The following is a 55,638-nucleotide window of genomic DNA, read 5'->3' as shown; positions in this document are numbered from 1 at the left end:
CGGAAGTCCAGCGGGAAGCCTTGGATTCGGGCAGCCTCGAAATGGGTGATCGGGCGGGACTCTGTGGGGTGGAGGTAGCGCCCCTTCTCGGGCTTGAAAAATTCGGTTCTGATGGTGACCGACGGCTGGCCCAGGCGGAGCCGGCCCATGACGTCCCCGGTGCCGTTGTTGTGATTGTCCCAGCTCTTGGTCGAGAGTGGCTCGACCGGCGTCCTCACGCCCGGAGGGTTCGGCGTGTTGAACACGTGGACCGCCCCGGACTCATCCTGGGTGTACCACTTGTCGCGGAGGTCCTTGCGGTTCCCCCCCGGGGGGATGGCAATGTAGCGAGCCCTGGAGAGAGGCTCGGGGTTTCGGCCGATATGGAGATCGTCGGTACCGAAAATTCCAGGCAGCTTGGCGTCCACCTCGGGGATGAATTCTTGTCCGTCGGGAAGTTCGGTCCCACGAATGGTGCGCTTGGACGACTCACGGAAGATGTCGTCCACGGCTTCCCAGTAAGAAATTCCCGCATCGACGCCGGTGATTGACTGGCTGGAGAATGTGGTGAACCGCTTCGGACGACGCACGTGTGTCGTGGTGGGGTACATCATCGTGCGCCCGTTCTCAATGTCCCGTCGAACGCCGATGACAATGGCCCTGCGACGTGCTTGGGCGGCGCCGTAGTCCGCAGAGTTGAGGAGGTAGCGCCTGTTCTTCTCAGGCTCGGTGTCCGTCGGCTCATGGCCGGGAGGATCAACCAGCCGATACTCGGCAAGACGCCCCCCCTCTTCCACCTGCCCAAGTAGATTCTGGAACTCGTCCGACTTGAGGAAGCGGTCCACGTTCTCGATTACGAACACCTTGGGGCGGATGTCGGCGACGATCCGGACGTACTCCTCCCAAAGGCGATTCCGTTCGCTTCCCTTCCTTTCCCGGTTGAGCGCCGAGAATCCCTGGCACGGAGGACCTCCGACGACCACGTCGGCGTGGAGGGCATCCGGAGTAGGTTCCCAAGCCTCGATGTCACCTACGTGGACACGCGCGGCCGGGATGGTCTCGTCCAGTCGAAGGCTTCCGAAGTTCACCGCATACGTGGCCGCTGCGGCTTCGTTGTGCTCGACGGCCGCGATGCTGTGAAAGACCGGCTTCCCGCCCTCCTGACCTGCCGGGCGGAACTCGTGGAACCCCTGCGTGAAGCCGCCACAGCCGCTGAACAGGTCTACGACAGTGATGGGTTCGGAAGCGACGGGACGGGGCGTAACCATGGGGCGATCTTAGCTTCGTAGGGCGGTTGCGATGGCCAGACCGACAGCAGTGGCAAGAGGCGGCGGCATCGCGTGACCGACTTGACGATACCTGGACGTCTTGCCTCCGAAGAGCTTCCAGTCGAGGGGGAACGATTGGATCACGGCTGCTTGCTCGACCATGAGCTTGGGCTGGCCGTCGATGGGGAAGTGCATGTCAGGCGGCTCGTCACCGAGGCTGTTCCCGTTCACTCCGAGCGCGGCCCAAGCCTTCTTGCTGCCGGTGGGACCAAGATCGGCGCCGCCACGTCGATCGGAGCCGCCGACTAGCGCTGGCGCAATGCGATCGGCCTTCTTGATCCACTCCTCTGCTCCGGGCCAGCCCCTGGCAGACATGGACGGTCCAAGGACCTGGCCCACGGTGGGAGGGGGCAACCGACTAGGTTCCGGCCACGCGAAGCGGGCGAAGTACTGTTCTTGCAGAGCAACCAAGAAGCCGCTGTTGCGGTTCTGCGGGACACCGAAATCCGCAGCGTTCAGGATCTTCCAACTGGATCGAAAACCTGCCCGGCGCAGTTCGTGGTTGATCCAGTCGCGGTCGGCGTCAAAGTCGCGGCCGTCGACGATGTGAGAAACATTCTCGAAGAGCACGGCTTTGGGCCTGATTTCACATGCCAGGTCGATTGCGGCTCGCAAGACGCGACGCTCATCGGTGTCCTCAGTTCGTCCTACGGCGGCCGAAGACTTGACGCGCGGGAGTCCACCGCTGATCAGGTCCACCGCCTGAGTGTCGGGACGCATCATCGGTTTAAATTGCACGATATCCATGCATACAACGTCCCATTTGGGACGATTCAGGTCGATGCTGAAACAAGCATCGGCTTTGCTGTCGATCAGCAGTACCGGGTCGAATCCTGCACGTTCGAGCCCCAGGGCCTGTGCTCCGGCGCCAGCGCAGATCTCCAGTGACCGGAAGCGTCGGCTCTCGTCCTTCACTGGCTGCACCGCTTGTTGAGACGCGGGCAAGGCCTCGTACGAGAGCGCCACCGTTGACGTTTCGAAGCTTTCGCTCGGTGGTCTGTCCACGATGGGGCCCACCGGTGCCGAGGCAAGTCGCTGGGCTTCGACGCTCTCCTGGGCTACTGAGCGCAATTCGTCGTCCAGGGCCCGTTCGTTGATTCCATCGAAGAGCACGAAGGGGGCAAGCCTGAGTAGCCGCTTGAGGAAGTCGCGGAGCGTTTCGCGCTCGTTCAGGCCGGCTAGATCCATATCCCTCCAGACGCGCAGAATGCCGCGCACCAAGTGAGGGCTTCCCCCGAGAGCGGAGCGTCGGGCGTAGATCTGGTCGAACGCGGCCTCACCGAGAATGTCGAGGGCGCTGTACGGCGCCGGATCACCGGGCGAGCGTACGAGCTGAGCGCGCCACCACAACCGGCCGAATACATGTCGGGTGAGGTCGGTCCCCAGGACACGGTCCTTGGGTGGCTGCGGGTAGCGCCAGAAGGCGATGTCCGGCAGAAGGACCAGGGCCAGGAACGCCCAAACGTCCCGAGACGCGGCTTCGGCAGGGACCATTCCCATTTCGGTATGCAGTAGAGCTGCCAAACTCAGGTCGAATTCGGCATTACGTGTTCGGTCGGAGCCGTCCGGGAAACCGGCCCGCTTTGCCAGGTCGAGTACACCCTTCCGTAGCTCACTGAGCTGTGCGGGCGAAATGCGGTCTCCTCCTGTGGCCACGTAGACCGCGGACTCGTGAGCCGTGGCCACATGATTGGACAGTGTCGCGACCGTGAGGTGTTGGTACTCGGTGAAGAGAGGACGCGCCTGCTCGGCCAGCAGCCGAGGATAGAGGAAGCTCATCACTAACCCTCGAAAATCTTGACGGCTGCTTGTAGATCCGATGCGAACAAGGCAGGCGACTGCCGTTGGCGCAGACGTATGTCCGAGATCGGTTGCCCTGGGAACAGCTGGTGGATGAGATTCAGGAGCGTGGCACCGAGTGAACCATCTGGGAAATCCGCATCCTCGGTGAAGTCATCGTAAGCAAGGGCGTGTTCAACCATGACCCGCGCGGCATCCGCGTACACGGCGGAGAGCACGATTCGGTCCACGGGGCGCGGCTTGCCCGCACTCTGGAATGCCGTGGAGGTCACTGCGTTCCTCTCGTTCACGAGTAGGAGCAGTGAGCCCATGGTGGCATGCTCCAGGCCGCCACTGATCTGCAGGTGCCATGCAGCTTCGTCAGGAAAGGATGTCCGCGCGAAGTCGATCACGGCCATGGGGAATTGGGGAGCGTCGCCTTGGAGGCGCAGGATCTGACGGTCACTCCACAGAACGGAGCCCGCCCGGCGAGGTGAGGACGGTCGAGCGTCTGTCCTGCGCTCGGCAAGCACGAGCGCGGTGTCCAGGAGAAGCAGACCGCCGAGATCGGCACCGCGCAGATGTACGTCGAACTCCACCGTGCTCGCGCTGGCGTCGACCAGTCGCACTTGTTGCGCGGGGCCGCTCAGGTTGGAACCAGTGGCGGTCCAGACGGCCGACAGCATGAGAGCAGCACCGTCTGGGAGTCCCGACTGCCGGCGAGTCCGGTCCATGTCGACATGTACGGTCCTGCGCAGCCGCAGATCCATTTGGTAATCCCAGTCCGGAAGCGCCTCGGGCAAGGCCACCTCGCCGTCCTCGAGCTCCAGTCGCCACGTCTCGGCAATGACGACGTCCGCGGCAGGTACTCGGTAAGGGAGTACTCGTCGAGTCACGTAGTCCTCACCCCCTCAACCTTGATGGCGATTTCCGTCATGGTGTCCGGCGCCGGCCGAACCAAGGCGCGCCAGACGGAGTCACCGCCTTCAATCACTTGGGCATCGGAGGCGTACAGGCGTCCGTTCTCGTCCTCCCATCCGATCAGCTCCGGCATGCTCGCCCCGATCGGCGGATCCGTCTCCCTCCCCCCTGTGCCCGGCAGCGTCACAGCAAGTTCGACCCGCACACGCTGTGGCCCGGATTCCGGCAGCCGGAACTCTTGGACCAGGACGGAGGCGTCTCGACGATCGTCGTAATACGGATCACCGTTGTATTGCACCCGAGGGCGACGGTGTGGGGTCCGTAGGCCCGTACTCTCGGCGGGGCGACTCGCGGTACCTGCTGCTGATGCGCTCGAAGAGGGCTTCGATGCGGAAACGGGCCGGCCCGAGTTCGGACGAGCTGTGATCTCTTCGGCGGCCTCCGACGAAGAAGGTCGCGTCGCAGTGCTCCCCGGCTTGGAGTAGTCGGTCGCTCCACCGATTCCCCACGCTCCGCCGACCAACCCGGAGAAGAGCGAGCTGGCCGCACCCAGCGCGACATTGCTGGCTCCGGGCCGAGTGACTCCACTGAGGGAGAGCAGGCGTTCCAGCGCTTCGTTGATACGCCGGAACGTTGTGTGGACGAAGGTGCTCTCCGGCCTTTCCAGGGACTGAGGGTGCCAGGCGTCATGTGTCGGTGGCTCTGCCTTGGCGTAGATGTCGTCCATTGTCTCGTCAGCTCGGAAGACACCTGCGTATCCATGATTGGCGCTCGGTGGTTTGGGGCCGGCGTGGTACGTGACAACGAGTTCAGCCGGACGCATCAGGCAGACGTGATGAATCAGGTCCTCGATGTCGAGCATGCGCGAGGCGCGGGTCGGCTCCAGCGGAGGCATGATCCTTTTTACCAACCCGAGCCGGCCCAGAAATCGCTTGGGCTTGAAGCACTCGAGCTCGCTGCCGTTCGACCCGGCCATTGCTTCGTAGGCTGCGACGAACATGTTGAGCGGACGGGTATCCCGGGGATCGGGCACTGAGTGCTGGATACCGTCACAAGTGACGGAGAAGCGCATGGCGGGCGTCTTGTCACCGATGGAGATCATTTTGGGCCAGAGGTGCCATGCGATCGTGTCGGCCAAATAGCCGGCAGCCTCGGCTGGTTCCAGGGCGTCCAGGCTCGGGTCGATGACGACCACGCTGGTTCCTGTCTCCCGCGCATCGAACGGCCTCAGCCCCAACCGCTGGGCCGTAACCTCCGCCTCCTGTCCGACCAGTGGTTCGACAACGTTCCCCGACGTGTCGCCCCACCAGTGCCTGCCCGTGAAGCGACGGCTCCCGTGAGGGCCCGTGACCACATGACTCTTCCAGAGAGCGCAGCCGATCAGGCGGGTTTCATAGCCTCCTTCTGGAGTACGACAGCGAGAATGCACGAGGACCGTTCCGGACTTGGACAGCAGGTAGAAGATGCCCTTGCCGAAGCCGTAAGTGCCGCCGCCGAGCGCGGTGTCGCGTGGTTCTCCGATGTTGCGGATGAAGGAGACGAAGTCACGGTCAGGGCCCACCGCATCGTCCGCTCGGGTCGGGCCTCCCAGACCACGTGTACCGCGATCCGAGACGGCCAGAACGCGGATCGAACCGAGCTTGAGCGTGTTGCGAAGAGGGAAGTCCTCAGCCTTGCTCGGTGCATCGGCGAGCAAAAGCTCTCGCCACGCACCGGTGTGCGCGGGTCCGACCGTCCACATGTCGATTCGGAAGTCGACCGGTTCGGCGGACGGTGAGAGCCGTGCGTCCCAACTGTTCTGGGCCGATTCCCGCACCAATATGGTGAGTAGATCCAGTTCGGGCCGCCCGAGCTGGTTGCGGATCCCCTCGGCCGCAGTCGCGCCTTCTGGGGGATAGGGCTGAGAGAACCAGCCCTGCGTCGTCACACTGCCTCCTGGATCATGAGGTCGATCACCTGGGCCACGTCGTTCGGAGCCATGTACTCGGGAGTCTCTCCCGAGAGGTCGATGCTGTACTCGACGTCCACGGCAGAAACGGGTATCCCCGCTGCAGCGAGCGCCCGGATCGTCAGCCCCGGGAAACCAGGAGACACCTCGTACCACCTCTCCTCATCGATCGTGAACCGGACGTCTAGGTAACGGTCGGCATCAGAAGGCCGGTATCCGGCGGCGGCGAGCAACTCGAGAAGTGCGCTCTCGTCGTCGCAAGCCCGAAGTGTTCGTTCGATCAGCTCGAGGAACCCAGTTCCGGAGTCGTTCGTGGCGGAGCGGTGCAAGCGGAACCAGGCCAGGCAGAGTGTTCCATTGTCGGGCGCATCGAGTTGGTCGAGGCCATGAATCCGAGGTTTTCGCCCTTCTCCCGCGGTACTCGACTTGACCTCGATCGCGATGCGTGCGGCGGAGAAGTCGTGGCGGTGCCCGCTCGGCCCGAGCCACAATCGATGGGCACTCGGATCGCATTGGAGTATGCGATCCAGCACCAGCAACTCGCCGAACAGACCGGACAGTTGGTCGGGTCCCAGGAGATTTGCCTGAGCTTGGAAGAGCGCCTTCCAACGGTCGAGGACGTGGTAGAGGGCCTTGACCGGATGCTCGGGAAGCTCCTCGACTGTATTCACCACGTCCACGCACAGAGCGGTGAACAGGTCGTTGAGGTCCGTACGCAAACACGCGAGGTCCGCGTACGTCTGGTAGGACTCCTCATCCTCCAAAGGCCTCTTGCGCAGTTGGAGGACGGGACCGTCGAGGCCGGACCGAACTCTTCGGTGCGCATGAATCGGAACCAGAACGTGACGGTTCCCGTTGTGATCAACGGCCACACCCAAGTGGCCGTGCTCTGTCCTCACCGGCAGCTGTGAGAACCGCAGACGGTGCTCTCCAGTGGTCTGTTCGACTTCGAGCGCAGCCCAGTGTTCCTCAACGAGGTCCCGCCAGGCGTCGTCATTCATACCTCCTCGCTCTCGAGCAGACTGAAGTCCTCGTCCTCGATGCGTACACCGGACAGGTCCGCAGAGATGTACCTTTCGACGGTGCTGTCTGCATGCAGCGCCTCGGGAAACATGAGGCCGACGCCGATGACGTGCTCCTCGGCATTCAACGGCGCACGCGCCTTCTTGTCCGGACCGGGCGCTGAGGTCTTGTCGATCGGATACAGGACCAGAAGCCCTGTGTCCGGGAGCTGGATGCGACGAGCCTGTTTGATGCCCGCCTCCGTGAGCCTCGCCGTCTCTCCGGTCAGGTCGACTGCGCCATCGCGGCGGCTCATGAGTGTCTTGATATCGGCGAAGTCAGGATCGGGGGTCTTCACGTCCAGGCGTGCACGGGCGTTGCGCCCCACGGTCACGCCGGGGACAAAGGTGTAGGGCTCTCCCGTGGGGTTACCGACGATCGCAATGTTCCAGCGGCGTAGCGAGCCGGCCGTCGTGACCCGCTTCCGGATGTAATCGCTGATCAGGTCCGGGTCATTCTCGGGTGACTTCTCGTGAAATTTGTAGGTGGACAGGAAGCCGGTCACGACGTTGTACGGCACCTCGCGGAAGAGGTAACGGCCTTCGGCCGCGCGCTCCTCCACCGTGACAGCATTCGACACCGCTGCGGCGACGAGGTCGCGCGCGGCGGTGATGTTTCCGCGCAGCCACTCGGCGTTGGTGCGGAAATAGTGAGTTTGAACCCGCTTGCCCCCATAAGAGGAGGCGGCCGTGACTGCATCGCGCATCTTGGCGGCCGCGGTGACCCGGAGCGCGGGGTGTGTCCGCAGACGGACCGCGAACGTGAGAGGCGTCTCCGCCTCGGTCATATAGATGTCGATGTCCCTGCGCATCTCGGTCTCGACCGTGGCGAGGTGTCGGAACCACTCGGCCAATTCGTCAGTCATCCAGATCCGAGGCAAGTCGGCGTAGCCGTTCCGAAAGCCGAACCAACGTCCCATCTGGAGCAATGTGTCGTACGCCGACACGGCCCGAACGAAGTAGCTAACGGACAGGCCCTCGAGGGTCAGGCCTCGCGACAGGGTGTTGCCCCCTACCGCGATCGCGACGACAGGTCCGGTCTCGTAATCGAGTCGAGCCTCGCTGCTGGAGTTGTCCATGATGACCCGACAACTGCGGAGTACGCCGGGCAACTCGGACACCAACTCGTCGAATTGCACTCTCGTCTCACCGAAGTCCTCGGCTGGCACGCGTGCTGTTTCCTGATCCCAAAGCTCTCGCAATCCGGAGAGAAAGGCGGCATCCGCCAAGGACCGGGCAGCTCGTTCGAGCAAGTGCCGCAGCGGTCGCTCGAAGCTGTTGTGCACTGCGGTGTTGACGCTGGTATGGATCAGCATCGTGCTGTGAGGATTGCCCGCGCGACGTACGCGACGGGCGGCTGTGACGAGCCAGAAGTACTCGACAGCACGACAAAGAGTGTCTGTGATTACGGGCTCGAAGCCCTCAACGTCCGCCCTTGTTTCGGGGCGCACACACGCCACGTCGGCATCGGGAATCGAACGGATCATGTCGTGGCCGTCGTCGACCTGCTCCGGATCCTCGCCGTCGAGTGCGTAGCGTCCGAAGAGAACCTCGGTGCCGAAGTGCCCTTGAGGCTTGGGCAGGTTGACGACGAAGTCGCGCGGGTACAGATCTTCAGCGCTCGGGTCGATCAGCAGGTTGGCGAAGGGCGAAGCTGTGTATCCGACGTATGCGGAACGCGGCAGACTGGACATGATGCTGAGGATCAAGGGGTTGATGGATTTCGTTGCAACCGTCGCCTGATCAGCCTCGTCGTCGATGATGAGCGCAGGACAGTCCTTGAGGTAGTCCGACGCCTTCTCCAGCCAGCGAGCGAGCTTGCGCAGTACCGTCGCGTTCTTCTTTACCACGCACAGAACATGTGTCTTATTGCTCTTCCCGAAGTACGAAGCCGGGTTCTCCTGAGGTGTGAAGTCCTTGTCCAGTCCAGTCAGTTGGGACCACATGGAGGGGTTGGGCTCCACGAGCTGCTGCACCAGACGGGCCTGGGTCTGGCGGCGTAGCCCGTTGTGGATGCCGGCCAGGACGATGAAGAGTTTGTAACCGCGATCGGCGGCCTTGGCCATCACCGACGTGAAGTTGGTCGTCTTGCCGGACTGCACGTACCCGACGACAAGGCCCCGCGTGGAGAACGCCCGCTCCTTCGGATGATTCAGTAGGGAGACGACGCGGGTGGAGGAATCGTCGAGGTCCCGGATAGCGGGTTCCTCCGACCAGCCGTCCTTGCGCAACCGCTCCACCACCGCAGGCCAGCACTTGTCCTTGGTCTGCGGACCCGTGTACCACGTGTCGCGGTTACCCAGAACCACGGCATGCGGTTCCTCGAGCTCCTTGATACGGATCGTCTGCTGCTCATGGCGCTCACGGATTTGCTCGACGATGTCCGGGCTGACACCCAACAGCTCCAGTCGCTTGACCGTCTCCGAAGGCGGAAACGTGTCCAAGAGAGCCTTGAACGTCTCGTACATCCCGTCGAATTCGTCGGTCATGGAATCGACCGTCTCCGCTCTCGCTCGTCAAGCCGACTGGCCCACAGAGGCCCTTCGGTCCGACGGATCACTCCGTGAACCACAGCCCCCTGGAAGCAGATCGGCACCCCACTCGTACAATCACTACACAGTATTGGGTGAGCTATGCAGTCACGCATAGAACGCTGTCACGGTGGTCGTCGTGGGTTCAATTCTTTTCGGCCCCTGATCCGTAGCGTTCGCCGAGCCGTTCCGGTTGGGCTCGAGGCGGCAGACGTCACTGTCGGCGTGCACCGGGTGAGGGTCCGGGCGGGTGCGCTCGGAAGAGGGCGAGCGAAGCGGCGATTTGGTCCGCCACGTCTTCGGCCGATTCGTGCTCCCAAAAGCGGAGGACCGTCCACCCCTCATCCGTGAGGTGCTTGGTGGTCTCCAGATCGCGAGCGATGTTCTTGTCCAGCTTCGTTCGCCACCACTCTGCGTTGACCTTCGGGTGCGTGGCGTGTTGAGGGCAGCCGTGCCAGAAGCAGCCGTCCATGAAGATCGCGATCTTGGCCTTGCTGAAGACGATGTCGATCGTGCGACGAGGCATGCCGGGGACTGGCACGTTCACTCGGTAGCGCAGGCCTGAAGCATGCAGAAGCTTTCGTACCGCCACTTCGGGGGCCGTGTCGCGCGAGCCCTGCTTGCTCATTCGGGCGGAAACGGAAGCGGAGGACGGGATAGCACCTGGCACGGAAGTATTCTGCCGGCGGTCGGGCAGTGTTGCGGGGGTGTGGTGAAGAAATCGCCGCGGCTGGCCGGGACGATGGCCTGCTTATGGTCGATTGCAAGTGTCTGAGCCGCGGACGGCGTGATCGACTGCCTCCGGTCAATTGGGAGAGGTTCATCGGTGCGGCAGGGACCGCCCGCTTCCTTGGCAGTGTCGTGCCTCCGCAGGCCGCGTCAAGGGCGCTTCACTCCGCTGCGCTGCGTTCCGCGTCGGCTGCGCCGATGGCCCTTCGGGCCACCCTTGACCCGGCCCGCTCCAGCACGAGGGAGAAGCGAGCGGGCGGCCCGGAGGGATGGGTGGCCCAGGTGGGTTGGAGGGTGGGTCGGCCGGGTGGCTGGGCGGGGTTGGGGCGCGTTCGCGTGCCGGGCATGGCGGGTGGGTTTAGCGGCTTGCGGCAGGTGGGTGGGCTCTGTCGCTGGCTTGCCCGATCGGGGACCGGTTCACCGACATCCATGTCTTCGCCTCCGGGACACCGAGCGGCTGCTCCCGCTTTCAACCTGCCCCGCACATTGGCGAGCTGGAGGTGTGATGCAGCCCACCCTCATCGACCGATGACTCCGTGCGCACCCCTCGGTCATACCAGCGACAACACCGAAGCAGCACAACGGACAGACAGGACGGCTGACATGACCGCCACCGTGAAGGGCCCTGCCAGCTACTTCCCTTCCATCGAGAAGAAGTACGGTCGCCCGATCGTGGAGTGGAAGGACATCATCCGCTCCTCGTCTCTGACCAAGCACATGGAGCTGGTGAACTGGCTCAAGGCCGAGCATGGGCTGGGCCATGGTCACGCCAATGCGCTCGTCGCGCACACCCTCGCCGAGCGGCCCGGCAACTGAGCTGCCACGCACACGCATGGGAGCCATGGATGGTTCGAGCGTCCCCACTGCCACGACGGGGTGTTGCTCTCGGGCCAGTACCGGAGGGCAGGGCCGCCGCGGCGACGACTACGCCGTACCGGGTCGATGACGAGCAGCGACCTGGACGCTCAGGCGAGGGGCTCCACCCCGTGGCACTCTCCGTACACACGCCCAGACCCACACCAACAACCCGCCCCCCGCTGCGGCGGCCAAGCCACCGCCCGCCCCCGCGCCGCCAGCGTCGTCGCGTACTGCGGAAGCAGGGTCGTGTCCTCCGGGGACGAGAGCTCTGACGCGGCGAAGGCTTCGTAGGACGGGACCGTGCCCGTGACGATGCCCAGGTTGGGGGTGCCGGAGGAGGACAGTTCTCGCAGGGAGTCCTCTATCGTCGCCAGGTGCTCCTCGTGGGAGGGGTACTCGGCGGACAGTGAGGGATACGCGGAGAGCAGCTCGGTCAGCTCGTCCGCCGTCCAGTGCAGTACCGCCACCGGGAACGGGCGGGAGAGGGCCTCTCGGTAGGCGCCCAGTTCGGCCCGTAGCCGGGAGATCTCCGCCTCCAGTTCCGCCGGGTTGTCCGAGCCGAGGGACCAGACGCGCTTGGGGTCGTGGAGTTCGTCGAGGGAGATCGGCATCGAGTGGAGGGTGTCCGCCAGGGTGTCCCACTCGTCGTGGGTCAGGCCCAGCATGCGCCGCACCCGGTGGCGGCCGAAAAGGAGGGGGTGCGTGGCGTACGGGGGCTCCGGGACGTCCGTCAGGAGGAGGCGGGCTCCCTCCGTGAAGGTTTCCTGCGCCTGTTCCAACTCGTCGTGGGACTCCAGGGCCTCGGCGACGATCACCCACGCTGCCGGGTCCCGGGGGGAGGACGAGCGGACGCCCTCGATGATCGCGCGGGCCTCTGCCTCGTGGCCGTACTCCCACAGGTTCGATGCCTTCAGGGCTCGCGCCAGGTGGGGGTTGTCCAGGGTGGTCGACGACGACAGCAGGCGGTCGTAGAGCGCGGTCGCGGCGGGGCGGTCGCCGGACAGTTCCAGGTGGGCCGCGGCTTGGAGGAGCAGGGCCTCGGCGTCCTCGGGGTAGAGGCCGGCGGTTCGCTCCAGGCGTGCCGCCTCGGCGGTGTGGTCGACGTTTTCGGCAGGCGTGTCGGGGCGCATGGGGGACACCGTACTGCCCGTGGATGGCGGAGCGGAGGGGAGAGGGGGAAGAAGGGGGCAGATATTGCCTGGTCCAGGCCGTTCCCGGGCGCGGTGGGGTCGAGGCTTACGAGGATTCGGCCTGGCTTCGGCTGTCCTTATGCCTTTGCCATCCAGAGCAGAACGAGGAAGGGGACTGTGATCAGTGGCGCCATGGCCGGCCAGTGGGCCCGGCGGGTGTCCTTGCGGCGCCGGGGCCCGCGGACGTTCACAGCCAGCAACGCGATCAGCAGCATCGTCCCGGTCACCGCCAGCAGGAACATCACCACAGGGGCGTGATCGAGCGTGTGGTAGTCGCAGTTCGACATCTCCCTCAGCTCCGGACCGGTCGCGAAGGCGTCACAGTCCGAGGGGAGGTAGTCGGTCAGCAGCCAGTACGTCAGGTAGAGCGGGATGATGGCGGGTACGCCGAGGGCCAGGTTCGCCAGTGCGGGCGCCAGCAGGCCGAATCGGCGGCCGGCTCGGGGCGGGCGCCCGCGCTCGTCATCCTTCGCTCGCGTGGCTGGATTCGTCACGTGACACACGACGTTCCGGATACGCCTCCGGTTGCGTCCGTCGCGTCAGATCACCACCCCGTCGATCTGCAACGTCTGCACCGCCTTCGCCGCGAACGGCACCGCCACCGACTTTCCGCTCAGGTACGTGTTCGCGTACGCCCGGTACTGGTCCCCGCCCGTCGTCACCGTGTTCCAGCGCGGGACCAGGCCGCCCGAGCCGCCGCTCACCGTCGTGAAGCGGGACAGGTCGAAGGTCAACGTCTGGGCCGACGTCGACGTGTTCACCGCCACGATCACCAGGCGGCGCGCCGACGCGTCGTAGGCCGCCGCGGCGTAGCTCACGCCCGTGTCGAGGATCCGCATGCCGGGGCGGATGTGGCGGCTGAACTGGGCCATGACGTAGTACTTCGTCTGGATTGTGGTGGGCTGGAGGGTGTTCGCGTCGTACGCGATCATCGCCCAGCCCGTCGACGGGTCCATGACCTGCCAGTAGCACCAGGCGGTCGGGTGCAGCCAGCGGAAGTCGTAGCAGAGGTTGGAGGCCATGGTGAGGCCGGTGCCGTCGCTGTCGCCCGTCTCCGAGTTCCAGAGTTTCTTGCCGGACGTGGTCACCACGTCCGTGTGGAGGAGGTCCCTGCGGCCGCCCGAGCCCTGGTAGCCGTGCACGTTGACCTGCGACACCAGGGCCTTCGTCGACGTACCGAAGGACCCCCACGTCGAGCGGGCCGTGTCGTAGTTCGTCTCGTCCGAGGCCGCGATGCGGGTGCCCGTCAGGCCGCGGCTGTCCAACTCGCTGCGCATGTACGGCAGTACGGCCGCCTGGACGGCCGGGTCCAGGTGGCAGCCCTCCTGGGTGCCGGTTGCCGTCCACCAGCTCGACGCCGGCTCGTTGAAGGGGTCGACCGTCGCGAAGTTCACGCCCCAGTTGTTCCTGGCGTACAGGGCCGTGGCCGCCAAGTGAGCGGCGTGCTGGCGGTAGTTCCAGGTCTGGAGGTTGTTGCCGCCGTCCGCCGCGCCGGACGGGTTGTGGTTGGAACACATCCACCACATGGGGGAGTTGGCGAAGAGTTCCGTGGTCGCGCCGCGAGCCGTCGCTTTCACCAGCATCGCGCGCTGGTTCGCGTCCGCGGTCCAGTCCCAGGCCGAGGAGGTGGGGTCCTCGTTGTTCCAGTCCTGCCAGAAACCCTCGATCTGCTTGAAGCCGGGGATGTTCGGCGACTCGGCCATCGTCTCGCCGTTCACGCTGTTCCAGCTGCACGCGCCGAGGTTGTAGCGGGCGATGTTGAGGCCGAGGCCGGGGAGGGTCGTGCCGTTGTACGCCACCGAGTTGGTGGTGAAGAACAGGTCGGCGAAGTCGTTCCGGTTGCCGAAGACGTTCGCCCACCAGGCCAGGGACGTGCCCCAGCCCTCCCAGGTGCCGTACGACGTGCCGGGGTTGACGGCGATGGTGGCGTCCGCGTGGGCGGTGCCCGTTGCCAGGGCGCTGCCGAGGAGTGCGCCGCCCGATGCCGCCAGCAGAGTTCTACGTCGGATCATGACTTCTCCGCTTCGCTCAACGGCCGGTGTCGGCGCTGTCGGCGTCGAACCGGCTCCGTGGCTTGTCCCGTTCATGCCGTCAGGAAGCATCGGGTGTGGCGTGTGAGGTTGTCGAGGGTTCTGACAGCCCTTTCTCAAACCTGTGGAGGAAGGGGTGGGGGAAGCGTTCGGAGGGTCGGACACGGCGGGGACGGGCGGGTGTTGGGACGGGCGTGGGGGCTGGGCCGGGACGGTGCCGGGGCAGGCGTCGCGACTCGTGTGCGTACGGCTCTGGAGACCTCGTGCCCCGCCCTTTATCGTGCGGGCGCCCCTATCGTGCGGGCGGCCCGGCGAAGGAGGCTCACGGATGGTGCGGGTTCGCGTCGTGCGGCACAGCGGGCTTCGGCGGCGGGCCCTTCGGCGCCGCGTGCTGTGGGGTGGCGGGGAGGTGCTCGTCACCGTCGGGGTGGTGCTTCTGCTGCTGGTCGTTCACCAGGTGTGGTGGACCAACCGGGAGGCGAGGGAGGGCGCCGGGCGCGAGGTCCGTGCCCTGGAGCGGGCCTGGGACGGCGAGGGCGGCGACTCCCGTACGGGCGTATCGGCGCCGTCGGCCACGGCCGAACCCCCGCTCGGGGAGGTCCCCGCGGACACCGGGGCGGCCGAGCCCACCGCCGGCACCCGGCGCCGTACCGCGGCCCCGCCCGCCCCCGACTGGTCCCAGGCCTACGCCATCCTCAGCATCCCGCGCCTCGGCCTCCGCGTGCCCGTCGCCGAGGGCGTCGGCAAAGCGGGTGTGCTCAACAAGGGCTACGTCGGCCACTATCCCGGCACCGGGCAGCCGGGCCAGGCCGGCAACTTCGCCGTCGCCGGGCACCGCAACACCCACGGTGAGCCCTTCCGGTACATCAACCGGCTCGCGCCCAAGGACATCGTGCGCGTCGAGACGCGGAGCGCGACCTACACGTACGCCGTCGACCGGACCCTGCCGCAGACCGCCGCCCATGACGGCGGCGTCATCCGGCCCATCCCGCGCTCCGGCGTCAAGCCGGGCTACGGATACGAGCGCCCGGGGTACTACCTCACCCTCACCACCTGCACGCCCGAGTACACCTCGAAGCACCGCCTGGTGGTGTGGGGCAAGCTCGTGTCGATGCGCCCGCGCTGAAGCCGCAGCCCTCATGCTGCCGCCCCCCGCTCCCGCAGCACGCCCACGCTCACCGCCGCCACCAGCGCCAGCGCCGCCGACACCACCATCGCGATGTCCGCGCCCCGTGCCAGGCCGCCCCCGGCGGATGTGGCGAGGGCGATGGTCAGGGCCACCCCGGCGCAGGAGCCGATGTAGCGGAAGGTCTGCTGGGCGCCCGAGCCCATCGCGGCGCGCTGGGCCGGTACGGACTCCACCGCGAGCAGCGGCAGCGCGGCGTTCAGCAGGCCGCTGCCGATGCCGGCCAGCAGCAGGCCGGGCAGCAGCCGGGGCCAGGAACCCGCGTCGAGCGCGCCCAGCATCGCCAGGGCGCCGCCTGCGTGGAGGATGAAACCGATCGCCAGCTGCCACCGCGGTGACACCCGGCCGGACAGTCTGCGGGCCTGGAGGGCGACGGCGAAGGACAGGCCGGACCAGAGAAGGAACAGCCATGCCGTGTCCATCGCAGACAGGCCGAGCGTCTGCTGGAGCAGGGCCGGCAGGAAGCTGAACAGGCCGATCACCGCGAGCCCCGTGAACAGGCCGCCGGCGGAGGACGCGAGGAAGCGGGGGCGGCGGAGCAGGGACAGGTCGATCATCGGGGTCGCCGTGCGGCGCTCCACCGCGACGAAGAGACCCAGCAGGGCCACGCTCGCCAGGAGCAGCAGGCCCACGGGTGCCCTCAGCCAGCCGTCCCGGCCCAGGGTCAGCGCCGCCACCAGGGCGACCAGGGCCAGTCCGAAGGTGACGGCTCCGGCGAGGTCGGGGCGGCCGCCGCGTGGGGCGCGGGACTCGGTGAGTGTGCGCCGGGACAGGGCCGCCACGATCAGCGCGGCGGCGCCCAGGACGCCGTACCCGATCCGCCAGTTCGGCATCGCGCCGGCGACGACCGGGCCGAGCGCGATGCCGCCGCTCACGAACGCGCCCCAGACGCCGGTCGCGTGCAGGCGACCGCGCGCGGTCGGGAAGGCGTGGACGATCAGGCCGAGGCTGCTGGCGAGGAGGGCCGCGCTCGCCGCGCCCTGGGCGACGCGGGCCAGCGTGAAGAGCCAGGTGGTCGTCGTCAGGGCACCCATGGCCGTGGTGATACCCAGGGCGAAGGTGCCGGCGACGAAGATCCGGCGGCGGCCGTAGTCGTCGGCGAGGCTGCCGGCCACCAGAAGGAGTGCGGCGAGACCGAGCGGGGTGCCGTTCAGGAGCCAGGCCTGGGCGGAGAGCGGGGTGTGCAGGGCGGCGGCGGTCTGGGGGAGCGTGACCATCGGCGCGGTGTACGTCATCAGGGCCACGGCGGTGGCGGCGCTGGTGAGGGCGAGGGTGGCACGCGGGTTCGCGGGCTGCTCCGGGGCGGGGGCGGCCGACGTCTCGGTGGGCGCCGCAGTGAGAGTTCGTTCATTGAACCGAGGCATGCGTCCCACCGTAACATCGTAGGTTCGGTCATTGAACCAAGAAGGTGGAAAGGCGTTACAGTGGGCGCCATGGCACTGGGCAAGGACTACGCGACGCAGGAGTGCTCGATCGCCCGGGCGCTGGAGATCGTCGGCGAACGCTGGACGCTGCTCGTCGTCCGCGACGCCCTGTACGGCGTCCGGCGCTACAACGACTTCCTCGTCCACCTCGGCATCCCGCGCGCCGTCCTGGCGGCCCGCCTCCAGGCGCTCACCGCGGAGGGCATCCTCGACAAGCGCCGGTACCAGCAGTCGCCGCCGCGCGACGAGTACGTCCTCACCGACCGCGGCATCGCGCTGTGGCCCACCCTGCGCTCGCTCGGCCTGTGGGGCCGCGAGCACTTCGGCGAGGAGAAGCTGCGTGTCTTCCGGCATGCCGACTGCGGCACGGAACTCGGCCCGTACGGCGAATGCCCGGCCTGTGGAACCGTCGTACCCGTTCCGGACGTCGAGATGGTGCGGGGACCCGGACTTGATCCGAACCCGGCGGACCCGGTCGGCCGGGCCCTGCTCGGGCCCAAGCGCCTGCTGCAGCCCATCGAGGCCGAACCGGCCGGCGTGACGGATCCCGGGCATCCTGTATAACGAACGTCAGGACGAGTTCGACCGGACGAGTTCGATCGGGCGCGTTCGTCAGGACGAGTTCGTCGGGGCAAGTGCTCACGAGGGGAGGGCCGTCGATGATCCGCAGCTGGACCCGTCTGCGTCCCGCCGCCGTGCTGGTGCTGCTCTTCCTTGAGGTCGCCCTGCTCGACACCGGCAGCCTCTCCGCGACCGTCGCGCTGGCCGCGACCGCCGCCGCCGGTTCCGCGTTCGCCGTCTGCTCGCTCCTCGCCTCGCGCGCCGCCCCCGCGGTGCCGCCCACGCGCGTGCGCACCGCCATCCGCGACCGGGCCCGCCGTACGGCATTCCTGCCGCAACGCGACCCCGACGCCTCGGGCCGGCCCCGGCCCCGGGCACCCGGACACGCCCTCCCGGCGACCGCCGCGTAGGGCACGCATCGGAAACAGCTCCCACGTGTGACCCCGCGCGGGTCGTCATGCCGCCATGCCGATTTCCGGCATTCAGCTCATTCCACCGGCACGACGAGACCCCCGGAGGGCTCACCCATGTCCGTTTTCGCCGACCTTGTTCAGCAACTCGCCGACCTGCTCCAACCGCTGTTCGGCGCCACCGCTGCCGCCGCCGCGATCGTCCTGTTCACCGCGCTCGTACGGCTGCTCGTGCATCCGCTGTCCCGGGCCTCCGCGCGCGGGCAGAAGGCGCGGGCCGAGCTCCAGCCGAAGATCGCCGAGCTGCGCAAGAAGCATGGGAAGAACCCGGAGCGGCTCCAGCAGGCCGTGATGGAGCTGCACACCAAGGAGAAGGTGTCGCCGCTGTCCGGGTGCCTGCCCAGCCTGTTCCAGCTGCCCGCCTTCTTCCTCCTCTACCACCTGTTCTCGAACACGACGATCGGCGGGAAGGCGAACGAGCTGCTGTCGCACCAGCTCTTCGCGGCGCCCCTCGGGGACCGGTGGGCGGACGCGCTCGGCGACGGTGGGGCGTTCGGGGGTGCCGGGCTCGTGTACCTCGGGCTGTTCGTGGTCGTCGCCTGCGTCGCCGCGTTCAACTACGGCCGTACGAAGCGGATGATGGCCGCCAATCCGGCGGTGCCGGTGGTCGACGGGGAGCCGGTGCCGGGAATGGGGGCCGTGAGCAAGGTCATGCCGTTCATGTCCTTCTTCACGCTCTTCACCGTGGCGGTGGTGCCGCTGGCGGCCGCGCTGTACGTCGTGACCAGTACGACCTGGAGCGCGGTGGAGCGGGCTGTGCTCTATCGCTGACCGAACTCTGCCGCTGGCCGGCGTGGACCCGTGGGGGCTCGCGGCCTGGGTCCGCGGCCTGGGGTCCGCCGTCCTCCGAGCCTACGGTCCAGTACGTGAACCGGGTATTGCGGACTGGCCGTAGACCTTGGAGGATCGACCAGTCCTCCGATGGCTGCACCCGTCGGCGGGCGCCCCGCGATCGAGGGAGATTGTGATCATGAAGCTGCTGCGAGTCGGTACGGCAGGAGCGGAGCGGCCCGCGCTGCTCGACGCCGAGGGGACCCTGCGGGATCTGTCGGGCGTCGTGCCGGACATCGACGGACCGCTGCTCGCCGACGACGCCGCGCTCGGCCGGATCCGCGCGGCGGCGGACGCCGGTGAGCTGCCCGAGCTGGACGCCACCGGGCTGCGGGTCGGGCCGCCGCTGGGGCGCATCGGCAAGGTCGTGTGCATCGGGCTGAACTACCACGACCACGCCCGCGAGACCGGCGCCGAGCCGCCCGCCGAGCCGGTCATCTTCTTCAAGGCCGCGGACACGGTCGTCGGACCGAACGACACGGTGCTGGTCCCTCGCCGGTCGACCAAGACCGACTGGGAGGTCGAGCTCGCGGTCGTCATCGGACGTACGGCCCGGTATGTGGAGTCGGCCGAGGAGGCGCTCGCGCATGTCGCCGGGTACGCGGTGGCGCACGACGTGTCCGAGCGGGAGTTCCAGATCGAGCGGGGCGGGACCTGGGACAAGGGCAAGAACTGCGAGACGTTCAACCCGCTGGGGCCCTGGCTGGTGACGGCGGACGAGGTGCCGGACCCGCAGAACCTCGCGCTGAAGCTGTGGGTCAACGGCGAGCTGAAGCAGGACGGCACCACGGCCGAGCAGATCTTTCCGGTCGCCGAAGTCGTGCGGTACGTCAGCCAGTTCATGACGCTGTATCCCGGGGACGTCATCAACACGGGTACGCCGGCGGGGGTTGCGATGGGGCAGCCCGAGCCGAAGCCGTTCCTGCGGGCCGGGGATGTTGTTGAGCTGGAGATCCAGGGGCTCGGTCGGCAGCGGCAAGAGCTCAAGGATGCCTAAGGGGCGGGGGACTGCGCTAGTTCGGCGACTGCGGATGGTGCGTGGTTGCTCGCGCAGTTCCCCGCGCCTCTGAAAAACAGAAGCAGGGCGCTGCCCTTACTGCTTCTCCAGGAAGTGCTTCAGCGCCTCCACCACCATCCGGTGGTCCTCCAGCTGGGGCAGGCCGCTCACCGTCACTGACCCGATGACGCCCGCGCCCTCGACGTTGATGGGGAAGGAACCGCCGTGCGCCGCGTAGGTGTCGGGGTCCAGGCGGGAGGAGTCCTCGAAGGTCGTGCCCTTGGCGCGGAAGCGGGCGCCGACGACGTAGGAGGACGTGGCGTAGCGCTCCACCACCCGGCGCTTGCGGGCGATCCAGGCGTCGTTGTCGGGGGTGGAGCCGGGCAGGGCCGCGTGGAAGAGCTGCTGGCCGGCCCGGTGGATGTCGATGGCGACCGGGGCCTGGCGCTCGCGGGCCATCTCGACGAGGAGGGAGCCGAGCGCCCACGCGTCCTCGTAGGTGAACTGCCGGAAGACCAGGCCGCGTTCCTGGGCCTCCAGTTCCTCCAGGGACGGGGTGATCTCCGGGTGGAACTTCGGGGTGATCCCCGGGTTGTGCGTCTTGTTGGTCATCACAGCTTCACCACCACTGCGTCGCGTGCCGAACGGTGTGCCGCTTCCAGGACGTCGAGGGCGGATGCCGCCTCCAGGGCCGTCACCGGGTTGGGGCCGCCGTCCAGCAGGGCCTTTGCCACGGCCGCATAGTAGGCGGGGTAGTCGCCGGGGAGGGTGCGTTCGACGCGACCGCCGCCCGTCAGGGGAGACTCGCCGGAGCCGACCCGGCCCCACAGCGACTCGGGCTCCGTGCCCCAGCCGGCAGTCGTGTCCGGGCGCTGCCCCTCGCGCAGGGCCGCCTCCTGCGGGTCCAGGCCGTACTTGACGTAGCCGGCCTTCGAGCCCAGCACCCGGAAACGCGGGCCCAGTTGGGCGGTCGTCGCGGAGGCGTACAGGTGGGAGCGGACGCCGTTCGCGTGCGTGAGCGCGATGAACGTGTCGTCGTCCGTCTCCGCGCCGGCGCGGCGGACGACCGCCTCGGCGTACACCTGCGTGACCGGGCCGAAGAGGACCAGTGCCTGGTCGACGACATGGCTGCCGAGGTCGTACAGCAGACCTCCGATCTCTGCCGGGTCGCCGGACTCCCGCCAGCCGCCCTTGGGCTGCGGGCGCCAGCGTTCGAAGCGGGACTCGAAGCGCCATACGTCGCCCAGTTCGCCCTCGGCCAGGAGCCGGCGCAGCGTCAGGAAGTCGTTGTCCCAGCGGCGGTTCTGGAAGACCGACAGGAGCAGGCCGCGCTCCTCGGCCAGCGCCGCCAGCTCGCGTGCCTCGGCCGCGGTGCCGGCGATCGGCTTGTCGACGACGACGGGGAGGCCCGCCTTCAGGGCGGCGGTCGCCAGCGGGACGTGCGTCTTGTTGGGGGACGCGATGACGACCAGGTCGAGGTCGTCGGCGCGGGCGAGCAGTTCGTCGGGCGTGGCGGCGACGCGTACGTCCGGGTGCTCGGTGCGGGCCTGCTTCTGCCGCTCGGGGTTCGACGTGACCACCGTGTCCAGGGCGAGCCCCTCGGTGGTGGCGATCAGCGGGGCGTGGAAGACGGAGCCTGCGAGGCCGTAGCCGACCAGGCCGACGCGGAGGGGAGTAGCACTCATGAATCCCACTTTCGCAACGCTGTTGCCAAAGTGCAAGCGCCGGGGACAATGGGTGCGTGAAGCATGGTGTGGACAGTGGCCTGAACGGTGGCGTGGCCGGCGGCGTGAATCTGGGCGCCCTGCGCACTCACAACACCGCGCTCGTGCTCGACCTGCTGCGCACGGCCGGTCCCGAGGGCATCAGCCGGCTCGAGCTCGCCGAGCGCACCGGCCTCACCCCGCAGGCGGTCAGCAAGATCACCGCCCGGCTGCGGGAGGACGGGCTCGTGGCGGAGGCGGGGCGCCGGGCGTCGACGGGAGGCAAGCCGCGCACGGTGCTGCGGCTGGTACCGGAGGCCGGGCATGCGGTCGGCGTGCACCTGGACCGGGACGAGCTGACGGCCGTGCTCTGCGATCTGACCGGTGCCGTGATCGCCCGGCGCCGGACCCCGCTGGACCTGGGGGCCGGTGCGGAGACGGTCGTCGAGCGTGCTGTGCGGGAGGTGGGGGAGTTGGTGGCCGGGGGCGGTCGGCAGGGTGCCGTGCTCGGCGTCGGCGTGGCGCTGCCCGGGCCGCTCGACCACCGGCGCGGTGTGCTGCACCGGGTCACCGGGTTCCCGGAGTGGAACGGCTTCCCGCTGCGCGACGTGCTCGCCCGGCGCCTCTCGCTGCCGGTCGTGGTCGACAAGGACACCAACGCGGCGGCGCTCGGGCTTGCGGTGCGCGGTGCGGTTGGGGGTGGGGCGGCGTCCGGCACGGCCGCGCCTGGGACGGCCGGGGCTGGCGGCGCCGTGCCCGTCATTGCCGGGGCCGACGCGAGCGCCTCCGGGACCACCGCGCCTCTCACTGCCGCGCCCGGCACCTCGGCCTCGGGCATGTCCGCCTCGGCCGTCCCCGCGTCCGGCGCCACCCCCTCCGGCGCCACCCCCTCCGGCGCCTCCTTCGCCTACCTCCACTTCGGCGCCGGCCTCGGCGGCGGGCTGGTCATCGGGGGAGCGGTGCACCGCGGGACCCGTACCGGGGCGGGGGAGTTCGGGCATCAGGTCGTCCAGCTGGACGGCCCGCCCTGCGGGTGCGGCAACCGTGGCTGTGTCGAGGCGTTGTGCCTGGCCGCCGTGGCCCGCGGTGACCTGGCGGAGGCGGCCCGGGTGCTCGGCACGGCCGCGGGCAACCTGGTCGCGCTGCTCGACGTCGACCTCGTGCTGCTGGGTGGCCGTACGGTCGCCGCCGCGCCGGAGACCTTCGTACGCGGTGTCGCCGCCGTGCTCGACGAGCGTGCCCGGCGCGCGGGCGAGGACGCCGTGCCGGTGCGGGTCGCCGCAGGCGGGGAGCGCGGGGTCGCCGAGGGGGCGGCCCAGTTGCTGCTGGCGCCGTTGTTCGGGCGGGCCGAGGGGTGAGGCGGCGGCGTTGAGGCTCGTGGCTGCGCCCTCGGCCCCCACGGCGGGCGTCCGCTGATCGAGCGGACTTGCGAAGCCGTACGGAATGGCACCGCCGGGAACCCGCCCTCACCCGGCATGGTCATGTGTTCATGCGACTGCACACACCCGCCTCCCTCTGCCTCGCAGCAGCCGCCCTCCTCGCCGCGGCGCCCCCGGTGCACGCGGTGCCCTCGGCCGAGCTGCCCAGCTGCGCCACCGACGACCGCGCCTTCCCCCTCACGACCCGCCTCCACGGCGGCCCCGACTCCTACGTGGCCGGCGGCGGATTCGGCACCTGGTACCTGGACCTCACCAACAAGACCGGCCGCACCTGCACCGGCATCCACCCCGTCGTCGTCCTCATCGACGCCGAGCGGGCCCTCAAGCCGCCCCAGCCCCGCCTGGAGTTCTACGGCAGCCCGAGCGGCAGTCCGAGCAGCAGCCCGACGGGCGGCGCGGACGGCGGCCCGGACCGTGCCCGCCCCCACCCCGTCCAATTCGAGACCACCGACGAGGACGAACTCGTCGGCGCCTTCGGCGGGTCCGGCGACTTCCCCGGCTTCACCGTCGGCCCCCGCAGGACGGTCACCGTGAAGGTCCGGCTCGCCGTCACCTCGGACGCCGTACCGAACAAGGTCACGGCCAACGCGGCCGTCGTCCAGCGGCACGAGGGCGACGGCGACTGGGTCGGCCAGTCCAACGACTACCGCTTTACCATCGACGCCGACCCGGCAGACCCGGCCCACCGGACCGGTAAGGCCGAGCCGGCCGACACGGCCTCTCCCACCGACCCGGCCGACCGCGAGTCCTCGGCGTCCCCGGGCGCCTCCGCCGCCGCGAACCCCTCGGCGACCCCCGGCGCCGACAACCCCCGCGGCCATCTCAGCCTCGCCGACGAACTGGCCCGTACCGGCCTCACACCCCCCGGCGCCACGTTCGCCACCACCGCGGCCCTCCTCCTGGCCGGCATCACGCTGCTCGTCGCCCGGAGGCGCCGCTGAAGGTGCCCGCCCCGTCTGCGACGATCCCTGCGTGGACTACCCGAACAACCAGGCCCCCGGCGCCCCCGTGCGCCAGGGCATCCCGGAGCACGGCCGGATCCCGAAGTACTACGCGGCGAAGGCCCGGCTCGACCTCCTTGTCGGCGAACTCGGCGAGGGCGACCCGCTCCCCACCGAGCGCGACCTCTCCGAGGAGTACGAGGTCGCCCGCGAGACCGTCCGGCAGGCGATCCGCGAACTGGTGCTGGAGGGCAAGCTGCGGCGGCGGGGACGGGGCACGGTCGTCGCCGGGCCCAAGCTCGAACAGCCCCTCTCGCTCGCCAGCTACACCGAGGGCGTACGGCGGCAGGGCCGCACCCCCGGCCGTAGCCTCGTCACCCTCGACCGCTTCCCCTGCCCCGCCGCCCTCGCCGCCGAGACCGGCCTCGTACGCGGCGAGCCCGTCTGGCACATGGAGCGCGTCCTGCTCGCCGACGACGAGCGGGTCGGCCTGGAGAGCACGTACGTCGCCGTCGCCCGGGTGCCCCGGCTGGACGCCGACTTCGACCCCGACTCCTCCTTCTACGCCTTCCTGCACGGACAGGGCATCGTCTTCGGCGACGCCGACGAGCGCCTGGAGACCGTGCTGGCGACCCCGCGCGAGGCCCTGCTCATCGGGACGCCGCCCGCCCTCCCGATGCTGCTGATCCACCGGGTCTCACGGGACACCGACGGGGAGCCGCTGGAGCGGGTGCGGACGCTGTTCCGGGGAGACCGGTTCTCGTTCACCACCCGTCTGCGCGGCTGAAAAGTCCGGAATTCGACCTGTTCACCACGTCGTCGAATATCACGAAGGGGTAACGGGTCTAGCCCAAACGTGATGGCCAGTTCACGCTCTCGTTGTCAGCCGGACCCTTCCGGTTACCGAATCCCGAGGAGCGTGGCCGTCGTGAGAGTGATAGTCGTCGGAGCCGGCGTGGTGGGCACCATGCACGCCTGGCAAGCAGTGGAACGCGGCCACGAGGTCGTACAGATCGAGCGCGAGGCGGAGGCTCGCGGCGCGTCGTTGCGCAACTTCGGACAGATCTGGGTGAGCGGACGCGCGGGCGGCGAGGAGCTGCGGACCGCGCTCAGGGCCCGGGAGATGTGGGAGGAAATCGGAGCCCGCGTGCAGGGCCTCGGCTTCCGGCCGAACGGCTCCCTGACCCCCGTCCGCGGCGACCTGGAGCTCGCCGTCGCCGAGGCCGCCGTGGCGCGCGAGGACGCCGCCGCCCGCGGACACAAACTGCTGACGCCCGACGAGGCGCGTGCCGTGAACCCCGCCCTGCGCGGCGACTTCACCGCCGCCCTGTACTGCGAGCGGGACGCCGCCGTCGAGCCGCGCACCGCACAGCTCGCCCTGCGCGAGGAACTGCTGAAGTCCCCGAACTACACCTTCAGGCCCGGCCGGGAGGTCCGCGAGGTCATCGGCGGCAGCGCCGTCCGCGACGACCACGGGGACGTGCACAGCGGCGACATCGTCGTCCTGTGCACGGGCGCCTGGCTCGGCGGCCTGGTCCGCGAGCTGGCCGGCCCCGACCTGCCCGTGCGCCGCGTCCGCCTGCAGATGATGCAGACCGCCCCGCTGGGCGAGCCGCTGCCCACCTCGGTCGCCGACTCGGACAGCTTCCGCTACTACCCGGCGTACGCCTCAGCCGCGCTCGACGCCCTCAACGCCGGTCAGGCGCAGGCCGAGACCGCCGCGGCCCACCGGATGCAGCTGCTGATGGTGCAGCGCGCCGACGGCGGGCTGACCATCGGCGACACCCACGAGTACGAGCACCCCTTCGCCTTCGACACCCTCGAGGACCCCTACGACCACCTCACCGAGGTCGTCGAGTCCCTCCTCGGCCGCCCGCTGCCGAAGATCCGGCGCCGCTGGGCCGGGGTGTACGCGCAGTGCACGGACACCTCCCGGGTCGTGCACCGGCAGCAGGTGCGCGACGGGGTGTGGCTGGTGACCGGGCCCGGCGGGCGCGGGATGACCTGCTCGCCCGCGATAGCCGAGACGACCGCGAACGAACTGGGTTGGTGAAGAAGTTGACGAACAATCAGCGGACGCGGCTGGTCGTGCTCGACATGGCCGGTACGACCGTCGCCGACGGCGGCCTCGTCGAGCGGGCCTTCGCGGCGGCCGCCGCGGAACTGGGCGTCGAGCCCGGCTCCCCGGACCACGCCGACAAGCTCGCCTACGTACGCGCCACCATGGGCGAGTCCAAGATCTCCGTCTTCCGGCATCTGTTCGGCGCCGAGGAGCGGGCCCAGCGTGCCAACGCGGCCTTCGAGGAGGCGTACGGCGAACTCGTCGACGGCGGGCTCGTCGCACCCGTCCCCGGCGCCCGCGAGGCCATCGAGGAGCTCCAGGCCGGCGGCCGCACCGTCGTCCTCACCACCGGTTTCGCCCGGGTCACCCAGGACGCGATCCTCGACGCGCTCGGCTGGCAGGACCTCGTCCCCCTCACCCTGTGCCCGGCCGACGCCGGGGGCCGGGGGCGGCCGTACCCGGACATGGTCCTCACCGCGCTCCTGCGGACGGCGGCCGCCGACGACGTCCGGGAGATCGCCGTCGCCGGCGACACCTCCTACGACATGCTCAGCGGCGTCCGCGCGGGCGCGGGCCTGGTCGCCGGTGTCCTGACCGGCGCGCACGAAGCGGACGCGCTGCGGGCGGCCGGCGCGACCCATGTCCTCGGCTCCGTCGCGGAGTTGCCAGGAGTGCTGACATGAGCGGCATCCGTTTCGACTCCGTCAGCGTCGCCTACGACGGCAACATCGTCCTCGACTCCCTCGACCTCACCGTCGAGCCCGGCGAGGTCATGGCGCTGCTCGGGCCGTCCGGATCCGGCAAGACCACCGCGCTGCGGGCGGTCGCCGGGTTCGTACGGCCCGCCTCCGGGCGGGTGTTCCTCGGCGGACAGGACGTGACGGACCTGCCGCCGTACCGGCGGGGCATCGGGATGGTCGTCCAGCAGTACGCGCTCTTCCCGCACATGCGGGTCGAGGAGAACGTCGCCTTCGGACTGAAGGCGCAGAAGGCTCCCAGGGTCTCCAAGGCCGAGATCCGCACCCGGGTCGCCGAGGCGCTGGAGATGACGGGCATGGCCGCCTACGCCCGCCGCTACCCGCGCGAGCTGTCCGGCGGCCAGCAGCAGCGCGTCGCCATCGCCCGCGCGCTCGCCATCCGCCCCGGCGTCCTCCTCCTCGACGAACCGCTCTCCGCCCTCGACGCCCGCCTGCGCTCCGGCATGCTCGCCGAACTGGCCCGCCTGCACCGTGAGTTGCCCGACGTCACGATCCTGTACGTCACCCACGACCAGGTCGAGGCCCTCACCCTCGCCGACCGGATCGCGGTGATGGACAGTGCCCGCCTCCAGGCCTGCGGCACCCCGCGGGAGCTGTACCGGGCGCCGGCCAACGAGTTCACCGCGTCCTTCGTCGGGAACGCCAACCTGCTGCCGGTGACGGTCGGTTCGGGCGGCGTCGCCTTCGGCGGCGGCGAGCTGAAGGTGGACACGGAGGGCGCGGCGCCGGGTGCGAAGGCGACGCTCTGTATACGGCCCCACCTCGTCGGCCTCGGCGACGGACCCAACGGGCTTTCCGGGACCGTGACGGAGATCCAGTGGCGCGGGTCCACTCATCGGCTGTACGTCGAGGTCGAGGGCCACCGGGTCATCGCCGACCTGCGCGAACTCAGGGACCCGCCCGCTCACGGCGACGAGGTCATCCTGCACTTCTCCCCGGACGACGCGGTACTGCTGACCGCGGGAGTCACCCATGACTGAGCGCTCCGCGGGAAGCGCCGCGATCGGCCGTCGAGTGTCCGCGGGCCGGTCGTGGCTGGTCGCGCAGTTCCCCGCGCCCCTCAGGGGCGCCGCGCTGTTGTGGGCCGCCCCGCCCGTCGCCCTCCTCGCCCTCGTCTTCCTCTACCCGCTCGCCCTCGTGGTCCAGCAGTCCCTCCAGCCGGACACCGGCGGTACCTCGCTGGAGCCGTACGCCGACGTCTTCGCCTCCGACGCGTTCCGTGAGGCGCTGTGGACCACCGTGTGGCTGGCCGTCGGCTCGACCGTCGGGTGTCTGGTCCTCGGATTCGTGATCGCGCTCGTCATCGCCTTCGTGCCCTTCCCCGGGGCACGGGCGGTGGCCCGCTTCATCGACGTCTTCCTGTCCTTCCCGTCCTTCCTGATCACGCTGGCCCTGCTGTTCATCTACGGCACGGTCGGCATGGCCAACGGCCTGTGGACCGACGTCACCGGCGCCCAGGACGGCCCCTTCCAGTTCCTCACCACGCCCTGGGGGGTCCTGCTCGCCGAGATCACGTACTTCACGCCGTTCGTCGTACGACCGCTGCTCGCGGCCTTCTCCCAGCTGGACACCGCCCAGCTGGAGGCGGCCGGTTCGCTCGGCGCGCGCCCGCTGCGCATCATCCGCCTGGTGATCCTCCCCGAGGCGCTGCCCGCCCTCGCCGCGGGCGGCAGCCTCGTACTGGTCCTGTGCCTCAACGAGTTCGGCATCGTCCTGTTCACCGGCGCGAAAGGCGTCACGACCCTGCCGATGCTCGTCTACAGCAAGGCGATCCTGGAGTCCGACTACCCGGGCGCGTGCGTGGTCGCCGTCGTCAACGTCCTGATCTCCGTGGGCCTCTACGGCCTCTACCGGGTGGTGAGCCGCCGTGCTCGTGCATAGCCGCGGGGCCAAGTGGGCCGTATGGGCCCTGTTCCTCGTCCTGTTCCTGCCCCTGTTCGCCCTTCCGCTCCTCGTCGTGCTCGGCGCCTCCTTCGCCACCAACTGGTCGAGCGTGCTGCCCTCCGGCTTCACGACCGGCCACTACGGCGCAGCCACCCGCGGCGAGGCCCTCCAGGCCCTCACCACCAGCCTGGCCACGGCCGCCGCCGCGAGCCTGCTCGCCCTGGCCGCCGGGACCTGGGCGGCCCTCGCGGCGGCCGGGCTGAAGAAGCGGTACCGCAGGGTTCTGGACGCGCTCTTCGTCCTGCCGGTCGCGGTGCCCTCGGTGGTCGTCGGCCTCGCGATCCTGGTGGCGTTCTCCCAGCCGCCGTTCCTGCTCAACGGCACCCGGGAGATCGTGATCCTCGCCCACACCGTCCTGATCACCGCCTTCGCCTACCAGTCCGTGTCCGCAGCCCTGGCCCGCCTCGACCCGGCGTACGAACAGGCCGCCGCCTCCCTCGGCGCCCGGCCCGCGTACGTGCTGTGGCGGGTCAGGCTCCCCCTCCTGCTGCCGTCCCTCACCGCTGCCGCCGGCCTCTGCTTCGCCCTGTCCATGGGCGAGTTGAGCGCCACGATGATGCTCTACCCGCCCGACTGGACCCCGCTGCCCGTCCTGATCTATGCGGCCACCGACCGCGGTGCCCTCTTCGCCGGCTCCGCCCTCGCGGTGGTCCTGATGGCGGCGACGCTGCTCGCGCTGTTCGCCGTCTCCCGCATCCGCACCCGAGCCTCTTACCGCTGACCCGCAGCCCCGGCTCGCCCCGCCGATCCGGCTCGCAAGAACCCTCAACGCGCAAGGAGTTCCTCCGCCATGCCCAGAAACAGCCTCAAGCTCGCCATAGCCCTCTCCCTCCTCGCCACCCCGGTCCTGTCCGCCTGCGGCGGCAACTCCGCCGCCGCCGACGAGAAGGCCGTCACCGTCTACAGCGCCGACGGCCTCAAGGGCGAGAACGGCGACGGCTGGTACGACCGGATCTTCAAGGACTTCGAGAAGCAGACCGGCATCAAGGTCGAGTACGTCGAGGGCGGCTCGGGCGAGATGGTGCAGCGCGCCGCCCGCGAGAAGGGCAACCCGCAGGCCGACGTGATCGTCACGCTCCCGCCCTTCATCCAGCAGGCCGACGGCAAGGGCCTGCTGCAGAAGTACGCCCCGAAGGGCTCCGACCAGGTCAGCGCCGCCGACAAGGCCGCCGGTGCGACCTGGACCTCGGTCGTGAACAACTACTTCGGGTTCATCTACAACAAGAACGAGCTGAAGCAGGCGCCCACCACGTGGGAGGAGCTGCTGGAGGGCAAGTACAAGAACAAGCTCCAGTACTCCACCCCGGGCGTCGCCGGCGACGGAACGGCCGTGCTCATCAAGGCCATGCACGACTTCGGCGGCGAGAAGCCCGCCATGGACTACCTCCGCAACCTCCAGTCCAACAACGTCGGACCCTCCGCCTCCACCGGCAGGCTCGCGCCCAAGGTCGACAAGGGTGAACTGCTCGTCGCCAACGGTGACGTCCAGATGAACTTCGCCCAGTCCAAGACCATGCCGAACCTCGGCATCTGGTTCCCTGCGAAGGACGGCGGCAAGCCCACCACCTTCGCCCTGCCTTACGCCGCCGGTCTCGTCACCGACGCCCCCCACACCGAGAACGGCAGGAAGCTCCTCGACTTCATGCTGAGCCAGGACGCCCAGAAGCAGGTCAGCGAGATCGGCGGCGGCTTCAGCGCCCGCCAGGACGTCAAGGCCACCGACGCCAACGCCACCGCGCTCGCCGAGATCATCGACGGAGTCGAGGTCTTCGAGCCCGACTGGGACGACATCGACAAGAACCTGACCTCGTACGTCGACGCCTGGAAGTCGGCCACCGACAGCTGACCCACCCCGTACGGACCGCACCACGCAACGCCCCTGGCACCACACCGGGGGCGTCGCCATGCCCGCTCGCACCCGCACACACCCGCTCAGGAGGATCACGTGACGTCACACCTGTCCCGCCGCACCGTCCTCACCACCACCTCGGCGACCGCCGCCACCCTGGCACTCGGCGCCTCCACCGCGCCCGGCGCCCACGCCCTGCCCACGCTCCCGAACGGCACCAGCACGGACAAGGTGCTCGTCATCGGCATGGACGGCCTGCGGCACGACCGCATCGACGCGGCCAACGCCCCGCACCTGAAGGCCATGATGAGCGAGGGCACGTACGGCACCTCGCTGCTGTACTCGGGCCCGATGGCCGCCACCTCCTCGGGACCCGGCTGGTCCACCATCGCCACCGGCGTCTGGCCCGACAAGCACGGCGTGAAGGACAACACCTTCATCGGCAAGAACTACGCCCGCTACCCCGGCTTCCTCGCCCGCCTCGCCCAGGTCCGGCCCGCCCTGTCCACCTACGCCGCCGTCGACTGGAAGCCCCTGGACACCCAGGGCACCGTCACCCCCGGCGCGGACGCCAAGCTGGTCCTCGACGGCGACGCCGACGGCTACACGGGGCACGACGCCACCATCGCCGCCGAGACCGAGGCGCTGCTGCGCAACCAGAACCCGGACGTCCTGTTCGTCTACTTCGGTCAGTCCGACATCGTGGGCCACAACCAGGGCGCGGGCAGCCAGGCCTACCTCGACCAGATCGCCGTCCAGGACGCGTTCGTCGGCCGGCTGCGCGCCGCGATCAAGGCCCGGCCCGGCTACGCCTCCGAGCGCTGGACGGTCATCGTCGCCACCGACCACGGCCACACGGACCCGGGCGGCCACGGCGGGTCCTCGATCGAGGAGCGGCGTACGTTCGTCCTCGCCACCGGCCCCGGCATCGCCGCGGGCGCCCGTCCCATCGACACCCGGCTCGTCGACGTCGTCCCCACCGTTCTCAAGCAGCTCGGCATCCCCGTCGACCCCGCCTGGGGCCTGGACGGCAAGCCGGTCCAGGAGCGCTCCGGCGACCCCTTCGACGCACTCACCCTGTCCACCCGTACGGACGAGACGGGCATCCCGTCGACCGTCCGGGGCTACACGCACACCCCGCCCGGCGGCTGGTCCGTCATCAACAACGCCATGGGCACCGGCGGCATGACCGAGTGGCGCGGCTGGGCGTTCGCCACCGACGAGTTCTGGTCCCGCACCCAGCGCGACCAGTGGCGTGAGCTCAACGTCCGCGCCCGCGGCGTCTTCGCGGTCGCCGACTCCGACGAGTGGGCCGACAAGAGCTTCTCCGGCCCGTACGACTCGACGCTGGTGACCCCGGCGTACGACGTCACCGGGCAGACCCGGGTGCGGCTGGACTTCACGACCCTCTACCGGCAGGAGGGCTCCCAGACGGCGCAGATCCTCGCGTCCTTCAACGGCGGCACGCCCACCGTCGTCAAGAGCTACACCTCCGATGTCGTCTCGCAGCCGCAGTCCGTTTCCGTCGACGTCCCCGCCGGGGCCTCCAGCGTGAGCTTCCGGTTCCGCTACACCGGGTCCAACAACTGGTACTGGGTGATCGACGGGGTCAGGATCAGCCACTCCTGATTACTCTGGGGGCGTCGGTACGCCGTGGTTCCGGCGCCCCCAGCTCATCCCGTACGCAGGCCAGGAGCACAGCAACATGGCAGACCGCAAGCCCATCGATTCTTGGCTCACCGACATGGACGGCGTGCTCATCCACGAGGGCGTCCCGATTCCCGGCGCCGACGCCTTCATCAAGAGGCTGCGCGAGTCCGGCAAGCCCTTCCTCGTCCTCACCAACAACTCGATGTACACCCCGCGCGACCTGCACGCCCGGCTGAACCGCATGGGCCTGGAGGTGCCGATCGAGAACATCTGGACCTCGGCGCTGGCCACCGCCAAGTTCCTCGACGTCCAGCGCCCGGGCGGCTCGGCGTACGTCATCGGCGAGGCCGGCCTGACCACCGCGCTGCACGACATCGGGTACATCCTCACCGACCACGACCCGGACTACGTCGTCCTCGGCGAGACCCGCACCTACTCCTTCGAGGCCATGACCAAGGCCGTCCGGCTGATCAACGCCGGCGCCCGTTTCATCTGCACCAACCCCGACGAGACGGGGCCGTCGACCGAGGGCCCGCTGCCCGCGACCGGCGCCGTCGCCGCGCTGATCACCAAGGCGACCGGCAAGCAGCCGTACTTCGCGGGCAAGCCGAACCCGCTGATGATGCGGACCGGCCTGAACGCCATCGGGGCGCACTCCGAGTCCAGCGCCATGATCGGCGACCGCATGGACACCGACGTGCTGGCCGGCATGGAGGCCGGGATGCAGACGTTCCTGGTGCTCACCGGGCTGACCCGGCCCGAGCAGGTGGAGAACTTCCCGTACCGGCCCTCCAAGGTCGTCGACTCCATCGCGGACCTCGTCGACCGGATCTGAAACCAGGGGACGGGGAAACGGGGCGCAACACGACCCGTACGGAGCAGTGCGGCCCCGCTGAGGATGCGGGGCCGGTGCCCCGGGGGGAGTCTCCAGGTAACTGGAGGTTCACGATGGGATCACTGCGGGTCACTCTCTGTGCGATGGCCGCCCTGGGCGCGGTCGCCGTCACTCCGGCGGCACACGCGGCGGACGGGGGTGTCTCGGTCAGCCCGTCGTCCCCCCGCCCGGGCGGGGACATCGTGCTGCACGTGAGCGGATGCCCGGAGCGGGCCGCCGAGGCCGTCTCCGAGGCGTTCGTCGCCGACGCCCGCCTCACCGTCGGCGCCGACGGCACCCTCACCGGCGAGAGCCGCATCCGCTCCACGCTCAAGGCGGGCACGTACGACATCACGGTCGCCTGCGGGGAGCTGTCCCGCACCGGCGCGGTCACCGTCGCCGGGCCGCAGGGCGCGCGGCACGGGGCGGAGCCGTCGGGCCACGCCTCTCCCGTGGCGCCCGTGCCCGCCGGCGGCGGTGGCACCGCCCGGCTCGCCGTCGTGGACGCCCGTGAGGCCGGCCCCGGCACGGCGCACACCGTGACCGGGCTGATCCTCGCCGGTGTCGCCGCGACCGCCGTGGCGCTGCGCAGCGCCCGCCGCAGCCGCGAGCAGCGCAGGCCGCACTGACCATGACCGAGCACGAACGCCCCGCCTACGGGGGCCGTCTGCTCATGGGCGTGGCCTGGACCGTGCTGCTGCTCGGACTGTGGCTGTGGGGGCGCGAGGTCACCGACGTACAACAGGGCATCTCCGCACCCGTGGCCGGCGACGTGGCCGCGGTCGGCCGCCCGCCGCAGGTGGACCTGCCGCCCGCCGCCCGCCCGCTGGGCGACGCGCTGCCGCAACGCCTCGACGTCCCCGGGCTCGGGATCCAGGCCCCGGTGGTCGCCCGGGGTCTCGACCGCCACGGCGCCATCGATCCACCGCCCTACGTCCAGGCCGCCGACGTCGGCTGGTACGCGGCCGGGGTGAAGCCCGGAGCCGTCGGGGCCGCGCTGATGGTGGGTCACGTCGACACCCGGAGCAGCCCGGCCGTGTTCCACCGCCTCCGCGCGCTGAAGCCGGGCGCGACGGTGCGGGTGCTCCGCGACGACGGCAAGGTCGCCGAGTTCACCGTGGACGACGTCGACGTCGTCCCCCGCAACCGCTTCGACGCCCACCAGGCCTACGGCACCCACCACCGGGGCCGCGCCGAACTGCGCCTCCTCACCTGCGGCGGCACCTTCGACCGAACGACCCGCACCTACACGGCGAACGTGATCGTGTCGGCGTACCTCACGGGGTCGGGGCTGTGACGGCCGCAGCCGTTCACCTGGCCCGGTCGACGACCGCTCCCCCGAAGTCGCCGACCGGGCTGGTCCTCGACCGCGCGCGCACGGGCTGCGGGAGTAACCCGGCGACCGGCGCGGGAGGCTTTGAGTGACCAGAGTTGGGGGGCTCGTCCGACCGGGGGCTGGGGTCGTCCGGAAATGACTCTAGAGCGGATGGCGGCCGTGGCCCAGAGGAAGTCCGCGGGGGTGCTACGCGCGTCCCTCGTCGTTCGCACGCCCCGCCTCCCGGCGCAGTTCGGCGTCGTCCGCCACCCGGTCGATGACCTCCTGCGCGACCCGGTCCAGCGGTAGCCGGCGCCGGCGCGCGTACTGCCGCATCGCCACGAAGGCGTGGTCGGCGGCAGTGTGCCAGCGCTCGGCCAGCATGCCCTTGGCCTGTTCGATGCGCACCCTGCTGGACAGCGCCTGCTGCAACTGACCGGCGAGGCTGCGGCACTGGACGTACGTCGTGTTGTTCTCCAGGCCCAGGGCCGCGCAGTCGGCGAGGAGCTGGGCCAGCCGCAGCGTCGTACCGTCCTCGGACGGGGAGCCGCCGGTGCGGTCGGCGCCGAAGACGTTGAGCGCGCCGAGCAGCCGGTCCCGGCGGCGCAGCGGGACCGCGTACGTCGTCGCGATGTCGTGGGCGAGCGCCCGCTCCGTGAACTCCGGCCAGCGGGAGTCCGTCCGGGCCGCCCTGATCGAGACCGGCGGCACCGCCAGCCCGGAGCTGTAACTGTCCGGACAGGGCCCGCCGCCGTACTGGGCCCGCAGCAGCTCCAAGGTGATATCCCGGTCCGCGCCGCCCGCCGCCAGCGACACCGCCCGGCCGTCGTCGATCAGCATGAACCCGGCGCCCCGCGCGGCCAGCAACCCCACGCAGTGGTCGGCGACGCCCGATAAGTAGTGCGCGGCCTCGAATCCGTCGACGAGCGTGTCCGCCGACTCCACCAACGCCTCCGCCAGCCGGATCTCCCGGGTGCTCCGGTGCATGACCGCACCCTCCCCTTCCCCTGTCGCCCTTTTTTCCCCTGTCGTTGTGGCAGCCGTCATAGTGGCTGTAACAGCTCCCCGACAAGGCTCGGCGAACTCGTGTGCCCCACGACACGTATGTCAGGATTGAGACTTGGAACAGTGCACCCGAGGGGGAGCTGGATGTACCTGAACAGGGGGGCCTGGCGGGGGGCTCGCGCGCGGACGTCCGCGGTGGTGCTGGGGGCGGCACTGCTGATGGCGGGCTGTTCGTCCTCCGGGGACGGCGACGACCCCGACGACAGCGCCGGCGCCGGAATCAGTCAACAGCCCAAGGAGACCGACCCGTTCTGGGTGAACCCGGACGGGAACGCGGCCGAGCAGGTGGCGGCCTATGCGAAGGCCGGCAAGAAGGAGGACGCCGAGGAGATCCGCAAGATAGCGGAGCAGCCGACGGGCGAGTGGATCGGCCCGGAGAGCCCGGAGGAGGAGGCACGCGGCTTCACCGAGGCCGCCGACAAGGCGGGCCGTACGGCCCTGCTGGTCCTCTACAACATCCCGCACCGCGACTGCGGCCAGTACTCGCAGGGCGGCGCCGCCGACGGCAACGCCTACCGGAGCTGGATCGACGGTGTGGCCAAGGGCATCGGGGACCGGGACACGGCGGTGATCCTGGAGCCGGACGCGGTCCTGCACCTGGTCGACGGCTGCACCCCCGGCGAGTTCCACGAGGAGCGCTACGACCTCCTCAAGGGCGCCATCACCAAGCTCAAGTCCCTGAAGAAGACCAAGGTCTACGTCGACGCGGGCAACGCCGGCTGGGGTCACCCCGACCAGATCTTCGAGCCCCTGAAGCGGGCGGGCATCGACCAGGCCGACGGGTTCTCCGTCAACGTCTCCAACTTCTACACGACCGAGGACTCGATCAAGTACGGCAAGGAACTGTCCACCAAGGTGGGCAACAAGCCGTTCGTCATCGACACCAGCCGCAACGGCAACGGCCCCTACACCGAGGGCAACCCGGACGAGCGCTGGTGCAACCCGCCGGGCCGCGCGCTGGGGGAGACGCCCACGACCAAGACGACCGACCCGCTGGTCGACGCGTACGTGTGGGTCAAGCGCCCGGGCGAGTCGGACGGCGAGTGCAAGGGCGGCCCGAAGGCGGGCGAGTGGTGGGCCCAGTACGCCTTGGGTCTCGCGAAGGCCAGCAAGTAGCTGCTACGTGAATTGGGGCGCCCTCCGTCGCGGAGGGCGCCCCAATTGCGTGTCCGCTAAGGGACCCTGACCCACTGCGCCTTGCTCGGCGTGCCCTGGTCGTCCGTCACGAACAGCATGTACCAGCCGGACGGAACCAGATTCCGGTTCGTCGGCACATCCACCGTGATCTTGTCACCGGACTTCTTGAAGTCCAGCTTCACCGACCGCTGGTCCACGTCCGTGACATGCGTCGACGCGCTCGGCCGCATCAGCCGTGCGTTCTCGATGGACGAGGCGTGCTGCGAGGTGAACGTGCCCGTCCCGCCCCGCTTGATGGTCTGCGGACCACCCGACAGCGACGGCTGCGCGTCCCGGTACAGATACGGCGGCGTGTAGATCTCGATCCGCTGCTCGAACTTGCCCGGCTTGGTGTTGGCCTTGTCGGCGTACAACGAGTCCGAGCCGAAGAACATCACACGGCCGTCGGGCAGCAGGATCGACCCCGAGTGGTAGTTCCGGCCCACCAGCGGGTCGGCGACCCGGTCGAGGGACGTCGCCCCGGGGCGGTAGAGGTGCGCCTGGAGGATGTTGGAGTCGCCGCGGCCCCGGTAGTCCTCGGAGCCACCCGACACCAGCACGGTGTCGTCCGGCAGCACCGAGGCCTGCGGATACCGCGTGCCCTTCTCCAGCGAAGGCCCGTCCACGAACTTCGGACTGTCGGCCTGCAGGTCGATCAGCCGCGTCTTCTCGCTCGCCTCCTTGGACTCACCGACGCCACCGCCGCCGATCACCATGTACTTCTCGTCCTGCGCGGGCGGCAGCAGCACCGTGCCGGAGGTCTCCAGCAGCTTGGGGTCGCTCAGCCCGGGCAGCTTGTTGAACTTGTTGGTGTCGACGTCCCAGACGCCGGGGTCGCGGCCCACGTCGTCGGGACCGTAGCCCGCGTTCGAACCCGAGTAGAAGATCTTGCCGTTCTCCAGCGGGAACAGCGCCGGGTACGTCGGGAACTGCCGGACCTTCGTCAGGTACGTCCACTTCTTGGTCTTCGGGTCGTACACCTCGTTCTTGCCCGGCACCAGCTGGCCGATGTCGTCGAGGCCGGAGACGCTGAGGATCTTGCCGTCGCTCAGGGTGGTGAGCGTCGGGTACCAGCGGGCCTCGTGCATCGGGTCGACCTTGATGTACTTCTCGGCGACCGGGTCGAACTCAAAGGCGTCCCGGATTCCCTGGAAGTCCTTCTTGTCCAGGGCGAGCTTCTGCGCGATGCCGTACGTGTTACGCGTGTCGGTGCCGGACAGGCCCTGGACACGGTAGTTGTCCTGGGTGCCGGTCTCGTACTTCGCGCCCTTCTTCTGCGCCTCGACGTAGATCCGGCCCAGGCCGGGGTCGTTGCGCAGGAACTCGCCGGTCGCCTTGTCGAAGACCTTCTTCGCGCGCGGCACCAGCACCGGGTCCTTGGAGACGAACGTCTTGCCGTTCTCCTTGCCGGTGAACTTGGTGCCCGCGGGCAGCGTGATCGGCTCGTCCGGATTCTCGTTGTGGACGATCATCAGGCCGCCGGCCTTGGTGACGTCACCCTTGAGCTTCTCGTACCGCTTCGTACCGCCGGCGATCAGCAGGTTGCCGTTGGACAGCTGGGTGTGGCCCGTGCAGAACAGGTCGTTCGGCGTCGGCACCTTCTTGATCGTGCCCTTGACCGGGTCCCAGATCCGGGTGTCGTACTTCTTCGCGTCGAAGTTGTCCTGATTGTTGCCCGAGCCCGCGATCAGCAGCACCTTGCCGGTGTGCAGGAGCGCCGCGTGGATCGTGTTCTGGCGGTACTCCTCGGGGAAATCGACGATCTCCCACTTGCCGTTCTCGGCTTTGTACTCGGGTCTGTTGATTTGGTACTGGTGGTATTTCTCGGTGCCGACGCGATAAAGCCACGGCCCGTTCATTCCGGCCAGCGCGAGCACCACCGCCGTACCTATCGCGAGTCGACGGGCGCGGCGGCGGCCTGCACGGTCGTTCATTCCTTACGTCCCCCAAGTCCACCAAGGGCGATCTGCATGGTCTGGTCGGTGCCGCTGCCGGAGGCGGCCCAACTCGGTTTGTGCTGCGGCGCGTGCGCCGCTTGCGGGGCATGGGACGCGTGCTGCGCGGGCAGCGGTTGCGTCTCCGGCTGATACGGCGCGGGCTGGGCCGGCGCGGGCTGCGCCGGGACCGTCGCGGCGGGCTTCTTCTTCTCCTGCCGCAGCATGTAGCGCCACGCGAAGATCGGCGTCGCGGTGATCAGCATGGCGAACGTCGCCCAGATGATCATCGCCGGGTGCGAGTGGCCGTACACGAAACCGGCGGTGATGGAGGCGCCGAAGATCCCGATGAAGTACCAGTGGTACCGGAAGGTTCCGAACCACCTGTCGGGGCTCGCGGAATCGCCCTTGGGCGTGACCACGAACTTGCTCTTCCTGCGCAGCGCGGAGTCGATCAGCGCCTTCGCGTACAGCGGCGCCGACAGCGCGGACATCACCATGCCCGCCACACCGCCGGAGCCCTCGGGCTCGTGCGGCGAAACGTTGTGGCGGCGGTTCCAGACGTACAGGCCGATCTGGAGCGCGGAGGCGTTGCCGTAGAGCATCAGCCAGATCGTCGGGTCGATGTTCACACCCGAGGCGCCCATGCCCAGGAATAGCGCACAGCTCAGCGCCGCCAGGATCCAGTTCATGGCCGACATCGGGTAGAAGATGATCATCATCGTGTAGTTGAAGAGCTTGCTCGGCGGCAGCGAGTACCAGCCCTTCCAGTACTGCTTGAGGATCGTCTCGTACGTCCCTCGCGACCAGCGCATCTGCTGGGTGAAGAAGTCCGTCCAGGCGCTCGGGCCCTCACCGACGGCGAGCACGTCCGGCGTGTAGACCGAGCGCCACTTCTTGCCCGTCGCCGGGTTCTTGTGGCGGTGGATCTCGAAGCCGGTCGCCATGTCCTCGGTGATCGAGTCGTACAGACCGCCGATCTGCTTGAGCGCCTTGATGCGTACGGCGTTCGACGTACCCACGAACATCGGGGCGCCGTAGCGGTTGCCGGCGCGCTGGATGAGGGCGTGGAAGAGGAACTGCTGCGACTCGGCGGCCTTGGTGACGAAGTTGTCGTAGTTGCCGTAGACCTGCGGGCCGATGACGAAGCCGATGTTCGGGTCGCGGAAGAAGCCGAGCATCCGCTCCAGGTAGTTCGGCAGCGGCACGTGGTCGGTGTCGACCGAGGCGAAGAAGTCGTAGTCGTCGCCGTGGGCGTCGAGCCAGGCGTTGTAATTGCCGTGCTTGGTCTTGGCGCGGTGCGGGCCCTTGGCCTGGTTCCACTTGGCGACGCCCTTGCGGGAGAAGTGGTGGACGCCGAGCCGCTTGCAGACCTCCTTGACCTCCGGGTCGTCGCCCTCGTCGAGCAGCCAGATGTGCAGAAGGCCCCGGTGGCGGAGCTTGACGGCCGCCTCCAGGGTCTTCGTCACCATCTCCAGCGGCTCCTTGCCGGGCACGAAGGAGGTCAGGAAGGCCACTCTCGTGCCGGTCTCGGGAACCACCGGGATCGGGTCGCGGGCGACGAGCGTGGCGTGCGCGTTCGACAGCACGTTCATGCAGCGGAAGAACTCGATCAGACCGATCGAGACGAGCATCACGATGTCGAGCGCGGGCAGGAAGTCGAAGGCGGGATAGTCGCGTTCGGTCCAGTGCTCGGGCTGCAGCAGCCAGAAGAGCAGAACCAGCGACAGCAGCGGAGCGGCCGCCAGCATCAGCGCAACTCTGATCCGGTGCGGCTCCTGCGAGATCAGTGAGCGGTACTCGACCCGGTACGGCTTGTTCGGGTCGGGCTGCGTGAGGGGGCCGGCCAGCCGGCTGTAGTGCTCGTAGTCGTACTTCGGCAGCGTCTTCTTGATCCGGCGGAACGCGCCGGTCCGGGTTTGCGAAGGCACCCTTAGCTGGGTGGTCTGAGACGGGTCGAAGTTCTGCCGGGCGCCCGTCGGCGTCGACGTCATGAGTCATCCCCCCACACGCGGGTAACCCCACGTGTCTGTCGGTTCCTTGACGGCTGCTCCAGTCCCCCTCGACCTTCACAGACGTATCAGTGGTGGGCCGCAGTCACCACGTCTTCCACACCTTAGACATGGAACAGCGACCTTCCGGTTGCATCATGCCCCCCTCGGCATGCGGTCATGAACGGGGCCCCTACCCCCCGACGAAAACCGGCAACCGGCTCCTTGCCCCCCAACTGCCGCGTATCCGCAGCATCTTGAAAAACCAATCACCAGAGTTCTACGCCGTTCCGCATGATCGCAAGATGCGAAACGAGGTGTTTACCGGTCATACGCGCTCATTGTGGCACCTGTGGGGGTGTTGTGTACCCGTCGTGGATACCCGTGCACGGATGTTGCCGAAGTGCTCCCGTATGGCTCCCTCTGCTCGTATCGCATCGCCCGACCGCACCGCGTCCACGATCTCCCGGTGCTGCCGGCACGTGACCAGCGGATCCTGCGGGGCACCCCCGAGATCGGTGTGGACGCGGTGGAAGGCGTCCCAGAACGCCTCCATGACCTCGCCCAGCAGCGCGTTGTCCAGCCCCCGGTAGAGGGTGGCGTGAAACGCCCGGTCGGTCTCGGCGATGCCGTCACCGCCGCGCGCGGCCTGCTCCTCCATACGGTCGACGAGCGCATCCAGTTCAATGAGGTCGGCATCCGGGATCCGCCCCGCGAGCCGGGACACCAGCCCCGTCTCCACGGCCTCCCGCAGCTGCACCAGCTGGAGCAGGGTGTCCTCGCCGCGGTAGTGCCCGGCGACCGTGCGGAAGGCGAGGCCCTCGATCATCGGGGCCAGGGACATGGTGCCGACGTAGGTGCCGAAGCCGTGCCGGATCTCGACGATGCCCATCGCCTGCAACCCCTTGAGCGCCTCGCGCACGGAGTTGCGGCTGGCACCCAGATGAGCCATCAGCTCGGGCTCCGTCGGCAGCGGGGCCCCGGAGGCCAGCCGGCGGTCGATGATGAGCTTCTTGATCCGCTCTTGGAGGTCACGCGCTGCCATGGCCAGAGAGTATCCGGCCAAACACGCGAAAAGCCCCCCGCTTGCACGAGGGGCCTTCACTGTCGGTGCGCCGCCAGGGACTCGAACCCCGGACCCGCTGATTAAGAGTCAGCTGCTCTAACCAACTGAGCTAGCGGCGCTTGGTGACGGCGTAACTCTACATGACCTGCGGGGGTGGCCCGGACCGCGCGGACGGGGCGGCCGGGGGCGCCGGGGCGGCCGTAAACCATTCGGACCGTCAACATGCGAGTCCGGAAGACAGTTGTGAGACTGGCGGGGTGTACTGCCGCGGAGATATCCAACCGGAGTGTGAGGGGAATCGCATGGAGACTCGGACTCCGGTATTCGAGGAATTCGATCCTGCGAGTGACTGCGACTGCCCGGGATGCGTTCACTGGAGACGCGTTCTGCCGCATTCCACGACCGGCCGCCACCCGGCCGCCCACCGGGCGCTGATCCTCGCCGCAGCCGCCTCCACGACCCTCGCCGTAGGCCATACGGCCCCGGCCATCGCCGCCCCCCACGTCACCGACCGGCCGGGCGTTCCCGCAGGTGACGAGCCCAATACACCCCAGGGAGCCCGGGCCCCGCTGCACGGCCCGGGCGGCACGCCGGTCACTCCGACGGGCCCGGTCAAGACACCCGCGACCACCCGCGCGGAGATCATCACGCGGGCCAAGAAATGGGTCGCCGCGAAGGTTCCGTACAGCATGTCCAAGTACTGGTCGGACGGATACCGGCAGGACTGCTCGGGCTTCGTCTCGATGGCCTGGAAGCTGCCCGGAAACGAATGGACCGGCAGCCTCCACGAGTACGGCGTACGCATCGCCAAGAAGGACCTGCAGCCCGGCGACATTCTGCTGTTCCACAATCCGGCGAACCCCGAGAAAGGCTCGCACGTCGTCATTTTCGGCGGCTGGACGGACCACACCCACACCTACTACGTGGCCTACGAGTCGACACCGCCGCATGCCCGCCGGAAGACCACCCCGTACGCCTATTCGAGCAACTCCGACCGCTACGTGCCCTACCGCTACAAGGGGCTCAAGAGCGCCACGACGGACACGGAACCGGCCACGGGGAAGCAGGAGACCGCGCAGCCGGCCACCACCACCGAGCCGGCCACCGGGAAGCAGGAGGCCGCCGAGCCGGCCACGACCGAGCCCGCCACCCCCGAGCCGGACACCACCTCCATGCCGGCCACCCCCAACCCCGGAGCCCCGCGGAGCGCGACGGCGTACCCGGGACGGGCGTACTTCGGCCCGGGGGCCAACAACAGGCACGTCGACCGGCTGGGCCGCCTCCTCGTCGAGCGGGGCGCCGGGCGGTACTACACCTCCGGTTCCGGCTCGCGCTGGACGGACGCGGACCGCAGGGCCACGCGGGCGTTCCAGCAGGCGCAGGGCTGGCGCGGCCAGGACGCGGACGGGCTGCCGGGGCCGCAGACGTGGCTGCTGCTGGTGACGGGCAAGGGCAAGGACGTGCCGGGCGGGGAGGTGGGCGCGGCCGGGCCCTTGCAGCCGGCGTCGCACGGGGTGCCGGGCTATCCGGGGCGGGCGATGTTCCGGCCGGGCTCCGACAACGAGTACGTCACCCGGCTCGGCAGGCAGCTGGTGAAGAAGGGGTTCGGCAAGCACTACAAGACCGGGCCGGGACCGCGCTGGGGCGAGGCGGACCGGCGGGGCGTCGAGGCCTTCCAGCGTGCCCAGGGCTGGCGGGGCGGCGCGGCGGACGGCCTTCCGGGGCCGGAGACCTGGCGGCGGCTCTTCTCGTAACGCCGCAATCCGACAACCACTGCTGTGACGCATCTGGCGCGGAGGCTGGAGGCACGCATGACCACGACCACTTCTCACACGCCCGAACCCGAGGGGCTCGCGGGGCTCGAGGGGCCGGCCGACGTGCCTGCCCGTCCCGCGCGGCTGATCCAGAACGAGGTGACCACCGAGATCCCCGTCCATCTGCTGTTCCGCGACGAGGCGGGCCCGGTGTCGGTGCCGCTCAGACCGACGGTCGTGGCGCGCCGGCAGGGCACGGGGGAGCAGCCGCGGCTGCGCCGCCCCATGCAGCCGAAGCCGCGTCCCGCTCCGGAGGTCGACCCCGACCTGGTGGAGCGGCCCGCGCGCGTGCTGCCCGGGGCGGCGGGGGTGCTCGCCGGCGCCTGCGGGGCGGCCGGGTGCCTGGCCACCTCGTGGTGGGCCGGGGTGCTGCCGCAGCTGGCGGTGGAGGCACTGCGGTTGCCGGCGTCCGCGGGGGCCGGGCTGGGGCCGGCGCAGTGGGCGGCGTACGCGGGGGCCGGGGCTCTTGGCTGCGTCGGCCTGGGCGGGCTCGCGCGGGGGCGGACCGGGCGGGCCTGGGTGCTCGGGCTGTTCGGGCGCTATCAGGGGACGGTCCGGCGCACCGGCCTGCTGTGGGTCAACCCGCTGCTGCTGCGCCGCCGGGTCGACGTACGGCTGCGGCACTGGCGCAGTGAGGAGATGCAGGCGGCGGACGGCAACGGGGTCGCGCTGCGGGTGGTCGTCCTGGTGGTGTGGCGGGTGAAGGACACCGCGCGGGCGACGCTCGGGGTGGAGGACCACGAGCTCTACCTGCGCGAGTGCGTCGAGGCGGCGCTCGCCCGGGTGCCGGTGGAGATGCCGGGTGCCACCCGGGGTTCCGCCGAGGTGACCGCGGACGCGTTGACCCGGATGGTGGTGCGGGACGCGAGCATGGTCGGCCTGGAGGTGTTCTCGGTGCGGCCGGTGCGGATGGAGTACGCCCCCGAGGTCGCCGCCGCCATGCACCGCCGCCGTATCGCCGCACTGGACGCGCAGGCCCGGGCGACCATGCTCACCTCGGTCGTCGACTCGGTGGAGGACACGGTGACCACGCTGACCATGCGGGGCCTGGTCGAACTCGACGACTACGAACGCAAGGCGCTGGTCAAGGACTTGACGGTGGCGTTCTGTGCGGGGCGGGGGGAGACGGCCGTCTGACGGCGCGATCGCCACGGCGTGTACCTGACGGCACGTCGAACATGTTCGTCGATTGGTATGGACATGTTCAACAGTCAGCAATAATCTGAGACTTGGTCTAGACCTGCAAGCTCGCCGAACTTCCCCCACGTTCCCAGGAGCAGCAGCATGCGCAGAAAGACCAAGCTGTACGCCGCCGCACTAGGACTCACCACGGCCGGAGCTCTCGTGCTCTCCGCCGGGGGTGCGTCCAGCCACGGCTACACCGACCTCCCCATCAGCCGTCAGAAGCTCTGTCAGAACGGCACCGTGACCAACTGCGGCTCCATCCAGTGGGAGCCGCAGAGCGTCGAGGGCCCCAAGGGCTTCCCGGGCTCCGGCCCGGCCGACGGGTCGATATGCAACGGCGGGCTGGGCCAGTTCAGTCAGCTCAGTGCGCCGAAGACGCCGTCGGGCGGCGCCTGGCCCACCACCAAGGTGACCGGCGGACAGAACTACACCTTCCGCTGGCAGTTCACGGCCATGCACGCCACGACCGACTTCCGGTACTACGTCACCAAGCCGGGCTGGAACCAGAACCACAACCTGTCCCGTTCCGACCTCAACCTCACGCCGTTCTTCACGGTCCCGTACAACGGGCAGCGGCCGCCGTCCACGCTCTCGCACAGTGGCAGGCTGCCGTCCGGGCTGAGCGGCCACCACGTCATCCTCGCGGTGTGGACGATCGCCGACACGAGCAACGCGTTCTACGCCTGCTCGGACGTCACGTTCTGAGGTTCTCTTGAGTCAGCGCCCCGGCCGGCGTGGGTAGATCACTCCCACGCCGGCCGATCGGGGTCGGCGCACCGACCTCGGGGGACGAAGCATGGACGCGATCTTCTACGTCGTACCAGGCCTCATCATGGCCGTGGCCCTCTTCGTGGCGTACCGGGTGGTCCACCGCTCACTGCAGATGCGCAGCGCGTGGAACAGCGGACTGACCGCGCAGGCCCGCTGTCTGCGGTCGTACACGACCGTGAGCGGCGGCCACGGCAACACGTCCGTGCACACCACCCTGCACCATGTGTACGAGTTCGTCGCACGTGACGGCCGCCTCGTCCGGTTCGAGGAGGAGGGCGGGCCGGGCATGCGGGTCGAGGGCGACCTCGTCACCGTCCACTACGCCGAGGGCGCGCAGGTGGTGGCCACGGCCCATGCGCCGGGCCACGCCAGGCAGGCGGCGGCCACCGTCGGCATTCTCGTGTTCCTCGGGGTGGTCGTGGTGTTCTGCGCCGGCTTCATGTCCACCTACTCGGACATGTCCGCGGGCATGGACCCGATGGGCGGCTTCTGACCCTCCACATCTGACGGACCATCAACTACCGTGCGCCGCCATGGAGTCCACTACGGGACGCACGGTCGCGGAGCTCGTGGCGGCGCGGTGGGACGACCACCGGCCGGGGTTGTGGTTCGAGGGCGGGATGCTCACGCAGCACGAGACGGCGGCCGGGGCCGCCGTCCGGGCGGCGCTGCTGGCCGACCTGCTGCCGCCCGGCGTCGAGCCGCACATCGGGGTGCTGCTCGACAACACCCCCGAGTACCCCCTGTGGCTGGGCGCGGCCGCCCTCGCGGGGGCCGCCGTCGCCGGGATCAACCCCACCCGCCGCGGCGCCGAGCTCGCCCGCGACATCCTGCACACCGAGTGCCGGGTGCTGGTCACCGACCGGGCCCACCTGCCCCTCCTGACCGGCCTCGACCTGCCCGGCCTGCGCCTGCTGCTGACAGACTCGGCGGAGTACGGCGCCCTGCTCGCCCCGTACGCCGACGCGCGGCCCGACGCCTCACGTGCCGCCCCGCACGACCGGTTCCTGCTCTACTTCACGTCCGGGTCGACCGGCGCCCCCAAGGCCGCGATCTGCAGCCAGGGACGGCTGGCCGCCGCCGGACGCTCACTGGCCGACCAGTTCCGCGTCCGGCCCGACGACGTGCACTACGTGTGCATGCCGATGTTCCACGGCAACGCCGTGATCGCCGACTGGGCGCCCGCCCTCGTGGCCGGTGCGGGCGTGGCGCTGCGGCGGCGGTTCTCGGCGTCCGGGTTCCTGGCGGACGTACGGGCCTACGGGGCGACGTACTTCACCTACGTCGGCCGGGCGATCCAGTACCTCCTCGCCACCGAGCCGCACCCCGACGACCGGGACAATCCGCTGCGGCTCGGCTTCGGGACGGAGGCGGGGGCGCAGGACGCGGTGGCCTTCGAGCGGCGGTTCGGGGTGCGGCTGGTCGAGGGCTACGGCTCCTCCGAGGGCGGGGCCGCGATCCCGTGGGCGCCCGGGACTCCCCGGGGCGCGGTGGGCCGGGCGGCGCCCGGGCTCGTCGTACTGGACGCGAAGACGCGCAAGGAGTGCCCTCCCGCGGTCTTCGATCCGGCCGGGCGGCTGCTGAACGGCGACGAGGCGATAGGGGAGCTGGTGAACCGGGCGCCGAACCCCTTCGAGGGGTACTGGCGCAATCCCGAGGCGGAGGCCGAGCGGCGGCGGGACGGCTGGTACTGGACCGGCGACCTGTTCTACCGGGACGGTGACGGCTATCTCTACTTCGCCGGCCGCACGGACGACCGGATCCGCGTCGACGGCGAGAACCTGGCCGCCGCGATGATCGAGAACATCCTCGCCCGGTACGAGGGGGCGACGGCCGTAGCCGTGTACGCCGTCCCCGATCCGGTGACCGGGGACCAGGTGATGGCGACGATCGCCGGGACCTTCGATCCGGTGGCCTTCGCGGACTTTCTGGCCGCTCAGCCCGATCTCGGGACCAAGATGGCGCCCCGGTTCGTGCGGGTGGTGGAGCGGATGCCGGTCACGGCCACGAACAAGATTCACCGGGCGGGGCTGCGGAGGGAGGGCGTGCGGTGCGCCGACCCGGTGTGGTGGCGGCCGCCCGGCGAGCAGGCGTATCGGAGCCTGGAAGACGCCGAAGGGCCCCTCGCTCCCACGAGAGGCCCTTCACCGGTGCGCCGCCAGGGACTCGAACCCCGGACCCGCTGATTAAGAGTCAGCTGCTCTAACCAACTGAGCTAGCGGCGCATGACTCGCGCCGACCGCGTTCACTGTGCTCCCGCGGCTGGCGACGGAGAAAATACTACCCGGTCCGCAGGGGTGCTTCTGACCACCCGGACCGGCCCCGGATCACCGGGCCCGCGCGGCCTAGATCGCCAGCGAGAGCAGCACCGGCGCCGCGTTCCGGTTCAGCGCATCCGCCGCCTGGCGCAGCCGGTGGGCGTGCTCGAGCGGGAGCGACAGGGCCAGGCAGCCCACCGACGACCCGGCCGTGATCGGAACCGCTGCGCACACCGTGCCCACCGCGTACTCCTGGAGGTCGAGGTGGGGGACCGTCGGCGGCTGGGACTCCAGACGGGAGAGCAGGACCCGGTCGCTGGTGATCGTGCGCGAGGTGAGGCGGGCCATCTTGTGGCGGGAGAGGTGGTCGCGCCGGCCGTTGTGGTCGAGCTGGCCGAGCAGGCTCTTGCCGATCGCGGTGGCGTGGGCGGAGAAGCGGAAGTCGACCCACTCGTTGACCACGGGGGTGGCCGGCCCCGCCGCGTACTGGTCGATCTTGATCTCGCCGTCGACGTACCGGCTGATGTAGACGGCGGCGCCGACCGAGTCGCGCAGCCGGTCGAGGGTGCGCTGGAGGTTCTCGCGCAGGGCCTGCTCGCGGCCCTGCGCGGAGCCGAGGCGGGCCAGTGCCTCGCCCGTGACGTACGCCCCGTCGGCGACCTGCTCGACGTAGCCCTCGCGGCGCAGCATCAGCAGGAGGCCGGTCAGGCGCTCGGGGTCGATGCCCGTGTGCCGCGCGAGCTCGGCGTCGGTGACTCCGGTGCCGTGCCGCGCCACGGTCTCCAGGACGCGCAGGGCGTCCTGGGCCGAGTGGTACGGCGTCGTCGGCTCGTGCTGCAGCGCCACGGTTCCCCCTGCGGTCGCACGTCGCTTCTCATTGGGCCGGGTTCGTGTCAGCCAATCTCCTTCACGATAACGGGCAAGAGGCTGGTAGTGAGCGGTTGTTGACGAGATTGCGACGCCCTCAACTGCGGTACCAGCACTCTGGCATATGCCCACGTCACGGGCCGGTCGCGAAGTCACAGGACAGCGCTGAGGAACTCCCTCGTGCGGTCGTTCTCCGGGTCGTTGAAGATCTTCTCCGGGCTGCCGGACTCGATCACCCGGCCGGAGTCGAACATCAGGACCTGGTCCGAGATGTCCCGGGCGAAATTCATCTCGTGGGTCACGCAGAGCATGGTGATGTCGGTGGTGCGGGCGATGTCCCGCAGCACGTCGAGGACGCCCGCGACCAGCTCCGGGTCGAGCGCCGAGGTCACCTCGTCGAGCAGCAGCACCTGCGGCCGCATCGCCAGTGCCCGCGCGATCGCCACCCGCTGCTGCTGGCCGCCGGACAGCTGGGTCGGGCGGGCGTCGCACTTGTCGGCGAGGCCGACCAGGTCGAGCAGCTCGCGGGCGCGCGCCTCCGCCTCGTCCTTGGGCAGACCGAGGACGGTGACCGGGGCCTCGGTGATGTTCCGCAGCACGGTCATGTTCGGGAAGAGGTTGAACTGCTGGAAGACCATCCCGATGTTCTTGCGGACCTCGCGGACCTGCTTCTCGGGCGCCGGGAAGAGCTTGTCCCCGGCCACCGTGATGCTGCCCTCGTCCGGCTTGAGCAGGGTCATCAGCAGCCGCAGGATCGTCGTCTTGCCGGAGCCGGACGGGCCGATCAGGGTGACGTGCTTGCCGGACTCGACCGAGAAGTCGAGACCGTCGAGGACCGTGTTGGACCCGAAGCGCTTGGTGACGTGGTCGAAGCGGATCAGTTCGCTGCCGTCCACCGGCGGGTTGGCGCTCGCGTCGGGATCTTTCATGAGAGGGGTGTCAGCGGACAAGGCGTCGCTCCAGGGCTCGTACGAGAAGGGAGGCCGGGTAGGCGATGAGGATGAAGGCCACACCGATGACCGTCAGGGGCTCGGTGAACTGGAAGGTGTCCTGCGCGAACAGCCGCGCCTGGCCGAGCATCTCCATGACCGTGATCGTCATCAGGATGGGTGTGTCCTTGAGCATCGCGATGACGTAGTTGCCGAGTGCCGGCACGACCCGGCGGATCGCCTGCGGGAGGATCACCACCCGCCACGTCCTGGTCACCGGCAGGTTCAGTGCCGTCGCGGCCTCCCACTGGCCGACGGGCACCGCTTCGATGCCGGCCCGGTAGACCTGCATCGTGTACGTCGAGTAGTGCAGCCCGATCGCGACGACGCCGGTGGTCAGCGCCGAGGCGGTGATGCCCCACTCGGGCAGCACGTAGAAGAGGAAGAACAGCTGCACCAGCAGCGGGGTGTTGCGGATGAACTCCGTGACCGCCCCGACCGGCCAGCGCACGAAGCGGCTCGGTGCGCGCATCAGCAGCGCCCACACCAGACCCAGCGCGAACGAGATCAGCGAGCCGAGGGCCAGGATCTGCAGGGTGAGCAGCAGTCCGTCCCAGAAACGCGGCATGAAGTCGGCGACAGCGCCCCAGTCCCAGGTCATCAGAGGGCACCTCCCGCGCCGACGCCGGTCGTTTCAGGACGGTGCAGCTCCTGGTCGGGCGTGCGCCCGACGGACTTGCCGACACCGGCCTTGAGCTTGCGCTCCAGTCCGCGCATCCCCCGCGTGAGCAGGAAGGCGATGACGAAGTAGATCACCAGGATGTACGTGTAGATCTCCGCGCTCTCCTGGAGCGCGAGGCGCACCAGGTTGGCGCTGAAGGCCAGGTCGCCCATGCCCATGACGGACACCAGCGCGGTGCCCTTGAGCAGCTCCACCAGCAGGTTGTTGAAGGAGGGGATCATCTCCGGTATCGCCTGCGGCAGCAGGATCAGCCGCATCCGCTGCCACGGTGTGAAGCTGAGCGCGATGCCGCCCTCACGCTGCGCCGGGTCGACGGAGTTGAGGGCGCCGCGCACGATCTCGGCGCCGTACGCCCCGTAGGTCAGCCCGAGTGCCAGCGTGCCCGCCCACAGGGGCACCAACTGCCAGCCGAAGGCGACCGGCAGCACGAAGAACACCCAGAAGATCATGATCAGGGCGGAGGTCCCGCGGAACACCTCGGTGTAGACGCCCGCGAGGAAGCGGACTATCCACAGCCGGTGCGTGCGGGCCATGCCGACCCCGAAGGCGACCACCGTGGCCACCAGCGTGCTCAGCACGAGCAACTGGACGGTGATCCAGATTCCTTGGAGTACGAGGTCCCAGAGTCCCGAGGTCATCCGCTCTTCCCTCCGCCGCACAGCTCCTTCGCGGTGAGGTCGGTCATCTCGGCCTCGGTGAAGCCGAAGGGCTTGAGGATGCGGAACAGTTCGCCGCTCTTCTTCAGCTTGTGCAGTTCCGCGTTGAAGGCGTCCCGCAGCGTGGTCTCGGTCTGCCGGAACGCGAACGCGCCGCCGTCGACGTGCGGTTTCCCGCCGACGAGGGGTGCGAAGGCCTTGGTGGACTCCGTCTTGGCCGACTTCTTGACGACCTCACGGGTGGTCAGCGCCGTACCGGCGAAGACGTCCACGCGTCCCGCCTCGACCGCGTTCAGCCCCGCGACCTGGTCCGGGACGATGAGGATGTCGCTCTCCTTGTACCCCGCCTCGACGGCGTACGCGATCTCGGCATAGCCGGTCCCGGTGGCGAACTTGGCCTTCTTCTCGACGACGTCCTTGTAGGTGTGCAGCCCCATCGGGTTGCCCTTGCGCACGATGAAGGCGTCGAGCATCTGATAGTCGGGGTCGGAGAAGATGACCTGTTCACAGCGCTCGGGATTGACGTACATCCCGGCGGCGACCGCGTCGAACTGCTGGGAGTTCAGCCCGGGGATCAGCGACCCGAACTCGGTGGGCACGGGCTGCACCCGGTCCACGCCGAGCCGCTTGAATATGACCTTCGCCAGCTCGGGCGCCTCACCGGTGAGTTCACCGTTCTTGTCGATGTACCCGAAGGGAATCTCACCCGCGATTCCGAGCCGTACGACACCGGCGGCGCGCAGCCGGTCGAGCAGCTCGCCGCCTTCCTTGGTGGAGGCCGTTGCCACACGCGAGCAGCCCGCCGCGCCCAGCGCGCCGAGCGCCGCCACCCCCGCGAGCAGCGACCGGCGTGTGGTCCCGGATCTGTGTTCGACTTGTGTTCGGACATGTTCCATAGGTGGAGCCATGGCGGCGCGGCTACCCGAGACCATGCGATGTATGCACCCTGGAAAGCATGACTGAACGGTTCATCGAGGTGTCGCTGGTCAAGCGGGGCATCCACTGCACCGCAAAACTCCTGGACGATCGCGCCCCGCTCACCTGCGCGGCCGTCTGGGACGCCCTGCCCCTGACCGGCGACGTCTACCACGCCAAGTACGCCCGCAACGAGATCTACGCCCTCTTCCCGCCCTTCGCGGAAACGGAGCCGCCGCTGGAAAACCCGACAGTCACCCCAATTCCGGGCGATCTATGCTATTTCGCCTTCGCCGGAACGGAACTGGGCACCAAGTCCTACGGCTACGACCGTGAGGTCCGCCCCGGCACGACGCTGGTCGACCTGGCCCTGTTCTACGAGCGCAACAACCTGCTGCTGAACGGCGACGTGGGCTGGGTGCCCGGCATCGTCTGGGGCCAGATCGTGGAGGGCCTGGAGGAGCTGGCACAGGGCTGCAACGACCTGTGGCGGGCAGGAGCGCTGGGAGAGTCGCTGAGGTTCCGGCGCCTCGAGTGACGCGTCGCCCGGGCGCGCCCCTCGAAGTGATCGACACCGGTACGACGGTCAGGTCCCGGAGGGCGTGAGCCCGGCCCAACCGGTCTCGTACAGCGCGTGAGCCGCCCGCAGCACCAGATCGTCCCGGTGCCGGGCGGCCACGAGTTGCAGGCCGATCGGCAGGCCGTCCCCGTCGGTGCCGACGGGGACGGTGGCCGCCGGCTGCTGGGTCAGGTTGAAGGGGTACGTGAACGGCGTCCAGCCCGTCCACCTGCGATGCCCCGAACCCTTCGGGACCTCGGCGCCCGCCTCGAAGGCCGTGAGCGGGACGGTCGGGGTGACGAGGAGGTCGTAGGTGTCGTGGAAGTGGCCCATGCGGCGGCCCAGTTCCATACGGACGTCCACCGCGGCCAGGTAGTCGAGCGCCGTCAGGCGGGCGCCCGTGTCGCAGACCTCCCTGAGGCCCGGGTCGAGCAACTCCCGCTGGTGCGGCCCCAGATGCTGGGTCACCCGGGCGGCCCCGGTGAACCACAGGGTGTGGAAGGCGTCCACCGGGTCGGTGAAGTCGGGGTCGGTCTCCTCGACGTACGCCCCCAGCCCCGCCAGCCGCTGCACCGCCCGCCGTACCGCCGCCGCGACCGCCGGGCGCACCGCCACCTGGCCGCCGAGGGAGGGCGAGTAGGCGACGCGCAGCCCGTGCACACCGCCGGTCAGGCCCGACACGAAGGAACCCGGCGCCGACGGAAGGGCCGACCAGTCGCGGGAGTCGGGCGTGCCGATGACGTCCAGGAGCAGGGCCGCGTCGGCCGCGTCGCGGGTCATCGGCCCGACGTGCGCCAGGGTGCCGAAGGCGCTCGCGGGGTACAGCGGGACGCGGCCGTACGTCGGTTTCAGGCCGAAGATGCCGCAGAACGCCGCCGGGATACGGACACTGCCGCCCCCGTCCGTGCCCAGCGCGAGCGGCCCCGCGCCGAGCGCCACGGCCGCCGCCGCGCCGCCGCTGGAGCCGCCCGCGGTGCGGGTCGGGTCGTACGGGTTGCGGGTCACGCCGGACCGGGGCGAGTCGGTGACGCCCTTCCAGCCGAACTCCGGGGTCGTCGTCTTGCCGAGGAAGACGGCGCCGTGTGCGCGCAGCCGGGCCACGGAGGGGGCGTCCTCGTCCCAGCTCCCCGTCTCGGAGATGGTTTTCGAGCCCTTCAGTGTCGGTCCGCCGCGCATCAGCAGGATGTCCTTCACGGTGACCGGAACCCCGTCGAGCAGCCCGGCCGGTTCGCCGCGCCGCCAGCGGTCCGCCGACGCGCCGGCCTGCGCGAGCGCCTCCTCGGCGGTCAGGCGCACGAAGGCGTTGACCTCCGGCTGGATCCGTTCGGCCCGCTCCAGGGTCGCGCGGGTGGCGTCGACGGGGCTGAACTCTCCTTTGCGGTAGCCGTCGAGGAGTTGTACGGCGGTCAGTTCGGTGAGATCCGTCATGCGTCGCCCTCCAGCCGTAGACATCAGCGTCCGGGTACGTACCCACGCCGCTTGTCGACCACGTTCAGCAGCGGTCTGCCCGCCTCCCACCGCTCGTACAACTCCACGAACTGAAGACCGAGTTCATCCCGCCAGCCGATCGTGTCCCCGCTCATGTGCGGCGAGACGATCAGGTTCGGGACCTGCCACAACGGGCTCTCGGGGGTGAGGGGTTCATGCTCGAAGACGTCGAGCGCGGCCCCCGCGATCCAGCGCTTGGCGAGGGCCTCGGCCAGCGCGTCCTCCACCACCAGCTGCCCGCGCCCGACGTTGATGAACCGGGCGGAGGGCTGCATGACGCCGAAGCGGCGGGCGTCGAACATGCCGTGCGTCCGGTCGGTGAGCGGCGCGGCCGCGATCACCCAGTCGGCGCGGGCGATCAGCCGGTCGAGGTCGTCGGGGCCGTGGATGCCGGTGCGCGGGGTCCGGCCGACCAGCGCAGTGGTGATGTCGAGAGCCTTGAGCGTGCGGGCGATCGCACGGCCGATGGGGCCGGTCCCGACCACGCACGCGCGCGTGCCGGCGACCCGCTGCCCCTCCCGGTGCCGCCACTCCCGGGCGGCCTGCAGTGCCAGGGTTCTGGGCAGATCCTTCGCCATCGCCAGCACCAGCGCGGCGACGTACTCGGCGATCGGCTGGTCGAAGATTCCACGCGCGTTGGTGACCAGGGTGTCGGACTCGGTGAGCTCCGGGCACATCAGATGGTCCACCCCCGCGCTGGCCGTGTGCACCCAGCGCGGCCGGGGTCCCTCACCCGGCCACGCGTGCCGTACGGCGTGGGAGCTGAAGTCCCAGACCAGCAGCACGTCGGCGTGCGGCAGCCGCTCGGCGAGGGTCGACTCGTCCGCGTGCTCGACGCGGGCGCGACCGGTGAGGCGGCCGAGGCGGGGGAGGGGCTCGGCGTCGAGGACGAGGAGTGTCGGCGGGGTGCCGGAGCGGGGGTCGGAGGCGGGTGTCGGACCGGGCGTGGGTGCCGTCATACGGGGTCGTCTCTCCGGGGGTCTGCGGGGGGCGATTCTCGGAGTTCTGCTGGATCGGATGGCCGTCTGACATGCGAGGTTTGACCACGCTCGCACCCGAACCTACCTTCGTCAACACGGGCGTGCGTACGGTCCGTTGCTCACCTGTTTCTCGTAGTGAGGGCGGTGCCTGCAATGAGCTCCCTGGACATCTCCTTCCTCGGCGGACCTCGACCCCAGCGTGGGGTCGGAGTCGTCGCCCCCTTCGACTTCGCGCTGGACCGGGAACTCTGGCGCTGGGTGCCGGACGAGGTCTCGCTGCACCTGACCCGAACACCGTTCGTCCCGGTCGAGGTCAGCCTCGACCTGGCCCGTCTGGTCAGCGAGCACGAGACGCTGAGCGAGGGCGTGCGCACCCTGAACGCGATTGCCCCCGAGGTCATCGCCTACGCCTGCACCTCCGGCAGTTTCGTCGGCGGCATCGCGGGCGAGCGGGCGATGTGCGAGGCGATGACCCGGGCGGGCGCGGTGCCTTCCATCACCACGTCCGGCGCGCTCCTGGAGGCGCTGGCCGAGCTCGGCGTACGGCGGGTGGCGCTCGTGACGCCGTACACCGTGTCGGTGACGCGGGCGCTGGAGGAGTACGTCGCGGAGGCCGGGACCGTGGTCACGGGGTGCGCGTTCATGGGTCTGACCCGGCACATCTGGAAGGTGCCGTACCGCGATGTGGCCGACATGGCCCGCCAGGCCGTACGTCATGCCGCCGACGCCCTCTTCATCAGCTGCACCAACCTCCCCACCTACGACGTGATCCCCCAGCTGGAGGCGGAGCTGCGCATCCCGGTGCTCTCGGCCAACCAGGTGACCATGTGGGCTGCGCTGCGCCGACTGGGTACCCGAGCGGTGGGGCCGTATCAGGCGCTGAT

51 protein-coding genes and 2 tRNA genes (2 of these 53 running past the window's edge) are annotated in these 55,638 nt (G+C 69.4%); 27 read left to right on the top strand and 26 right to left on the bottom strand.

The features are described from left to right. The 7 genes from ACZ7M7_RS06760 to ACZ7M7_RS06730 all read right to left on the bottom strand — a co-directional run. Positions 1 to 1,247: the 5' portion of a DNA cytosine methyltransferase gene (locus ACZ7M7_RS06760; RefSeq protein ID WP_472113443.1), read on the bottom strand. 106 nt of this gene lie to the left of the window's left edge; the window shows 1,247 of its 1,353 coding nt (coding positions 1–1,247); it begins with the start codon at positions 1,245 to 1,247; the stop codon falls past the left edge of the window. Positions 1,248 to 1,256: 9 nt separating this feature from the next. Beyond that, positions 1,257 to 3,086 (bottom strand): DUF6339 family protein, encoded by a 1,830-nt coding sequence (locus ACZ7M7_RS06755; RefSeq protein WP_472113440.1) that lies wholly within the window; start codon positions 3,084 to 3,086, stop codon positions 1,257 to 1,259. 2 nt (positions 3,087 to 3,088) lie between these two features. Next, positions 3,089 to 3,895 (bottom strand): hypothetical protein, encoded by an 807-nt coding sequence (locus ACZ7M7_RS06750; RefSeq protein WP_472113438.1) that lies wholly within the window; start codon positions 3,893 to 3,895, stop codon positions 3,089 to 3,091. An 83-nt stretch (positions 3,896 to 3,978) separates the two neighbouring features. Next, positions 3,979 to 5,934, bottom strand: a complete 1,956-nt coding sequence (locus tag ACZ7M7_RS06745) for a hypothetical protein (protein WP_472113436.1) — start codon at positions 5,932 to 5,934, stop codon at positions 3,979 to 3,981. Continuing rightward, a complete protein-coding gene (locus ACZ7M7_RS06740) occupies positions 5,931 to 6,956 on the bottom strand; it encodes a PD-(D/E)XK motif protein (RefSeq protein WP_472113433.1) in 1,026 nt (341 codons plus the stop codon). The genes ACZ7M7_RS06745 and ACZ7M7_RS06740 overlap by 4 nt, the downstream gene beginning before the upstream one ends. After that, positions 6,953 to 9,505, bottom strand: coding sequence for a Z1 domain-containing protein (locus ACZ7M7_RS06735; protein WP_472113430.1), 2,553 nt, complete (start codon positions 9,503 to 9,505; stop codon positions 6,953 to 6,955). Before ACZ7M7_RS06735 ends, ACZ7M7_RS06740 begins: the two co-directional genes overlap by 4 nt. Positions 9,506 to 9,761: 256 nt before the next feature. Next, positions 9,762 to 10,175 carry a very short patch repair endonuclease gene (locus tag ACZ7M7_RS06730; protein ID WP_472113427.1) on the bottom strand — a complete coding sequence of 138 codons (414 nt, stop codon included), beginning with the start codon at positions 10,173 to 10,175 and terminating at the stop codon, positions 9,762 to 9,764. 704 nt (positions 10,176 to 10,879) lie between these two features. Here ACZ7M7_RS06730 and ACZ7M7_RS06725 point away from each other — a divergent pair. After that, entirely contained in the window at positions 10,880 to 11,092 is a 213-nt protein-coding gene (locus ACZ7M7_RS06725) for a DUF4287 domain-containing protein (RefSeq protein WP_383608896.1), read from the top strand. Positions 11,093 to 11,241: 149 nt separating this feature from the next. Here the strand turns inward: ACZ7M7_RS06725 and ACZ7M7_RS06720 are convergent, their stop codons facing one another. From ACZ7M7_RS06720 to ACZ7M7_RS06710, 3 genes are all read right to left on the bottom strand, one after another. Beyond that, positions 11,242 to 12,264, bottom strand: a complete 1,023-nt coding sequence (locus ACZ7M7_RS06720) for an SEC-C metal-binding domain-containing protein (protein ID WP_472113424.1) — start codon at positions 12,262 to 12,264, stop codon at positions 11,242 to 11,244. 137 nt (positions 12,265 to 12,401) lie between these two features. Then, entirely contained in the window at positions 12,402 to 12,818 is a 417-nt protein-coding gene (locus ACZ7M7_RS06715; protein ID WP_472113421.1) for a hypothetical protein, read from the bottom strand. 45 nt (positions 12,819 to 12,863) lie between these two features. After that, complete coding sequence (locus ACZ7M7_RS06710; RefSeq protein WP_472113418.1) at positions 12,864 to 14,336, bottom strand: glycoside hydrolase; 1,473 nt, start codon at positions 14,334 to 14,336, stop codon at positions 12,864 to 12,866. 346 nt (positions 14,337 to 14,682) lie between these two features. Between ACZ7M7_RS06710 and ACZ7M7_RS06705 the strand changes: the two genes are divergently transcribed. Continuing rightward, a complete protein-coding gene (locus tag ACZ7M7_RS06705) occupies positions 14,683 to 15,480 on the top strand; it encodes a class E sortase (protein WP_472113415.1) in 798 nt (265 codons plus the stop codon). Positions 15,481 to 15,491: 11 nt separating this feature from the next. Here the strand turns inward: ACZ7M7_RS06705 and ACZ7M7_RS06700 are convergent, their stop codons facing one another. Beyond that, a complete protein-coding gene (locus ACZ7M7_RS06700) occupies positions 15,492 to 16,904 on the bottom strand; it encodes an MFS transporter (RefSeq protein ID WP_472113412.1) in 1,413 nt (470 codons plus the stop codon). Between the two features lie 69 nt (positions 16,905 to 16,973). On the opposite strand from ACZ7M7_RS06700, the gene ACZ7M7_RS06695 reads away from it, so the two are divergent. The 4 genes from ACZ7M7_RS06695 (at position 16,974) to ACZ7M7_RS06680 (ending at position 19,823) form a co-directional block, all read left to right on the top strand. Continuing rightward, positions 16,974 to 17,528 carry a winged helix-turn-helix transcriptional regulator gene (locus ACZ7M7_RS06695; protein ID WP_472113409.1) on the top strand — a complete coding sequence of 185 codons (555 nt, stop codon included), beginning with the start codon at positions 16,974 to 16,976 and terminating at the stop codon, positions 17,526 to 17,528. Positions 17,529 to 17,623: 95 nt separating this feature from the next. After that, positions 17,624 to 17,935, top strand: coding sequence for a DUF6412 domain-containing protein (locus ACZ7M7_RS06690; RefSeq protein ID WP_472113406.1), 312 nt, complete (start codon positions 17,624 to 17,626; stop codon positions 17,933 to 17,935). 117 nt (positions 17,936 to 18,052) lie between these two features. Continuing rightward, positions 18,053 to 18,766: a YidC/Oxa1 family membrane protein insertase gene (locus ACZ7M7_RS06685; RefSeq protein WP_383608919.1), complete on the top strand. Its 714-nt coding sequence runs from the start codon at positions 18,053 to 18,055 to the stop codon at positions 18,764 to 18,766. Positions 18,767 to 18,965: 199 nt separating this feature from the next. Further along, entirely contained in the window at positions 18,966 to 19,823 is an 858-nt protein-coding gene (locus tag ACZ7M7_RS06680; RefSeq protein WP_472113402.1) for a fumarylacetoacetate hydrolase family protein, read from the top strand. 96 nt (positions 19,824 to 19,919) lie between these two features. Here the strand turns inward: ACZ7M7_RS06680 and ACZ7M7_RS06675 are convergent, their stop codons facing one another. Both ACZ7M7_RS06675 and ACZ7M7_RS06670 read right to left on the bottom strand, forming a co-directional pair. Next, positions 19,920 to 20,435, bottom strand: coding sequence for a heme-degrading domain-containing protein (locus ACZ7M7_RS06675; RefSeq protein ID WP_451170956.1), 516 nt, complete (start codon positions 20,433 to 20,435; stop codon positions 19,920 to 19,922). Continuing rightward, entirely contained in the window at positions 20,435 to 21,508 is a 1,074-nt protein-coding gene (locus tag ACZ7M7_RS06670) for a Gfo/Idh/MocA family protein (protein ID WP_472113399.1), read from the bottom strand. The genes ACZ7M7_RS06675 and ACZ7M7_RS06670 overlap by 1 nt, the downstream gene beginning before the upstream one ends. Before the next feature lie 56 nt (positions 21,509 to 21,564). Here ACZ7M7_RS06670 and ACZ7M7_RS06665 point away from each other — a divergent pair, with 56 nt between their 5' ends. From ACZ7M7_RS06665 to ACZ7M7_RS06605, 13 genes are all read left to right on the top strand, one after another. Then, the gene (locus ACZ7M7_RS06665) at positions 21,565 to 22,884 is read left to right on the top strand and encodes an ROK family transcriptional regulator (protein WP_472113396.1); all 1,320 of its coding nucleotides are present in this window, start codon (positions 21,565 to 21,567) and stop codon (positions 22,882 to 22,884) included. 131 nt (positions 22,885 to 23,015) lie between these two features. Continuing rightward, positions 23,016 to 23,906, top strand: a complete 891-nt coding sequence (locus tag ACZ7M7_RS06660; protein WP_472113393.1) for a hypothetical protein — start codon at positions 23,016 to 23,018, stop codon at positions 23,904 to 23,906. Between the two features lie 31 nt (positions 23,907 to 23,937). After that, positions 23,938 to 24,693: a GntR family transcriptional regulator gene (locus ACZ7M7_RS06655; RefSeq protein ID WP_472113389.1), complete on the top strand. Its 756-nt coding sequence runs from the start codon at positions 23,938 to 23,940 to the stop codon at positions 24,691 to 24,693. 141 nt (positions 24,694 to 24,834) lie between these two features. Then, a complete protein-coding gene (locus tag ACZ7M7_RS06650; protein WP_472113386.1) occupies positions 24,835 to 25,959 on the top strand; it encodes a TIGR03364 family FAD-dependent oxidoreductase in 1,125 nt (374 codons plus the stop codon). Continuing rightward, a complete protein-coding gene (locus ACZ7M7_RS06645; protein WP_472113383.1) occupies positions 25,956 to 26,651 on the top strand; it encodes a phosphonatase-like hydrolase in 696 nt (231 codons plus the stop codon). The genes ACZ7M7_RS06650 and ACZ7M7_RS06645 overlap by 4 nt, the downstream gene beginning before the upstream one ends. Continuing rightward, positions 26,648 to 27,706, top strand: a complete 1,059-nt coding sequence (locus tag ACZ7M7_RS06640) for an ABC transporter ATP-binding protein (RefSeq protein WP_472113380.1) — start codon at positions 26,648 to 26,650, stop codon at positions 27,704 to 27,706. Before ACZ7M7_RS06645 ends, ACZ7M7_RS06640 begins: the two co-directional genes overlap by 4 nt. Beyond that, entirely contained in the window at positions 27,699 to 28,607 is a 909-nt protein-coding gene (locus ACZ7M7_RS06635; RefSeq protein ID WP_383631012.1) for a 2-aminoethylphosphonate ABC transporter permease subunit, read from the top strand. Before ACZ7M7_RS06640 ends, ACZ7M7_RS06635 begins: the two co-directional genes overlap by 8 nt. Next, entirely contained in the window at positions 28,594 to 29,391 is a 798-nt protein-coding gene (locus ACZ7M7_RS06630; RefSeq protein ID WP_383631016.1) for an ABC transporter permease, read from the top strand. Before ACZ7M7_RS06635 ends, ACZ7M7_RS06630 begins: the two co-directional genes overlap by 14 nt. Before the next feature lie 69 nt (positions 29,392 to 29,460). Then, a complete protein-coding gene (locus ACZ7M7_RS06625; protein ID WP_472113376.1) occupies positions 29,461 to 30,516 on the top strand; it encodes a 2-aminoethylphosphonate ABC transporter substrate-binding protein in 1,056 nt (351 codons plus the stop codon). A gap of 99 nt (positions 30,517 to 30,615) precedes the next feature. Beyond that, complete coding sequence (locus tag ACZ7M7_RS06620; protein WP_472113373.1) at positions 30,616 to 32,148, top strand: alkaline phosphatase family protein; 1,533 nt, start codon at positions 30,616 to 30,618, stop codon at positions 32,146 to 32,148. Positions 32,149 to 32,224: 76 nt separating this feature from the next. Next, entirely contained in the window at positions 32,225 to 33,004 is a 780-nt protein-coding gene (locus ACZ7M7_RS06615) for an HAD-IIA family hydrolase (protein ID WP_383608958.1), read from the top strand. A 113-nt stretch (positions 33,005 to 33,117) separates the two neighbouring features. Next, the gene (locus ACZ7M7_RS06610; RefSeq protein WP_472113369.1) at positions 33,118 to 33,672 is read left to right on the top strand and encodes a hypothetical protein; all 555 of its coding nucleotides are present in this window, start codon (positions 33,118 to 33,120) and stop codon (positions 33,670 to 33,672) included. A 2-nt stretch (positions 33,673 to 33,674) separates the two neighbouring features. Next, the gene (locus ACZ7M7_RS06605) at positions 33,675 to 34,340 is read left to right on the top strand and encodes a class F sortase (protein WP_472113367.1); all 666 of its coding nucleotides are present in this window, start codon (positions 33,675 to 33,677) and stop codon (positions 34,338 to 34,340) included. 225 nt (positions 34,341 to 34,565) lie between these two features. Here the strand turns inward: ACZ7M7_RS06605 and ACZ7M7_RS06600 are convergent, their stop codons facing one another. Beyond that, positions 34,566 to 35,345: a GAF and ANTAR domain-containing protein gene (locus tag ACZ7M7_RS06600; RefSeq protein WP_472113364.1), complete on the bottom strand. Its 780-nt coding sequence runs from the start codon at positions 35,343 to 35,345 to the stop codon at positions 34,566 to 34,568. Between the two features lie 162 nt (positions 35,346 to 35,507). Here ACZ7M7_RS06600 and ACZ7M7_RS06595 point away from each other — a divergent pair, with 162 nt between their 5' ends. Continuing rightward, complete coding sequence (locus tag ACZ7M7_RS06595; protein WP_472113361.1) at positions 35,508 to 36,539, top strand: glycoside hydrolase family 6 protein; 1,032 nt, start codon at positions 35,508 to 35,510, stop codon at positions 36,537 to 36,539. A gap of 56 nt (positions 36,540 to 36,595) precedes the next feature. On the opposite strand, the gene glxA is transcribed toward ACZ7M7_RS06595, so the two are convergent. The 4 genes from glxA to ACZ7M7_RS06575 all read right to left on the bottom strand — a co-directional run bounded on the left by glxA (position 36,596) and on the right by ACZ7M7_RS06575 (position 41,709). Next, positions 36,596 to 38,533, bottom strand: coding sequence for a radical copper oxidase GlxA (gene glxA / locus ACZ7M7_RS06590; protein ID WP_472113358.1), 1,938 nt, complete (start codon positions 38,531 to 38,533; stop codon positions 36,596 to 36,598). Beyond that, positions 38,530 to 40,527 carry a glycosyltransferase family 2 protein gene (locus ACZ7M7_RS06585; protein ID WP_472113355.1) on the bottom strand — a complete coding sequence of 666 codons (1,998 nt, stop codon included), beginning with the start codon at positions 40,525 to 40,527 and terminating at the stop codon, positions 38,530 to 38,532. The genes glxA and ACZ7M7_RS06585 overlap by 4 nt, the downstream gene beginning before the upstream one ends. Positions 40,528 to 40,852: 325 nt before the next feature. Beyond that, on the bottom strand, positions 40,853 to 41,569 hold the full coding sequence (locus tag ACZ7M7_RS06580; RefSeq protein ID WP_328427438.1) for a FadR/GntR family transcriptional regulator: 717 nt from the start codon (positions 41,567 to 41,569) through the stop codon (positions 40,853 to 40,855). A gap of 66 nt (positions 41,570 to 41,635) precedes the next feature. Further along, positions 41,636 to 41,709: transfer RNA gene (locus tag ACZ7M7_RS06575), tRNA-Lys, on the bottom strand. Positions 41,710 to 41,892: 183 nt separating this feature from the next. Here ACZ7M7_RS06575 and ACZ7M7_RS06570 point away from each other — a divergent pair. From ACZ7M7_RS06570 to ACZ7M7_RS06550, 5 genes are all read left to right on the top strand, one after another. After that, positions 41,893 to 43,344, top strand: a complete 1,452-nt coding sequence (locus ACZ7M7_RS06570) for a peptidoglycan-binding protein (protein ID WP_472113352.1) — start codon at positions 41,893 to 41,895, stop codon at positions 43,342 to 43,344. Between the two features lie 57 nt (positions 43,345 to 43,401). Beyond that, positions 43,402 to 44,541, top strand: coding sequence for an SPFH domain-containing protein (locus tag ACZ7M7_RS06565; protein ID WP_472113349.1), 1,140 nt, complete (start codon positions 43,402 to 43,404; stop codon positions 44,539 to 44,541). Positions 44,542 to 44,688: 147 nt separating this feature from the next. After that, the gene (locus tag ACZ7M7_RS06560) at positions 44,689 to 45,294 is read left to right on the top strand and encodes a lytic polysaccharide monooxygenase auxiliary activity family 9 protein (RefSeq protein WP_383608986.1); all 606 of its coding nucleotides are present in this window, start codon (positions 44,689 to 44,691) and stop codon (positions 45,292 to 45,294) included. A gap of 91 nt (positions 45,295 to 45,385) precedes the next feature. Then, on the top strand, positions 45,386 to 45,853 hold the full coding sequence (locus ACZ7M7_RS06555) for a hypothetical protein (protein ID WP_472113346.1): 468 nt from the start codon (positions 45,386 to 45,388) through the stop codon (positions 45,851 to 45,853). Positions 45,854 to 45,893: 40 nt separating this feature from the next. Beyond that, positions 45,894 to 47,546, top strand: coding sequence for a long-chain-fatty-acid--CoA ligase (locus tag ACZ7M7_RS06550; RefSeq protein WP_472113343.1), 1,653 nt, complete (start codon positions 45,894 to 45,896; stop codon positions 47,544 to 47,546). Here the strand turns inward: ACZ7M7_RS06550 and ACZ7M7_RS06545 are convergent. From ACZ7M7_RS06545 to ehuB, 6 genes are all read right to left on the bottom strand, one after another. Beyond that, a tRNA-Lys gene (locus ACZ7M7_RS06545) sits at positions 47,512 to 47,585 on the bottom strand. The two genes, ACZ7M7_RS06550 and ACZ7M7_RS06545, sit on opposite strands and share 35 nt — an antisense overlap. A 120-nt stretch (positions 47,586 to 47,705) precedes the next feature. Then, the gene (locus ACZ7M7_RS06540) at positions 47,706 to 48,464 is read right to left on the bottom strand and encodes an IclR family transcriptional regulator (protein WP_383608993.1); all 759 of its coding nucleotides are present in this window, start codon (positions 48,462 to 48,464) and stop codon (positions 47,706 to 47,708) included. 173 nt (positions 48,465 to 48,637) lie between these two features. Then, positions 48,638 to 49,414, bottom strand: a complete 777-nt coding sequence (ehuA, locus tag ACZ7M7_RS06535) for an ectoine/hydroxyectoine ABC transporter ATP-binding protein EhuA (RefSeq protein WP_383608996.1) — start codon at positions 49,412 to 49,414, stop codon at positions 48,638 to 48,640. 10 nt (positions 49,415 to 49,424) lie between these two features. Beyond that, positions 49,425 to 50,075: an ectoine/hydroxyectoine ABC transporter permease subunit EhuD gene (gene ehuD / locus ACZ7M7_RS06530; protein ID WP_472113339.1), complete on the bottom strand. Its 651-nt coding sequence runs from the start codon at positions 50,073 to 50,075 to the stop codon at positions 49,425 to 49,427. Then, on the bottom strand, positions 50,075 to 50,794 hold the full coding sequence (gene ehuC, locus ACZ7M7_RS06525; protein WP_383609001.1) for an ectoine/hydroxyectoine ABC transporter permease subunit EhuC: 720 nt from the start codon (positions 50,792 to 50,794) through the stop codon (positions 50,075 to 50,077). Before ehuC ends, ehuD begins: the two co-directional genes overlap by 1 nt. Continuing rightward, entirely contained in the window at positions 50,791 to 51,720 is a 930-nt protein-coding gene (ehuB, locus tag ACZ7M7_RS06520; protein WP_472113336.1) for an ectoine/hydroxyectoine ABC transporter substrate-binding protein EhuB, read from the bottom strand. Before ehuB ends, ehuC begins: the two co-directional genes overlap by 4 nt. A gap of 47 nt (positions 51,721 to 51,767) precedes the next feature. On the opposite strand from ehuB, the gene ACZ7M7_RS06515 reads away from it, so the two are divergent. Beyond that, positions 51,768 to 52,265, top strand: a complete 498-nt coding sequence (locus ACZ7M7_RS06515; protein ID WP_383609007.1) for a DUF3830 family protein — start codon at positions 51,768 to 51,770, stop codon at positions 52,263 to 52,265. 48 nt (positions 52,266 to 52,313) lie between these two features. On the opposite strand, the gene ACZ7M7_RS06510 is transcribed toward ACZ7M7_RS06515, so the two are convergent. Beyond that, positions 52,314 to 53,714: an amidase gene (locus tag ACZ7M7_RS06510; RefSeq protein WP_383631037.1), complete on the bottom strand. Its 1,401-nt coding sequence runs from the start codon at positions 53,712 to 53,714 to the stop codon at positions 52,314 to 52,316. 23 nt (positions 53,715 to 53,737) lie between these two features. Beyond that, the gene (locus ACZ7M7_RS06505; RefSeq protein WP_472113332.1) at positions 53,738 to 54,733 is read right to left on the bottom strand and encodes a D-2-hydroxyacid dehydrogenase; all 996 of its coding nucleotides are present in this window, start codon (positions 54,731 to 54,733) and stop codon (positions 53,738 to 53,740) included. Between the two features lie 183 nt (positions 54,734 to 54,916). Between ACZ7M7_RS06505 and ACZ7M7_RS06500 the strand changes: the two genes are divergently transcribed. Beyond that, positions 54,917 to 55,638 carry the 5' portion of a maleate cis-trans isomerase family protein gene (locus ACZ7M7_RS06500; RefSeq protein WP_472113969.1) on the top strand. It continues 70 nt past the right edge of the window, so 722 of the gene's 792 nt are visible here — the first part of the coding sequence; it begins with the start codon at positions 54,917 to 54,919; its stop codon lies off the right edge, out of view.

Source organism: Streptomyces sp. NPDC111606, assembly GCF_055656945.1.
This window is presented reverse-complemented; position numbering and strand designations above follow the sequence as displayed.

Coding starts and splice junctions, on each gene's coding strand:
- ACZ7M7_RS06755 (WP_472113440.1), bottom strand. CDS start 3,086: ATGAGCTTCCTCTATCCTCGGCTGCTGGCCGAGCAGGCGCGTCCTCTC.
- ACZ7M7_RS06740 (WP_472113433.1), bottom strand. CDS start 6,956: ATGAATGACGACGCCTGGCGGGACCTCGTTGAGGAACACTGGGCTGCG.
- ACZ7M7_RS06735 (WP_472113430.1), bottom strand. CDS start 9,505: ATGACCGACGAATTCGACGGGATGTACGAGACGTTCAAGGCTCTCTTG.
- ACZ7M7_RS06730 (WP_472113427.1), bottom strand. CDS start 10,175: ATGAGCAAGCAGGGCTCGCGCGACACGGCCCCCGAAGTGGCGGTACGA.
- ACZ7M7_RS06725 (WP_383608896.1), top strand. CDS start 10,880: ATGACCGCCACCGTGAAGGGCCCTGCCAGCTACTTCCCTTCCATCGAG.
- ACZ7M7_RS06720 (WP_472113424.1), bottom strand. CDS start 12,264: ATGCGCCCCGACACGCCTGCCGAAAACGTCGACCACACCGCCGAGGCG.
- ACZ7M7_RS06710 (WP_472113418.1), bottom strand. CDS start 14,336: ATGATCCGACGTAGAACTCTGCTGGCGGCATCGGGCGGCGCACTCCTC.
- ACZ7M7_RS06705 (WP_472113415.1), top strand. CDS start 14,683: ATGGTGCGGGTTCGCGTCGTGCGGCACAGCGGGCTTCGGCGGCGGGCC.
- ACZ7M7_RS06700 (WP_472113412.1), bottom strand. CDS start 16,904: ATGCCTCGGTTCAATGAACGAACTCTCACTGCGGCGCCCACCGAGACG.
- ACZ7M7_RS06695 (WP_472113409.1), top strand. CDS start 16,974: ATGGCACTGGGCAAGGACTACGCGACGCAGGAGTGCTCGATCGCCCGG.
- ACZ7M7_RS06690 (WP_472113406.1), top strand. CDS start 17,624: ATGATCCGCAGCTGGACCCGTCTGCGTCCCGCCGCCGTGCTGGTGCTG.
- ACZ7M7_RS06685 (WP_383608919.1), top strand. CDS start 18,053: ATGTCCGTTTTCGCCGACCTTGTTCAGCAACTCGCCGACCTGCTCCAA.
- ACZ7M7_RS06680 (WP_472113402.1), top strand. CDS start 18,966: ATGAAGCTGCTGCGAGTCGGTACGGCAGGAGCGGAGCGGCCCGCGCTG.
- ACZ7M7_RS06675 (WP_451170956.1), bottom strand. CDS start 20,435: ATGACCAACAAGACGCACAACCCGGGGATCACCCCGAAGTTCCACCCG.
- ACZ7M7_RS06670 (WP_472113399.1), bottom strand. CDS start 21,508: ATGAGTGCTACTCCCCTCCGCGTCGGCCTGGTCGGCTACGGCCTCGCA.
- ACZ7M7_RS06660 (WP_472113393.1), top strand. CDS start 23,016: ATGCGACTGCACACACCCGCCTCCCTCTGCCTCGCAGCAGCCGCCCTC.
- ACZ7M7_RS06640 (WP_472113380.1), top strand. CDS start 26,648: ATGAGCGGCATCCGTTTCGACTCCGTCAGCGTCGCCTACGACGGCAAC.
- ACZ7M7_RS06635 (WP_383631012.1), top strand. CDS start 27,699: ATGACTGAGCGCTCCGCGGGAAGCGCCGCGATCGGCCGTCGAGTGTCC.
- ACZ7M7_RS06625 (WP_472113376.1), top strand. CDS start 29,461: ATGCCCAGAAACAGCCTCAAGCTCGCCATAGCCCTCTCCCTCCTCGCC.
- ACZ7M7_RS06615 (WP_383608958.1), top strand. CDS start 32,225: ATGGCAGACCGCAAGCCCATCGATTCTTGGCTCACCGACATGGACGGC.
- ACZ7M7_RS06610 (WP_472113369.1), top strand. CDS start 33,118: ATGGGATCACTGCGGGTCACTCTCTGTGCGATGGCCGCCCTGGGCGCG.
- ACZ7M7_RS06605 (WP_472113367.1), top strand. CDS start 33,675: ATGACCGAGCACGAACGCCCCGCCTACGGGGGCCGTCTGCTCATGGGC.
- ACZ7M7_RS06600 (WP_472113364.1), bottom strand. CDS start 35,345: ATGCACCGGAGCACCCGGGAGATCCGGCTGGCGGAGGCGTTGGTGGAG.
- ACZ7M7_RS06595 (WP_472113361.1), top strand. CDS start 35,508: ATGTACCTGAACAGGGGGGCCTGGCGGGGGGCTCGCGCGCGGACGTCC.
- glxA (WP_472113358.1), bottom strand. CDS start 38,533: ATGAACGACCGTGCAGGCCGCCGCCGCGCCCGTCGACTCGCGATAGGT.
- ACZ7M7_RS06585 (WP_472113355.1), bottom strand. CDS start 40,527: ATGACGTCGACGCCGACGGGCGCCCGGCAGAACTTCGACCCGTCTCAG.
- ACZ7M7_RS06580 (WP_328427438.1), bottom strand. CDS start 41,569: ATGGCAGCGCGTGACCTCCAAGAGCGGATCAAGAAGCTCATCATCGAC.
- ACZ7M7_RS06570 (WP_472113352.1), top strand. CDS start 41,893: ATGGAGACTCGGACTCCGGTATTCGAGGAATTCGATCCTGCGAGTGAC.
- ACZ7M7_RS06565 (WP_472113349.1), top strand. CDS start 43,402: ATGACCACGACCACTTCTCACACGCCCGAACCCGAGGGGCTCGCGGGG.
- ACZ7M7_RS06560 (WP_383608986.1), top strand. CDS start 44,689: ATGCGCAGAAAGACCAAGCTGTACGCCGCCGCACTAGGACTCACCACG.
- ACZ7M7_RS06555 (WP_472113346.1), top strand. CDS start 45,386: ATGGACGCGATCTTCTACGTCGTACCAGGCCTCATCATGGCCGTGGCC.
- ACZ7M7_RS06550 (WP_472113343.1), top strand. CDS start 45,894: ATGGAGTCCACTACGGGACGCACGGTCGCGGAGCTCGTGGCGGCGCGG.
- ehuA (WP_383608996.1), bottom strand. CDS start 49,414: ATGAAAGATCCCGACGCGAGCGCCAACCCGCCGGTGGACGGCAGCGAA.
- ehuD (WP_472113339.1), bottom strand. CDS start 50,075: ATGACCTGGGACTGGGGCGCTGTCGCCGACTTCATGCCGCGTTTCTGG.
- ehuC (WP_383609001.1), bottom strand. CDS start 50,794: ATGACCTCGGGACTCTGGGACCTCGTACTCCAAGGAATCTGGATCACC.
- ehuB (WP_472113336.1), bottom strand. CDS start 51,720: ATGGCTCCACCTATGGAACATGTCCGAACACAAGTCGAACACAGATCC.
- ACZ7M7_RS06515 (WP_383609007.1), top strand. CDS start 51,768: ATGACTGAACGGTTCATCGAGGTGTCGCTGGTCAAGCGGGGCATCCAC.
- ACZ7M7_RS06510 (WP_383631037.1), bottom strand. CDS start 53,714: ATGACGGATCTCACCGAACTGACCGCCGTACAACTCCTCGACGGCTAC.
- ACZ7M7_RS06505 (WP_472113332.1), bottom strand. CDS start 54,733: ATGACGGCACCCACGCCCGGTCCGACACCCGCCTCCGACCCCCGCTCC.